Source organism: Salinivibrio sp. IB872 (assembly GCF_001995345.1).
GTDB lineage: Bacteria > Pseudomonadota > Gammaproteobacteria > Enterobacterales > Vibrionaceae > Salinivibrio > Salinivibrio proteolyticus.
In genome coordinates, this window is sequence record NZ_MUFO01000017.1 from 1 (window position 1) to 57671 (window position 57671).

Consider the following 57671-nt stretch of genomic DNA (forward strand, 5'->3'; position numbering starts at 1 on the left):
GTTTCATCCGCGGTCATAACGGCAATTCAAGTAACCCCTTCACCTGTGAATGTTGCGAAAGGTCAGACTGAGCAGTTAACGGCAACAGCGACGTACAGTGATGGTTCGTCCTCTRATGTKTCTGATTCAGTGACGTGGATGCCTATCGATACGGCTACTGCTACCGTGGACTCGTCCGGTTTGTTGTCGGGTGTTGAAGTGGGTAATACGACCCTCACGGCCACGAAGGATGGCGTGACCAGTAATACGGTGAATGTGAATGTTTCATCCGCGGTCATAACGGCAATTCAAGTAACCCCTTCACCTGTGAATGTTGCGAAAGGTCAGACTGAGCAGTTAACGGCAACAGCGACGTACAGTGATGGTTCGTCCTCTRATGTKTCTGATTCAGTGACGTGGATGCCTATCGATACGGCTACTGCTACCGTGGACTCGTCCGGTTTGTTGTCGGGTGTTGAANGTTTCATCCGCGGTCATAACGGCAATTCAAGTAACCCCTTCACCTGTGAATGTTGCGAAAGGTCAGACTGAGCAGTTAACGGCAACAGCGACGTACAGTGATGGTTCGTCCTCTAATGTGTCTGATTCAGTGACGTGGATGCCTATCGATACGGCTACTGCTACCGTGGACTCGTCCGGTTTGTTGTCGGGTGTTGAATTGGGTAACACGACAGTCACGGCCAGCAAAGATGGCATCACCAGTAATTCGGTGGAAGTGAATGTGTGTAACTTGGCTGGTGCATGTATTGATATTTTCGATACTGGTAGTGGTAAGTTATTTACCAACTCACCATCAGTGGCTTACTTGGATAGCATTGGCGGTAGTGCTACAAACGGTATTTATACTGAAAATGGAAATGACGGCCCAAGTGGTCATTTCTACTTTTTCAACTGGACTAACGCAAATGCACTGTGTAGTACCTACAACACCCTTAGTATCGGCGGACGGACGAACTGGCGTTTAGCGACAAGAGACGAGTTAAAAGAGGAGCTATTCGACGTATTTGGTCCTATGTTTACCGCGCGCGGTTGGCCGACCAGCTACGGCCATTGGTCGGCGACTCCTGATGGTACTAACTATTTCGACGTGGTCCTCGTCAATGGCACCGTCTACAGCGTCAATCCGAGCAACTCGGACTACGCATCCTGCGTCTCAAATCTTTAAAGTTGAGCGTTTAGAGTTTAACGTTTTAATTTTTAATTTTTGAAGTGCCAGAGTTGCATCTGGCACTTTTTAAAGGGGGGGAGATAAGAACCTATCTCAATAGGTGTTGTCTGAGTAAATCAACACCTATTGAAAATACTGTAAATGAATTCAACACAATACCTAATCTCTGACGCCCTTTGGGCAAAAATTGAGCCGCTTTTACCAATCCACAAGACGAACCATCCTCTAGGAACACATCGAAAGAGAGTCGATAATCGTGATGCTATGAACGGCATCCTCTTTGTTCTCAGAACTGGTTGTCAGTGGAATGCGCTTAACGCGACAGGTATTTGTTCCTCTAGCTCTGCACATCGTCGTTTTCAAGAGTGGCGAGATGCAGGAGTCTTTGAGCGATTTTGGCAAAATGGCCTGATTTACGAAGGGGTTGATTGGAGTTCCATATCAATGGACGGGTGCCAAACTAAAGCACCTTTAGCTGGCTCAAAAAAACAGGTAAGAACCCAACAGACCGTGCGAAACAAGGCGTAAAACGCAGTTTGTTGACGGATGCGAATGGATTGCCACTGGCTGTTGTTAGCGATGGCGCACACGTCCACGACATTAAGCTGGTACTTCAAACATTAGATGCACTAGAGTGTTATCGGCCGCCGCTGAAAGTACCTTTGTACCTAGACAAAGGTTATACAGGCCAGTGGTTACATGATGAACTGGTTGCTTTGAACTACATTCCCCATGTTCAATCACGTGCTGAAGAGGCCGCGAGCTTGAAGCAATCGGATGATTTTAAGGCTCATCGTTGGGTTGTGGAGCGAACTCATAGCTGGCTAAACCGTTATCGTAGATTGCTTGTTCGTTGGGAAAAGAAAATCGAAAACTACGAGGCCATGTTGCATTTTGCTTGTGGCCTCATTGTTTGGAATAAATCCCTTTTGGGATAGGTTCTTATCTGACTTCACAATGCGTCCTCATTAACTTGATTGCCGCCAGAATACACGCTTAATGCCTGCTTATTAATAATGGTTTGATCTTTTTTTGAATGAACTTCACGCAATGGTTAAGTAGTGAGCCCGCTATTCACGTCCACCAAACCCCTCGACACTTCCCATAATGTCTCTTTATGCGTCTTTTATGTCGCCTAGCGTCAAGTTGTGACGCTGTATTCCCGACACACTGTGGCCAGTTTAATCAAGCGACAAGAGGCCGAACATGAATCGCAGCGTCATTCTTACCTGCGCCGTTACCGGTGCGGGCGATACCACGGGCAAAAACCCCAATGTGCCAATCACGCCAAAACAGATTGCCGATAACTGTATTGAAGCGGCGCGTGCTGGTGCCAGTGTCGCTCATATTCACGTGCGTGATCCTCAAAAAATCCCTGAGCATAGCACAGGGATTTTTGTATAAGAGACAGCCCCTATGGAGCCTTTCTTCATAGCAATCTTATTTAGTTTGAATAGGGTATCGATGAGTGATGTAGGTTGATTTTGACGTTTCCTTCATCATCCTTCACATAGCCAAATGTATACTCAACTTTAGTTTCTGTACCGTCTTTTTTGGTAAAGAAGTAGTTCCCCATGGCTAGAGCTGAATCTTGATCCGTAATAATACCTTCATTTTCCCAACGAACATTTGTATATGGAGCTAATGCGAAGCCTTTGTCCTCTTCAAGGTCTTGACCAATGAAGTAAGATAAAGCCTCTTTTTTTGTTCCGCGAAATTGAACATCGGATGCTAATGTCGGTTTAAATAATACTTTTCCGCTTTCAAAAGCATAGAACTCTTCTATATGCTCTATTGCAACTTTTCTTGCGTCGCTTGCTTTGCCGATTGCAACAATGCCTGCCCCCCAAGCCTTTTGAGCCTGCTCAACTTCTGCCGTTGAGATTGGTGCTGCAAAAGCATTGAGTGAAAAAATAGAGCCGATTACAGCGGATAGAAAAATCATTTTTTTCATAGCTAAAACCCTCATTAATAATCTTTTTTATTATGTGTGTTTTAGCGTAATTAGCGAGTTATTAAATGTATCCAATGATATTAATTTGTAAGCGTGACGTTACAATTAGGAAGGATGAATGGCGTGGTTGATAAAATAAGTCACTTAACGCATTGATCCCAACGGAATGACTCCCATTACTCAACTCGGAAACGGGCAGGCAGACCGAGTATTACGATGTTGTTCATCGCTTTTACGTTGCAGGTAATCCTCTTTTTACTTCCAGTCTTCCAACTTAGTCGATGCCAAGACACCCGACTAGCAGCCACTAGCCGGGTCCAGCTAAGGTGAGCATTTTATTGATAAAAGTACCAACTCGTTTGGCTGCCAAACGCGTCACGGAGAGGTGTGCAAAAATTAACTAGACTGTAGCGATATCACCAGAATATACTCCGATTCCTCTTTCTACATAAGGCATATTTTGTGGATCCAACACGCGTCGATTGTCACTCCCCTTCACTGGTACGTTGTCACCAACAAAGGATGCAGTCATGATTGAACCTATGATTACCCTCCTGCTCGGTCTTTTCTTTATCTTGTTAATTATTGCCGCCAATGGCTACTTTGTAGCGCAAGAGTTTGCCTATATGGCGGTTGATCGCGCAAAGCTTGCGACCTTGGCCGCGACGGGCGATGCGTCGGCAAAACGGGCGCTGGCGGTGACAAAACGGACGAGCTTTATGTTATCTGGCGCGCAGCTTGGTATCACGGTCACCGGCTTGGTGTTGGGCTTTGTTGCCGAGCCGTTGGTCGGCGAGTCGATAGGTGTTTTATTGCAACAACTAGGCTTGTCGCTGGAAGCGGGGATCGCGATTGGCACCATGGCGACGCTTGCGGTGGCGATGATTGTGCAAATGATTTTGGGTGAGCTTTACCCGAAAAACTTAGCCATTGCCAATGCTGAACCCATGGCGCGTATGATGTCGCGTTCGACACTGATTTATATGTCGGTGTTTGGTTGGATCATCAGCTTCTTTGATAAATCCGCCAACCTGGTGCTGCGGGTGGTGGGGATTCAACCGGTGCATGATCTTGATATGAGTGCCTCAGAAGACGACTTACACCATATTATCGCCGACTCGCGAGAGAGCGGGGATTTGCCGGTGGAGTTGTCACTGATGATGGATAGGATCCTGGATTTTCCTGCGCGCGATGTTGAGCATGCGATGGTGCCACGTTCGCAAGTTGATTGGGTGTCGCCAGAAACCAAGCTGTCCGAATTGTTGGCGCTGATGGCGCAAGCCCACACTCGTTATCCTGTGCTTGATGATAATGATGCGCCTGTGGGCGTGGTTCACCTGTCAGATGTCCTCGCGAAAACAGAGGCGGATTCAAATGATACCGTGGCGTCAGTGATGCGTCCTGCCAGTGTTCTCCCCACATTAATGCCGTTGCCAAATGCGCTAGATCAGTTGGTGCGCACGACCAATCAACTGGCGTGTGTGATTGATGAATATGGCGGCTTTGCCGGCGTGTTAACGATTGAAGATTTGGCCATGGAGATCGTAGGGGAAATTACCGACGAGCATGATAGTGATCATGCCGAGGCGGTTGTCCCTGAAAGCGACAATATTTGGTTAATGGACGGTGATGTGCACATCGACGAAGTGGAGCGTGCGATTGGCTATGATCTGCCGCGAGGTGATGTCGAAACCATTGCTGGCGTGTTGATTGCGGCGTGTGGCGCATTGCCAGCCGTAGGGGATACGGTGACCATTGCGCTGCCGATTGACCCATCCGAACTGGCAGAGAGTCAACCAATTATGCGCCATCTTGAAGTGGATGTATTAAGCATTGAACGGCACATTCCCACGTCGGTGCGGGTCACGCTTATTGAGCAGCCCATTGTGGAGGATAATCAATGACCGATCCGTTAGTGGTCAGTGTGATCACGCTGGCTTTGATTGTGTTAAGTGGCTTTTTTGTCATTATCGAGTTTGCCTTGATGGGCGCTCGTCGACATCGTCTGGAAGAAATGGCGGTAGAGAGTGGGTCGGCGCGGGCAGCGTTGCGTGGGATGAATGATTTGACCTTGATGCTGGCAGGGGCGCAATTAGGGATCACTTTTTGTACCTTTGCTCTCGGGGCGGTCACCAAACCAGCGGTGGATGTCTGGGTAGGGCCTGTCTTTCTCGCGGTTGGCTTACCCGCTTGGGCGGCTGATGCGGCGGCCTTCGGGTTTGCGCTGTTTGTGGTGACATTTTTGCACCTCGTCGTGGGTGAGATGGCACCGAAGTCTTGGTCGATTGCTCATCCAGAAAAGTCAGCACTGGCAATCGGTGTTGTCTCGCGCGCTTATGTGTGGCCGTTACGTCCGTTACTTCGCTGGATCAATCGTATTGCCAATCGCTTGGTGAAAGCCTCAGGGGTTGAGCCGGTAGAAAGCGCCGCGGTCGGGGGACAAGATATTCAGACCATTCGTCAATTGGTTGAGCATTCTGGGCAAGTGGGAACCTTGCAACCAGCGATTCAACGACAATTGTCGGGGTTGATCGATCTGAGTTCGATTGCAATCGAAACCTTGGTCACCCAGGGACAGGTGATGGCACATGTTGATAAACATGCAACGGTGGCAGAGGTGCGTGCTGTTGCTGTGGCGTCAGGGCATCTGCGTATTTTGGTGTTTGGTAACAAAGGGCTTAAGCCGTTAGTGGTTCACGTCCGTGATACGCTACTTGAACCGGCAGACCGACTCGCACGCGATGTCGCTCGCAATGCGTATGTGTTAGATGCCAACACCCCCATCTACGAAGCGCTAGCGCGCATGCGTGAAGCCAGCGTTCAGCTTGCGGTGGTGAGTAAAGAGGGGGAAATGATCGGCGTGGTGACGCTTGCGGATATTTTAAAACGCGTGCTTCCGGTCACGGCAGCAAGTTAACCCGCTATTGGCCAAGATTAAAAAATGCCACAGTCACTTCACCAGTCACTGTGGCATTTTGTTTAGTTATCGATACTCGTTAGCGTCGCTGCGTTCGTCTGAGCGAACATATTGTGACGCTAGCTTACCAGCCTTTTACCACCGCGCCGTCAAAGACTTCCATCGCGGCGTTATAAACCGCGTCAGTTTGGTAGGCTTTAACAAAGTTTTTCACGTTTTCAGCGTCTACGTTGTCTTTGCGCGCCACAATCAAGTTCACGTAAGGCGATTCTTTGTCTTCAACAAACAGGCCGTCTTTGCTTGGGGTTAGGCCCACGCCGGCGGCAAAGGTGTTGTTGATGATCGCAATGTCCACGTCTTCCAGTGAGCGAGGCAGTTGTGGGGTTTCTAGCTCGATGATTTCGACGTTTTTCGGGTTCTCAACGATATCCAGTTTGGTGGCGTTAATGCCGGCGCCTTCCTTAAGTTTGATAATGCCTTGCTGCTCCAGCAATATCAGCGAACGGCCAAGGTTCGATGGGTTGTTAGGCACGGCAATTTTGCCGCCTTCAGGCAAATCGGCCACGCTATCAAGTTTGTAAGAGTAGGCCGCAATCGGATACACAAAGGTGTTGCCTGCAATCGCAAACTCGTAGCCACGGTCTTTGACTTGTGCGTCGAGGTACGGTTTGTGCTGGAAGGCATTCACGTCCACAGAGCCATCGGCGAGGGCGGCGTTAGGGGACACATAGTCGGTAAAGGTAATGAGCTTCACTTCAAGGCCAAGTTTTTTGGCTTCTTGAACCGCATATTCGGCCACTTGTGCTTCTTCACCGGCCATGACGCCAACGGTGATTTTGCTGTTGTCTTGCACGGCAGCTTCTTTTTCACCACAGCCGGTAAGGGCAAGGGTTGAGGCCAGTCCGAGTGTGGCAAGCAGTGTTTTAATCGTAGTTTTCATTGTCTGTCTCCCTTTTAAAAAACGTATCCGTTTTGACGGTATTCCCGCACCACTTGTGGCCGTGTGGCATCCCAAGTGGCTGGGACAAATGTTGTGTTTATGTGTTTGGGTGTTTAGCGGTGATTTGTGCGACGCACTAAGTAATCTCCGCATGATTGAATCGCTTGTACCAGCACGACCAGCATCACAACCGTGATCAGCATGACGGTGGTATCAAAGCGCTGATAACCGTAGCGAATGCCCACATCCCCGAGGCCGCCACCGCCGACGGCACCCGCCATGGCGGAATAGCTCACCAAGGTGACTAAGGTGATGGTGGCACCATTGATGATCCCCGGCAGCGCTTCGGGCAGCAGCACTTTGTAAATAATTTGCGTTGGGGTCGCGCCCATCGCTTTTGCGGCTTCTTCCAACCCTGCGGGCAGCTCTAAAAGCGCCCCTTCCACCAAACGCGCAATAAATGGAATCGCGCCGACTGTCAGCGGCACAATGGCTGCCGCGGTGCCGATGGAAGTGCCCACCACAAAGCGAGTGAATGGGATGATAGCCACCAACAAAATAATAAACGGAATGGAACGGCCGATGTTCACGACGGCGCCCAAAATTTGATTGACCCGTGGCTGTGCTTTCAGTCCGCCTTTTTTAGTGATGTGCAACAGCACGCCAAGTGGGATCCCGAATGCAAAGCCAAGCAGTCCGGAGACCAACACCATGTAAATGGTTTGGCCGGTAGCATCGGCCAGCAGTTCAATCAGTGCTTGGTTTTGTCCAATCCATTGGGTTAACGCATCAATCGACATAGCCAAGTACCTCCGTGGCGACATGGTGTTTGTTTAGGTAGTGAATCGCATCATCAACAGCACTTTTCGGGCCCATAATCTCCGCCAAGAGTAGACCAAATTTCACGCCGCCGGCGTAATCAATGTCAGAACTTAAGATGCTGATATCAATATTAAATAAGCGCGACATCTGGCTGATCAGTGGCTCGTCGACGGTGGCGCCTGTAAATTCTAGACGCACCAGCGGATAGCTGCCTTTAAAGTAGTCTTTTTGTAAGCGTTGGGCGTAGTCATGTGGCACCGACAAATCCAAGGTGGAGCGAATAAAGTTTTTCGCCAACTCGGATTTAGGATGAGCAAAAATATCGCCTACGGGGCCAGACTCAACCAGTTCGCCATCACCAATAATCGCCACGTCGTGACAAATGCGCTTCACCACATCCATTTCGTGGGTGATCAGCAAAATGGTGAGGTTGAGCTTTTCATTAATGGTTTGCAGCAACGACAAAATTGATTGGGTTGTAGCTGGATCCAACGCGCTGGTTGCTTCATCACAGAGCAATACATTTGGGCTTGGCGCCAGCGCGCGAGCGATAGCGACACGCTGCTTTTGTCCACCACTGAGGCTAGCAGGATACACATCACGCTTATCGGCCAAGCCGACCAAATCCAGCAACTCGCTGACGCGCGTTTCAATTTCATCGCGGCGCGTACCACTGAGCTCCAGCGGCAGAGCGATATTGTCGAACACGGTGCGCGACGACAGCAGGTTAAAGTGTTGGAAGATCATGCCGATTTTACGGCGCGCTTGGGTTAACTCACGGTTGGGCAACGCAGTAAGGTTGACGCCGCCCACGGTCACTGAGCCGCTGGTTGGACGCTCAAGCAGGTTAACCATCCGGATCAGCGTGCTTTTGCCCGCGCCAGAGGCGCCAATCACACCAAACACTTTTCCTTTCGGAATAAATAAATTGATGTCTTTAAGGGCATGAATTCGGCGCTCCCCGAGTTCGAATACCTTGTTGAGTTGTTTTATCTCAATCATCACATGTCCTTAGCGATAAATCTTATGACATCTCGCAGCTGTCCAGCGCCTTGCACCTTGGCTGTCGGGTCTCTCTGGTTATTGATGCTATGGTTTCGTTAAAAACAAGTCAATGGATATTTTTACTTCTAGACGTCCAAATGGCAATAAGTCTAACCTTCCGGTTATAAAGTAAGCAAAGGGCTTGATCTCTGCAGGCAAAGCGCGTTAACTGATAGCCTCCGTACCTAACTGTTAAGACTGTTGTTTTTATGTCTCCCCTGTTGATTGATACCACCATGCTGACGCTGTTTATTCCCACCTTCTTTTTTGTGTCGGTTACGCCCGGTATGTGCATGACATTATCGATGACCCTTGGCATGACAATTGGCGTTAAGCGTAGCTTACATATGATGTGGGGCGAGCTTATTGGCGTCGGCCTTGTGGCGGTTGCGTCAGTGGTAGGGGTGGCGGCCGTGATGCTGAACTATCCTGGCGTGTTTCAGGTGTTTAAGTATGTGGGGGGCGCGTATCTGGCGTATATCGGCGTACAAATGTGGCGATCGCGTGGCAAAATGGCAATCCCAAAGGAAGAGGCGTCGGCGCCGAATGATATCTCTGCGTTATCGTTGGCGGCACAAGGTTTTGTCACTGCGATAGCCAACCCGAAAGGCTGGGCCTTTATGATCTCGCTGTTGCCACCGTTTATTAACCCTGCAATGTCACTACCCAGCCAGTTGAGCGTGCTGGTGTTGATCATTCTTTGCACGGAATTCAGTTGTCTTATGCTGTATGCCAGCGGTGGGCGTACCTTGCGTCAGTTTTTGCAGCAAAAGGGCAATGTGCAATTACTGAACCGAATCGCCGGCACCCTGATGATCGGGGTCGGATTTTGGCTGGCGTTGGGATAAAAGCTTTCATGGTGTTGTTGAGCATTTTATTACTTTATTATCTGCGTTAAATAAGATTAGCAAACGATAACCATTTGCATTATCATCCCCGTCGCTTTTTATTGACGGGGAATGTTCAATGCAGTTAAAGCCAATCGCCTCTTTTATTCTTACCTTTTTTGCTTTTCCTTCTCTCGCGCTTGCCGCATCGGCAGAGGATGTGTCTGAAAACGATGCGCCGATCGATACCGTGGTGGTCAATGCCGATCGCTTTTCCGATGCGCTGATGATGCGTGAGGATTTGGATAAGGTTCGCGGGATCAGTAACGCGGATGTCTTTTCGGGCAACACCAGTATTCAGCTCAATAACATGCACAACGAAGCCGGTGCGATTGATTCCGGTATTCGTGGTTTGCAGGGGCATGGGCGGGTTGCGATGCTGATTGATGGCAGTTTGCAGTCGACGCATACCTCGCGTGGTTATCAGGGAGTGAGTGATCGTACCTATATTGATACCGACTTATTGTCGTCGCTGTCGGTAGACAAAGGGGCCACAATTGGGCGGTCGCCTTATGCCAGCGGCGCGATTGGTGGCACCATTACCGCTACCACACTCAATGCGACAGATATTGTTCGTGATGGCGAGGGCTTTGGTGCGGTGGTGAAGTTACGTACCCACAATAACGCCCGTTCGCCGCGAGTGAGTGACGATGCCCAAGAGCAAATGCGTTATCGCTTGGCCGACCGCAGTGATCATCAAGGATTTGATAACGGGTCTGCAATGGTAGGGCTGGGTTATCAGAGTGATGGGCTTGGTGGTGTGCTGGCATTTAGCCATCGCAAAAAAGGCAACCACTTTGCCGGCAAAAAGGGCATTGAACGCTACGAAGAGCCCGTGATTGGCGCGGGCCAAGAGGTGGGTAATACCAGCTTTGAGAGTGATTCTTGGCTCGCCAAACTGGACAAAGAATTCGGCAATGGTCATCAGGCAGATATTAGCTATCGTCATCACCGCCAAGAGGCGGGCGAGGTACTGATGGCCTATTGGTATACCTACGAGAAAGATGGCGACACCTTGATGCCACAGTGGGGACTAGGAACCGCGGATGTGGATGCTTATAGCGCGAATTATCGCTACACCTCGCCGTCGCAAAGCTGGCTGAATCTGCATGCGAATGCGTGGCACACGTCCGCCAAACTGAACCAATACAACGGGCTCTGGGCGAAAGGGAGTAATGCAGAGCAATATCTGCATGAGTATCAAAACGACCGTCATGGCGCGAGTATTGTCAACCGCAGTGAATGGTCGAGTGTGCCGGTGAGTGTGGATTATGGTGTGTCTTACACCAAAGAAACCCTTGAACCGCGTGGTGACACCGACAAGTTTTATACCAGCGAGCCGACCTCTCGCCACGGAAAACGCTCAGAGTGGAGTGTGTTTGCCAATAGTGAAATCGATCTCACGCCGGTGACCGCAAAGCTTGGCGTGAACTGGCATGAGGCGCAATCACTGGATAAGCAAACCCAGCAATCTTTGCACTATCGCGGTGAATGGGACTTATTGGGTGAGCTGCATTATGACATCAACGCTTCGGCGTCTGTGTTTGCCAAACTCTCTCGCACGGCGCGGTTACCGAGCTTGTATGAAGTCACCATTTCTAACGAGGTGTTTAGCTACAACCCGTATAACCCGCTCGATCCTGAAGTGTCGTTTAACCAAGAGTACGGTGTGAGCTTAGACGGCCGAGCTTGGTTGCAGGAACTGGGGCTTGTGCAAACACGTCGCGCTGCCATGACGGTGTCTTACTTTAATAACCATGTCAGTGACTTTATTTCTGGAGGTGTGCTCGATCGCACGCCGGGGATGCCGTCTTGGCGCAGTAATTTTACCTTCACCAATTATGATGATCTGTCGCTGTCTGGCATCGAGTTGCAAGCGCATTACGCGTATCAAGGCTTCTACAGCCACTTCTCTGCCACGTTTTACGACAGGGTGCAGGTGTGTTCGCAAGATCAAGCCGAACGTTCAGGTATGGACCACTGTAACAGCTTAGGCTTTGCGTGGGGCACCACACCGACTCGTATTCCACCTGAGCGTAAATGGCACCTGAATATTGGTCATAAATGGTTGGATGATCGGCTCGATATCGGTACCACAGTGCGTTACCACAGCGGCAAGTCGAACCCCGCGGATTGGCTAAAAGGCACCGGTGCCGCAAGCCCCGTGGTGGCTGTCGCATCAGAATACTTGGTCGATATTTATAGTCACTATGACATCACGCCGGATGTCAGTGTCTTTATGACAGTCAATAACCTGACGGACCGTTACACCATTCAACCAGGCTCGGTGGTGAGCATGCCGGATCCGGGTCGTACCATTACTCTCGGCACCCAGTGGTCGTTCTAAAGGTGGTGAGTTAGCACTGACTCGGCGTTGAGCAGGATGAACAGGCCTTTACGGATCCCGTAACAGGCCTGTTTTTTATTTTGCTCGTGTTCATTGTGGCGCTGAGGGCGCAGCCATGCCGTGATGGCGATCCACCAAGGCGCAGAATAGATCATGTGCCGTCGATAAAATCGCATCTGGAAAGTCATAGTCAGGGTTGTGCAGCTGTGGGTGATGCGCTCCGCTGCCAATCCCAAACAACGCGCCGGGCCAACGGGCGAGAAATTCGGCCACATCTTCTGACCACCGCATCGGCTCGGTAAGTGTTTGAACTGACAAACCAAGTGTTTGGGCGGCGTCAACCACATGGGCGTAATGATCCGGATGGTTGTAGGCGGCGACAAAAGGCTCGTGCCATGCAATGGATACCTCTAGCCCCGCGTGCTGCGCGATTGCGTTAATCGTGGCAGTCAGGCTGGCTTTCATCGCGTGGAAAGTAGCGTCGCCATCACGGTGGCATCACCGGGCGAAACGCCAAAGGCGGGTTCACCCAACTGCGCGTGTACTAAGGTGACCAGACTAAAGGCTGGGTGATGTTGTTCCGGCAGTTGCATTAAGGCGGTTATAACCTCTGTCATGGCACTGGCTGGACTGATACCGCGTTCTGGATAAGCGGCATGGGAGGTTTTGCCACGAAGGTGTATCGCGACGCCGGTTGACGCGCAGGCAAAGGTGCCTGAACGCACTACGATGTGATGTTGAGCAAAGCCCGGCAGATTATGAAAGGCATAGACATGATCGATCTCTTGCGTCGCTAAGCAGGGATCAGCACACATGCGTGCCGCCCCTTCACCGGTTTCTTCGGCGGGTTGAAAAATAAGAAGCACCTTGCCTCGCTGTGGCGGTTGTTGCGCGAGGGTGTTCGCCACCATTAACAAAGCGGTGGCATGGCCATCGTGGCCGCATGCGTGCATGACGCCTTCATGGTTTGAGGCATGAGCACATTGGGTGCGTTCATGGATGGGAAGCGCATCAAAATCGGCACGCAGTAAGGTGGTGGGGCCGGCTGCCTTGCCGGCAATCTCAACCACAATGCCATGTCCACCAATCTCGGTGTGTGGCGTAAATCCGAAGGCGCGCAATTGGGCGGCAAGGGTGCGCGCACTTTGCGCTTCTTGGTTGGACAGTTCAGGGTATTGGTGCAGGGTACGGCGCAGGCTCACGGGATCAAATAGAGTGGCCATCATCGACTCCAAAACAAGGATGGACCCTTATGCTAGATCGGGTGAGGGCATCGCGTTGTGAACCCAAACGCAAAAAAGCCAGCAACGAGTGCTGGCTTTTGAATCAAAGACGAGGCGAGGCTTACGCTTGGCCGTTGTCTTCTGCTTGTTTCGCTTGGATAGCGGTCAGTGCAACAGTGTAAACAATGTCGTCTACCAAGGCGCCGCGAGACAGGTCGTTGACTGGCTTACGCATGCCTTGCAGCATTGGACCAATTGAAACCAGCTCAGCAGAACGCTGTACCGCTTTGTACGTGGTGTTACCTGTGTTCAAGTCTGGGAAGACGAACACAGTGGCTTTACCCGCAACTGGGGAGTCAGGCGCTTTTGATTTCGCGACATTTTCCATGATCGCAGCATCGTACTGAAGCGGGCCATCAATCACCAGATCAGGGCGCTTCTCTTTCGCGATACGGGTGGCTTCGCGAACTTTGTCCACGTCAGCCCCTTTACCTGAACTACCGGTCGAGTAGGAGATCATCGCCACGCGAGGCTCAATACCGAATGCCGCGGCAGAATCTGCAGATTGAATGGCAATTTCAGCCAGTTGTTCTGCATTTGGATCCGGGTTGATCGCACAGTCACCGTAGACCAGCACTTGCTCAGGTAGCAGCATAAAGAACACTGACGATACCAATGAGGCGTTCGGTGCGGTTTTGATGATTTGCAGCGGTGGACGGATGGTGTTGGCGGTGGTGTGAACCGMGCCAGAAACCAGTCCTTGAACTTCGTTGGCTTCAAGCATCATGGTACCCAGTACCACGGTATCTTTGAGGTGTTCTTGTGCGATCACCTCTGTCATACCCTTGCTCTTACGCAACTCAACCAAGCGAGCAACGTATTTGTCACGGACTTTGGCCGGATCGATAATTTCAACGCCAGCGCCCAGTGTCACGCCTTGCTGCTCAGCAACACGTTTGATTTCTTCTGGGTTACCCAGCAGCACACACTCAGCAATTTTACGCTCAGCACAAATCGCCGCTGCTTTAATGGTACGAGGCTCATCGCCTTCAGGCAGTACGATACGCTTCGCCGCTTGGCGAGCCAATTCGGTCAGCTGATAACGGAAAGCCGGTGGGCTTAGGCGACGCTCACGGTTAGAACCTTCAGACAGAGACTCAATCCAGTTACCGTCAATGTGGCTCGCTACATAGTCGTTCACAAACTCAACACGCTCTTTGTCGTCAGCCGGTACTTCAAGGCTGAAGCTTTGCAGGTTGAGAGAGGTTTGCCATGTGTTGCCCGCGGTGGTGAATACTGGCAGGCCAGTTTCGAAAGCACGATCACACAGTGCTTTGAGCTGATCAGGGATAGCATAGCCGCCGGTCAGCAACAGGGCACCAATTTCCACGCCGTTCATCGCAGCCAAGCAAGCAGCGACAATCACGTCAGGACGGTCGGCAGAGGTCACCAGCAATGAGCCCGGGCGGAAGTGTTCAACCATGTTTGGAATTGAACGCGCACAGAAGGTGATGCTCTTGATACGACGGGTTTGAATTTCACCTTCGTTGATGATGGTGGCATTCAAGTGTTTCGCCATATCGCTAGCACGAGTGGCAATCAGGTCGATTTTCCACGGCACGCAACCTAGCACACGAATTGGGCTAGAGTTGAAGATTTGCATGACTTCAACGTTGGTTGGACGTGCAGCATCCGCATCATCAAAGATTTCGGATAGGTCTGGACGGGTACGGCCAGCATCGTCAACAGGGGCGTTAAGCTTGTTGATGATCACACCAGAGATGTTGCCGTTTTTGCTGCCGCCAAAGTTGGTGCAAGCAAATTCAATGCGCTCTTTCAGCTGGGCCGGGTTGTCTGTACCTGGGGTGGTGACAAACACGATTTCCGCGTCCAGCGTTTTGGCGATCTCGTAGTTGATTTGGTTAGCGAATGGGTGGTTACGCGTGGTGACCAAGCCTTCAACCAATGCTACTTCCGCGTCTTTTGTCGCACGAGTAAAGCGAGCCAGCACTTCTTCCAACAGGACATCTTCCTGATCAGAGCGCAGCAGGTTTTCTGCTTCGTGCATCGACATGGACTCGGCTACCTTCATGTCACTGTTAGCGTGAATGATTTCGGTAGTGAGGTCAGTCACATCAGTGTCGCTGCCGTGATGTGGCTGGGCAATAGGTTTAAAAAACGAGACGCGAACGCCCTTACGCTCCATCGCTCGCATTACGCCGAGGCTGACGCTTGTCAGACCGACACCCGAGCCGATTGGGATTAGCATAATAGTACGGGACACGTTGACTTCCTCTTACTATCTGATGAATGTGCCGGAAAGCCGGCACAAATACAAAAACGGCTGAGTGGAATCAGCCGTTGGAAAAGTGAGCCTTACAGGCCAGTCAGGCGCGCAGTATCTTGCGCAATCACCAACTCTTCGTTGGTAGAGATAACCATGGCTGGTACACGGCTGTTGTCAGTGGTGATCACACCTTCGCCGCCGAAGCGTGCTTTTAGGTTGCGCTCTTTGTCCACTTCCACACCGAGAAGGCCAAGACGCTCAAGCACCAATTCACGGATTGGGCCAGAGTTCTCACCGATACCACCCGTGAAGACGATCGCGTCAAGACGGCCGTCTAGGCTAGCAGTGTAACCGGCAACATATTTCGCCAAACGGTGGCAGAATACGTTCATGGCACGGGTCGCTTCTTCTTTCTCACCGTAGTTGTCTTCAACAAAGCGGCAGTCAGAGGTCACTTCGGTCAAGCCTTGCAGGCCAGACTCTTTGGTCAGCATGGTGTTGATTTGCTCAACGCTGTAACCCAGTGCATCGTGCAGATGGAAGATGATCGCAGGATCAAGATCACCTGAACGCGTGCCCATCACCAAGCCTTCTAATGGGGTCATACCCATTGAGGTGTCAACGGATTTACCGTTTTTAATCGCACAGACAGACGCGCCGTTGCCAAGGTGACAGTTGATGATGTTCACTTCTTCTACTGGCTTGCCAAGCTGCTCAGCGGCCGCGTTAGCAATAAAGAAGTGAGAGGTACCATGCATACCGTAGCGACGGATACCGTGCTCTTTGTAGAGCTTGTATGGCAGCGCGTAAAGGTAAGACTCTTCTGGCATGGTTTGGTGATACGCAGTATCGAACACAGCCACGTTTTTCAGCGCAGGGAAGGCTTTCTTCGCTGCTTCAATGCCCACGATGTGTGCTGGGTTGTGCAGCGGTGCGAAGCTTGCTGCATCTTGGATCCCTTTTAGCACTTCATCCGTAATCAAGGCTGATTGGGTGAATTGCTCGCCACCATGTACTACACGGTGACCAATCGCGCCCAGGTTCTCGGCAAGCTCAGGTTTTGAGGCGAGAATGGTGTCAACAATAAAGGTCAGGGCTTCGGTATGGGCCGCGCCAGCGCCCAGTTGGGCTTCGTGTTTACCGTCCATTTTCCACTTAATGCGGGCTTCTGGAAGGTTAAGACATTCGGCAAGACCGGTAAGATGCTCTTCACCAGATTGTGCATCGACAATCGCGAACTTCAAAGAGGAGCTTCCGCAGTTGAGTACGAGAACCAGCTTTGACATGTATGACTACCTATTTTGTCGTGAGAAGTAGAGTGTGTAACTGAAAAGGATAGTGGACAAACTGAGACACTACCTTTTCAAAAAAGAATTATCTCATGCTTTGTCGCGGGGAAAGGATGCATCTTATCCGTCCTGGATAGGCATTCGCTCCATTGAGCACAACCGGATTAGGTTGCGAGACAATCAAATCCGAGCAACAATGATAAAGTGCGCTAAGGATAGCGGGACTTGATACAGATAACAAAAATTTTTTGAGTAATACTGGCTATTTTTGAAAGTTTTTGAACATTTTGTTTAGTTTTTATTGTAAAAGTTTAGTGACAGCCATCGCGGTCACGCTAAGCAAGTGAGGTAGGTATGGCAACGAACAAGTCAATCTGGCGCTGCCTGCAAGACGGCCAAAAGTATATGAAAGAGTGGCCGATGCGTAAGGAGCTCACCCCGGTATTCCCAGAAAATCGGGTGATTAAAACCACGCGTTTTGCGATGAAAGTAATGCCTGCCGTTGCTGCCGTCAGCGTGTTGTTGCAAATGGCGACTTATAACTACCAAGGGATGCCGCAAGCCATGATTGTGGCGTTGTTTGCGCTGAGTTTGCCGCTGCAAGGGCTTTGGTGGTTGGGTAAGCGTCGTGATACGCCACTGCCGCCGGCGTTAGCGGGCTGGTACCGCGAATTGCATCAGAAGATCACCAGCCAAGGCCATGCCATGCAACCGTTGAAAAGCCAACCTCGCTATAAAGAGTTGGCCCAAGCGTTAAGTCGCGCGTTTAAAGTAGACCGCGCTGCGTTGGAGCGTTGGTTCTAGCCACGCCCCCTTTTTAATATTGAGAATACGAAAACGCCGACCCGCAGGTCGGCGTTTTTTATGGGGAGCTTTTTAGTAGCTAGGCGCTTTGCAGCACAAAGGCTTTTTGCGTACAGTCGGCGCTGACCAATAGCTAGCCTAAGCGGATCAACAGCGTGAGGACGCGTTACTCACACACCGAGGAAGAGGTGCCTTTCATGGCGCTAACGGCCTCACGCATTTCATCCATTGAGCGCCAACGTGCAGGTAGAGGCTGCACCTTCAAGCGGAGGTCTGGGGCGTTATCGGCAAGCGGCGCCTCATCACTGACGGGGGTGATTAATGCGATACGCAGCTTGTTGTTGCGCTGACGAATTTGTTGTGCGGTGCCAAGCCCTTCGGCAATGTGAAAGCGGCCAGCCACATGGACAATTTGTGTCTCAGGATGCGTTTGGTGATAGTGCACCATACTTTCGGCCATGGTGGCATCCCAAGCTAATTGGGCTGCGTATTGCGATTCGGTTTGACTCGGGGTGCCGTGGTGCATATTGGCTTTAAAAACCGATTTGTACGCTGAGTCACGGGTGTCGATGGTGTCTGCAAACCATGCACGTTGCGCCGCAGGAAGTGTTTCGAGATAACTCAGCCCTTGTCGCCCAATGCAGCTCACCATGCGTTTGGGGGCGTTGGCGGCAAGCACGTCGATATTATGCTGTTTGGCAAATTCAATCAGTGGGCGGTAGCTGCCATCATAGTTATCCCATGCGTTGGCCTCGCGTTTAAAGCTATCTTCGCCCAGCTCGTCAGCCAGATAGCGGTTGAGCACAGGTTGGGCATCGCGGCTAAATTGTTCCATAGACAACGCAACAGCATGACGCTTGGACAGGGCTTGCAACAGCTCTGTTTGAAAGCGGTGTACCCCGGGGTGACCATGCCATTCACCGATTAACACGATATCCGCATCATCCACGTGTTTGGCGACCTCTGCCAAGGTCAGTGCTTTGCCGTCTGGCGTGCTGACTTGATAATCAAATAGGGTGTTAAGCGCTTGTGGGGCGGCGCTGGCTGTTGATGCCAGACAAGCCAAGCTCGCGGCTAACAGCCAACCACGCGCTTTTGTAGCAAACGTTCGGTTCATGGCTTGGGGGTCTCCTCTGAGTGGCTGTCCGTTCCTTGGTGACGATAAACGCGCAATGTAAAGTCTGCTTCGCACTCGAAGGCGTCGCTGTTCGCTAAGGTGTCACGCCATGCGTCACTGGCACGCCACGCAAATGGTGTCATTTGCAGTAAGGTGAGTGCTTGCTCACCGGCGAGCGTCATGGTGTAGTGCAGCGATTGCTCCTTCTCAAGCACAAAGTTGGGCAGCGTTTCTGGCGGTGTTTCATGTAACCGCACATCCTGATAGATCCCCGCTTTGAGTTGATAAAGATGACGAGGGCCGGGGGTGACGGTGACCACCACGCCTTGCGGTTTCACCGCGCGGTCGAGCTCTTCGCCATTACAGGGCGCGTAGATACGGACGACGCCATCGAGGCTGTTGTCGTGAAAGGGCAGTCTCTGTGAGGAGGCCACTGAAAATTGACACTGTGGATACCATTTGGCGGCATAACGGACCGCCACTTTGGCGATATCAAGGCCGTGTACGGACCAGTGTTTATCTGCAGTTTGGTCGGCAATCGCGTGGGTGTAGTAGCCTTCGCCACAGCCCACGTCCAAGATAGCCTTGTGCTCGCCATCCAGCGCTTGGGTTAGCGCGTCAATCATTGCTTGGCGCATCGGCGCATAATGCCCTGCATTAAGAAAGGCGCGACGCGCTTGCGTCATGGCTTTGTTGTCACCCGGATCTTTGGAGCGCTTAAATTGAACTGGCAGTAGGTTCAGGTAGCCTTCTTTGGCTTGATCAAATTGGTGGTTGGCGTCGCAGTGAACACCACGCGCGTTAGTGTGCAAGGTTTGTTGGCACAGTGGGCATCGATAAATCATGGTTGGTCAGAATCTTGGCTTTGATGCGCTTTAGGGTACGGCGTTGTTAACAGTTCGACAAGCCAGATAAGCCAACCAAGGGGACAATCCATCAAAAAGCCGCCCAATAAGGCGGCTTGATGCCGAGATTCAGCGGCGAGACATTACGCGTTGAGAATACGCTCAATCTCGGTCAGGCTTAAGTGGAATTGGCGCGGGCAGTGGCGCCAAATTTCGAGCATTCGGCGGTATTTTTCCAGCATGGGCATTTGGCTATTAAAGCGATGCTCGCCTTGATCGAACTGGGTATATAGCCCTTCGGTATCAACCAAGAAGCGCACGTAGTGCACTAACGCGCCTTCCGTGGCGGCATCAAAGCCCCAGAATTGGACGCGGCGTGGTGACAACGCGGCTTGGCTAGCGTCATCCAATAGGTTGTAAGAGGCCTGCATTGCGTGGTGCATTTCCATAATATCAATCACTTCACGGCACTGGGTTTCACACAGTGCTTCAAATTGACTGATCACCTCTGCCATTTGTAATGCGTAGCCGCGCTCGATAATGGTCTGCAAACGGCGATATTTTTCACTGTTTGAGGGATCGAGGTGGCACATCAATTGGTATTGGTTAGATAAAATAAGACGTTGAGCAGGGGTCATATCCATCGCGGTTGGCCTCTTCACTAATAAAGGTAAAATAGCGTCTATCAAAGATGACAAACAATAAGAGAAGATTATCAGTTGCGCGATGGGCAAATCTTGATCTGGACCATGTCCGTAGCACGTTTTTCACCCGCTCATGTGCAATTGTTGATTTTGCCTTTAGTAAGGATGCGATATGAGTGATTTAGCCGCGCTAAGTGGCTGGCAATGGCTGGGTTGGATTGTGTTTGTGGCGGTGCTTTATGCCACCTACCCACGGGAGTTTTTCCCTAAACTCCGTCAGGAAGTTGGCTACCAGCATTTGGCGTTTTCGTCCGCGGTTGTACTGTTTGTGCTTTGGGCCTTGCAAGCAGGGATCAAAGAAGGGCTCGATATCCACTTTTTAGGTGTCACGACACTGGCTCTGTGCCACGGCTGGCGAATCGCCATTTGGATTACCACGGTGCCTTTGACGCTTATGGCGGTGTTTGGGTTTGTGCCCCTTGGCGATATTGGTATGACGGCCTTGACCACAGCCGTGCTCCCCATTCTGTTTAGCTATGCCATTTTTGCGCTGAGTTATCATTACTTAACGCGCCATTTATTTATCTACATTTTTATTGCCGCTTTTTTGGGCGCTGCGCTGACCATTGTGTTTCAGCTGTCGGTGAGTTCGCTATGGTATTGGGCGGCGGACCGTTATAGCTGGCAAGAAATTGTGCACAATTATCTGCAAATTGCGTTGCTGATGTGGTTCCCTGAAGCGCTACTAAATGGGATGGCGGTGACCGTGATGGCGGTGTATCGGCCGCATTGGTTACGCACCTTTTATGATCGCGAGTATTTATCGCCTGAGCGATAAAAAAAGACGTGACACCTGCTGACAAAGTCGTTAAAAAAAAGCGGGCAGGTGTTACGTTTATCTCTCTGACTTTATGGCGTTTTTATCTATAGGCGCCCGTGAATCCTTCCATCAAAATTTTTTATCATCAGCAAAGAAATTACTCGCTTTACCTTGGCGAAAAGCGGCGTCATAGTGCGCGCGTCTCGGCCCGTTCGTGCCTGATTTCTCCAATATAATGAGCGTACTTAAATGAACAAGACTTCCTCTGTGTCTCATGGTGGTTGCGTGACTCCGTCGGCTTTTCCTTGGGTGCCGTTGGTGAGTTTAACCGGCTTTGCGATTGCCAGTGGCTATTTGATGAGCTTGATTCCGCTTGCCCTTGCACCTTTGGGGTTGGCGCCGCATCTGGCCGCATGGCTAGCCAGTGCGTTTTACGCCGGTTTGTTATTGGGTGCGACCTTCAGTGCACGTATTGTTGCGACGCTGGGGCATCGCCGTGCGCTGGTGATGTTTTTGGGTGTTGTGCTGCTCTCCATCACCGCCATGGCGGCGATTAAAGGGCAGGGCGTCTGGTTACTTGCGCGCTTTGTGGCGGGCGTTGCCATTGCCGGTGTCTTTGTGGTGGTTGAGTCTTGGTTGCTGATGGCCGATTCTGATCGCCAGCGTGCGAAGCGATTAGGTTTTTACATGGCGGCTTTGTACGGCGGTAATGCTTTAGGGCAGCTCGGCGTGGGCTATGTCGGCGTGACTGGCAATCAGCCTTATTGGCTTATTGGTGGACTGATTACGCTTGCGATCATGGTGCCTTTGTTTGCACGTCATGGCGAACCTCGCCGTGAGGAAGGACATAGTGCACGTTTAGGCTCGCTCAAATCTTTGCGTAAAGCGGCCTATATTGGTTGCTTGGTGTCTGGACTGACACTCGGTGCCGTTTATGGCCTATTACCACTGTATTTGGCTGAGCGAGTCAGTGATCACCAACAAGTGGGCGCTATGATGGCGCTCGTCATTGTCGGCGGGATGGCCGTACAACCCGTTATTGGTCTGGTATCGGCAAGAATGAGTAAAGTGCTGCTGATGACATGGCTATGTGTGATTGGCACTGCGGCTGTCGCCTTAATTGCTTTTGCGGGCAGTCAATGGCAAATGGCTATCGGACTAGTTGTGTTGGGTGCCGCTGTGTTTGCGATTTATCCTGTAGCGATTACCTATGCCTGTGTTGGGCTGGCCGCTGAGAAAATCGTGGCGGCCACCGAAGTACTGCTGCTCGCGTATAGCGTCGGCTCCGTATCAGGCCCGTTGCTGGCAGATAACGCATTTTCTGGCACCAATGGTTTGATGACCTATTTAGCCGTTTGTTTGTTAAGTACGGCGGTTTATATGTTGGTGATGTATGTGAAAGAGCGTCGTCAAATGCCCGACCTCAGTGCGGCTTAACATCGTCCAGAACAGATAAGGCAACAAACGATAAAGCAAACGCCCCGGTCATTGGCTGGGGCGTTGTTGGTTGTTGTATGAGGCTTAGCGTCTCTATCTGTTACGCGGTGACGAGTCCTTCTTTGGCGTCTGCTGGCAAGATATCCATGGCATTACCATACAAGGGCGCTAGCGCTCGGACCACATCGGCACGGGTAATCACGCCAACCAGCTGATTATCGCGCATCACTGGATAGATGTAAGGGCGCGAGACCGTCTGTGTTTTTGCACGCTCTAGTGCGGATTGATTGGTAAAGTGGGTGGCGATCCCGGTATCGCTGACCGGATAAACCACTTTGTTATCAATGCTCATATATTGCGCCAGTTCAATCACTGATTGCTCGGCATCCACGGTTTGTACTTCAGTGCGCATCAGGGATTCAACTTTGGCATCCATATCCGGCTGATAATCGTTCCACCACAGGTCGACGAGAACATCTTGCACCGAGAAAAAGCCTACCAGATCACCGTCATCGTCGAGAACCGGTGCGCCGGATAACTGATATTGGTTAAGCTTTTCTAGTGCATCGGCGACATACTGGCGTGCGTTCAATGCGCACTGAGCGGGTTTCATGTGTTTTTCGATGGTTAATGTTTCTTGGGTCATAATCGCACTCTCAGAATAGGAAGCCGAAGGCAGAGCGAGTGAAGCAATCTGCGCTGTTTTCTTTTCTCTTTCAGGATTAATAATTAGCCAGTAGCCCATGCCGACCAGTCCTGCGCCCCCAAGGATATTGCCAAGGGTGACAGGGATCAGATTGGCGCTGATAAATCGGGCCAAGTTTAAATCGCTAAATGCGTCTGGGCTGGCTCCCACCGCCTGCCAAAAACTGTCAGGGGCAAAGGTGGCAATACTCATGCCCAGCGGCACCATAAACATGTTGGCGACGCTGTGCTCAAAGCCGGTACTGACAAACATGGCCACGGGCAAGATCACCATCACCGCTTTGGTGAGTGGGTTTTGCGAGGTAAACGTCATCCAAATCGCAAGACAAACCAGCAAGTTACAAAGCACACCCAGTGCAAAAGCTTGGATCCATGTGTGATGGAGCTTGTGTTGGGCAACGTGCAACGCATTGAGTCCCCATTGGCCATCATCAAGCTGATATAACCCCGCCGTCATCACGATCAACACCAGCAACAAGGCGCCGAGTAAGTTGCCGAGATAGACTCTCGCCCAGGTATGCAGTAAGCCCGCGGTTGAGATTTTGCCGTTGGCACGCGCCAGCATGGAGAGCACGGTACTGGTAAACAATTCTGCGCCGCCCAGTACCACCAGAATCAAGCCCATACTGAATGCTAATCCACCCAACAAGCGGGTGATCCCCCAGCCAGCGTTGCTGCCAGTGGTAACCGTGAGATAAAACACAAATGCCAACCCGATAAACAAACCGGCCATCATGGCAAGCCCAATCGCCATCCGGGTGGATTTGCGGGTTTTACTCACCGCATACTCTTCAGCTTGAGCGAGTAACGCCGCGGGTCCTTCGGGCTTTTTGATTTGAGTTGCACTCACCATTGGCTGTCTCCTCTGGCGGCACACTCTGCCCGAGGGCTAAGACATATCAACATACAGGTTGTACTCCTTTTTAGACGGATTGTGAATACATCCAGACTAAGCGGCGCGATATAAGGAGTAAAATTGATATTGCTTAGGGTAATAATCACAAAAGTTGATAGTGTGGTGTCATTGAAATCAGGCATCGTAGAAGGGTAAAAAACATGCGCTACTCACTGAAGCAATTAGCCGTTTTTGAAGCGGTTGCAGCCAGTGGCAGTGTGAGTCGAGCCGCCGACCAATTGGCACTGACGCAATCAGCAACCAGTATGGCCTTGTCACAGTTGGAAAAATTATTGGGTCGGCCGCTATTTGAACGGCAGGGAAAGCAAATGCAGCTGACCTACTGGGGAGCGTGGCTACGTCCGAAGGCGCGCCAGTTACTGTTTGATGCGCAGCAAATTGAAGCAGGGTTTGACGGCCAGCATGTGGTCAGCGGCGATATTGCCTTAATTGCCAGTCAAACGGCGGCCGAGCATCTTATTCCTGACCTTATCAGTATTATTGATAGTGACTTTCCAGAGCTTAGAATCGACTTTACGGTGAAAAATACCCAGAAGGTGATCGACAGTGTGCGCCAGTATCAACATGATTTGGGGATCATCGAGGGGCGTTGTGACGATAGCCGCTTAAAGCAACAAGTTTGGTGCCATGACCATCTTGTCGTGGTTGCGGCAAAGCATCACCCTTATGCGCAGCTTGATCACGTTAGCTTGGCGCAACTCGAGCAGGCACAATGGGTATTGCGCGAACCCGGCGCAGGGACGCGACATAGCTTTGATAGTGCGATTCACGGTGTGATTGAAGATCTAGATGTGCGCCGAGAGTATGAGCAAGTGCCTGTGCTGAGAACCTTAGTCGCAAACTCGAGTTATCTCAGCTGCTTACCTTACTTGGACGTAGAAAAATGGATTGAGCGCGACGAGCTGGTGGCTTTGAATGTACCTGAGCTGAATATGCGGCGGACGCTTTCGTTTATTTGGCGCGCGGATGCGGCAGCGAACCCGTTACGCGACTGCATTATTCGCGAAGCGACACGGATGACCAAAGCGCGTCGCCGTGATATGTAATACAAAAAGCCGGCCCAAAATGGCCGGCTATTCGTGGTCTATCCACGGTTTAATTAGTAGGTGACCGTATGCCCATAACTACTAATGATGTTTTTGACGTTATCCATCACTTCTTTAGATGGTGGAGCAACGTCCTGCAGCTCGTAATCGTAGCCGAGTGCTTCCCATTTGTGCGCCCCCAACTGGTGGTAGGGCAGTAATTCCACTTTCTCGATGTTATCCATCTCTTTAATAAACTGGCCGAGACGGTGGGCGGAGTCATCATCGTCGGTGTAACCCGGGACAACCACGTAACGAATCCACGTCTTTTGGCCAATTTTATGGAGGTAGTTGGCAAAGTCGAGCGTGCGGCGGTTTGATACGCCAACTAAATTCTCATGGATCTCATCATTCAGTTGTTTGAGATCTAACATCACCAAGTCAGTGGCGTCTAACACTTCATCAATCACTGGGGTGTGTTTACGCACGTACCCATTGGTATCTAAACAGGTGTGGATCCCTTCCGCTTTCGCGGCTTGGAAAAAGTCACGCACAAACTCAGGTTGAAGCATGGCTTCTCCCCCTGAGGCGGTCACACCGCCGCCCGATGCCGTAATGAAGTGGCGGTAGGCACGCACATCTTTCATGATTTCATCGACGGTGACTTCTTTGCCGCCATGCGTGTCCCATGTATCACGGTTGTGACAGTATTTGCACCGCATTAAGCAGCCTTGCATAAAGACAATGAAACGGATTCCGGGGCCATCTACGGTGCCACAGGATTCAAACGAGTGGATGCGACCAACTGCCGACATAAGTGTCTCCAGACTGCGAATTGCTATGTCGTTATTTTATTACAAAACCCCGCCTCAACGTAAGGGAATTCGCGTCTTTTTCGCGATTTTGTAAGTTGTCTGAATCACCGTTTGCAGTGCCTACCAACTTAGATCACAGTTCCATTTTTTGGTCTTATCACAATGAGATCACACCGAGGAAAAAACCATATCGATATTGAGGTAACTCTTATGTCTGCCCAAACTAACGTGCAACACGTCGAGAAAACTGACATGGACGGGTAAGGATGTGTGTGAATACGTCGAGGACTTGCTGCGTTGACGTGTTGAAGCCGAAAAAGTTGGGAATCAATAATGAAAAAAATTAGTGATTTAAGGGTAAAGAACAAGCTAATTGCACTTATGTTAGTCGCCATTGCATTACTTGGCGCAATCAGTGCTTACACCATTTCAAAAGAAAAAGACCAAGCGTATACCGAGCGGACTGCCTCGTTACGTAATAACGTGGAGGTTGCTGAAAGTGTGGTGAACTACTATCGCCAGCAAGCGGCGCAATTGGGTGAAGAAACCGCCAAGGCGCAGGCGATTGCTCAGTTAAATAAACTGCGTTACGACGGCGATAACTATTTTTGGGTGTTGAAGCCTGATCTCACCATAGTAACGCATCCCATCAAGCCGAATTTGAACGGGACCAGTGCGAGTGCGATCACCGACGGTGATGGCCGCTTTCATTGGCGTGAAATGGTAAAAGTGAGTCAGCCGCCGGAGGGTGGCGTGCTGGATTATACGTGGCGCTCGCCAGAAGGAGAGTTAAAACCCAAAATCTCTTACGTGAAGCGCGTAAATGGCTGGAATTGGATCATTGGTTCAGGCGTGCACGTCAGCGATATTGAAGAGCAGTTTATTACCTCAGCGTGGCAGATCGCGGGTATGACGTTGATCGCGGCGGTGATCTTATTGGTGGCGGGCGCGTTTGTGAGCCGTGATATCGTGATGCCGCTTGATGAGCTGGTGGAGAAATTTGACCGAATTGCCGGTGGTGACTTGCGTGTGCAATGTGGTTACACGCGCGAGGATGAAATCGGCAAATTGGCACGTCGAATGGATACGGCGATGACCAGCGTCCGTGAAGCGTTACGTATCGCGCATGATGAAGCCAAACAATCGTCCACTATGGCGTCGTCGATTGCCTCGGCCAGCGAGCAAAGTGCGCAAAGTATCCAATCGCAGCGTGCTGAACTGGAGCAACTGGCAGCAGCGATGAACGAAATGACGGCAACGGTGGCGGATGTGGCTGACCATGCAGAGCAAACGGCTCAAGCGACCAATGAAATTGCCGATATGGCCGAAGTGGGTAACCACAAATTAGACAGTACGGTGGCGAGTATTCGCGAGGTGGCGGAGCGTATTGCCAGTGCCGATAAGCTAGTGAACCAAGTGAAACAAGGTGTGATGCAAATCAGTGATGTGGCGGGAGTGATCCAAGGCATCTCTGAGCAAACCAACCTGTTGGCATTGAATGCGGCGATTGAAGCGGCGCGAGCGGGTGAGCAAGGCCGTGGCTTTGCGGTGGTTGCCGATGAGGTGCGCTCGTTGGCGCAAGGCACCCAGAAATCGACCACTGAAATTCAAGGCACCATTGAGGAGCTGACCAATAACGCGATTGAAGCAGCCGAAGCGATGACTTCGAGCCATCAATCCAGTGAAGCAAGTGTGGCGACAGCGCTCGAAACTCAGCAGCAGCTTAAAGACATGGTAGCGGCCTTGTATCAGTCTAACGATCGAGTGGTGCAAATTGCGGCGGCCGCAGAGCAGCAAGGCACTGTCTCGGAAGAAATGAACCAGAATGTGAGTAACATTCATAACTCGGCCAATGAAGTGAGCGGTGCGGCCACTCACCTTGCCGAACAAAGCCAGCTATTGGCTGATTCCGCGCGAGAGTTGGATAGCAAACTCGATCACTTTGAGGTGGCCTAGCTCCTGAGTAAACGAGCGAGTCTGGCAACGGGTGTGCCTTGGCTGGAACTTAGATGGGTTACAGATGCGTTGCTGACTAAATCGTGAAAGGGAAACGGGTGATAAATAAAAACCGCCAGCATTGCCGGCGGTTTTTTCTTTTCAAAAGCCCTTCTTGCGCGAAGGGATTTTGATCATCTCTTACAGTGAAGAGGTGAAGGTACGAGTGATGACGTCTTGCTGCTGCTCTTTGGTCAGCGAGTTAAAACGTACCGCGTAACCAGAAACACGGATAGTCAGCTGAGGATAGTTCTCAGGATGTTCCATCGCGTCGAGTAGCATTTCACGGTTCATCACGTTCACGTTCAAGTGTTGGCCGCCTTCTTGACCGCTTTCATGGTGGAAGTAACCATCCATTAGACCGGCAAGGTTAGCGCGCTGGGTGTTTTCATCTTTACCCAGAGCATTTGGCACGATAGAGAAGGTATAAGAGATACCGTCTTTGGCGTGGGCAAATGGCAGCTTACCAACAGAAGTCAGCGACGCAACTGCGCCTTTTTCGTCACGGCCGTGCATTGGGTTAGCACCTGGTGCGAAAGGCATACCCGCTTTACGACCATCTGGTGTGTTACCGGTTTTCTTACCGTATACCACGTTCGAGGTGATAGTCAGGATAGACTGTGTTGGGACAGCGTCACGGTATGTTTTCAGTGAACGGATTTTGTTCATGAAACGCTCAACCAGGTCACAAGCGATTTGGTCAACACGCTCATCGTTGTTACCGAACGTTGGGTATTCGCCTTCGATTTCAAAGTCGATTGCAATACCGTCTTCGTCACGAACAGGTTTCACTTTTGCGTACTTGATCGCAGACAGTGAGTCAGCCGCAACGGATAGACCTGCAATACCACACGCCATAGTACGACGTACGTCACGATCGTGCAGTGCCATCAGCGCCGCTTCGTAGCTGTATTTGTCGTGCATGAAGTGGATGCTGTTCAGGGCAGTCACATATTGCTTCGCCAGCCAGTCCATCAGGTGATCCATGCGGTCCATGACTTTGTCATAGTCCAACACTTCGTCAGTCATTGGTGCGTGTTCAGGCGCAACTTGGATTTTCAGCTTCTCATCGATACCACCGTTGATGGTATAAAGCAGGGTTTTCGCCAAGTTGGCACGAGCACCGAAGAACTGCATATGCTTACCAACCACCATTGGTGATACACAACATGCAATGGCATAGTCGTCTGACTCGAAGTCTGGGCGCATCAGATCATCGTTCTCGTACTGGATAGACGAGGTATCGATAGACACTTTGGCACAGAATTTTTTGAAGCCTTCAGGCAGTTTTTCAGACCAAAGCACAGTGATGTTTGGCTCTGGGCTTGGGCCCATGGTGTATAGGCTGTTAAGGAAACGGAAGCTGGTACGAGATACCAGAGTACGTCCGTCCAGACCCATACCGGCTACTGATTCAGTTGCCCAAATTGGGTCGCCAGAGAAGAGATCATCATACTCAGGCGTACGCAGGAAACGAACCATACGCAGTTTCATCACGAAGTGGTCGATCAGCTCTTGCGCTTGTTCTTCAGTCAGTTTGCCAGCGGCCATGTCGCGCTCTAGATAAATATCTAGGAAGGTTGACGTACGGCCCAGTGACATTGCTGCACCGTTCTGGGTTTTCACTGCACCGAGGTAGCCAAAGTAAGTCCACTGAATGGCTTCTTGCGCGTTTTCTGCTGGGCGAGAAATATCACAGCCGTATTTCGCTGCCATTTCTTTAAGTTGGCCCAGTGCACGGTACTGCTCTGCAATTTCTTCACGCAGTTGCATGGTCATTTGCAGATCTTCGCCGTTTTCGAATTTCTCTTGCAGAGAATCGAACTGCGCTTTTTTGTCTTTCATCAAGAAGTCGATACCGTATAGCGCGACGCGACGGTAGTCACCGATGATACGACCACGGCCGTAGGCATCAGGAAGACCAGTCAATACGCCAGACTTACGACACTTCATGATTTCAGGGGTGTAGATATCGAAAACGCCTTGGTTATGGGTTTTACGATACTCGGTGAAAACTTTCTTCACTTGTGGGTCAAGCTCACGGCCATAAGCGTGGCAAGAACCTTCTACCATGCGGATACCGCCGTAAGGCAGCATGGCGCGTTTTAGCGGCGCGTCAGTCTGTAGACCAACAATCTTTTCCAGATCTTTTTCGATGTAGCCGGCGTCATGAGAAGTCAGGGTAGAAACCACAGACGTATCAAAGTCAACCGGTGCATGCGTCGCGTTCTCTTGCTTGATGCCTTCCATCACGCGAGCCCAAAGCTGGCTAGTCGCGTTAGTTGGCTCAGAGACTAGGAATGATTCGTCGCCCTCGTAAGGGGTATAGTTTTTTTGGATAAAGTCGCGAACATCAACGGCTTTGCTCCAGTTACCTTCAACAAATCCTTCCCATGCATTAGAAACGTGCTCAGACATGTTGCACCTACCTGTACTCTTTTCAAAAAGAAGTTTATCGGGACCAGGTTCAGTCATAGTGTTTGTCAGTATGGCTGACGCCTGCGACCCATCGATTTAAATCCGGATTACCCCGCCCGTAAGCGGGGCTGAGTTATTACAATAACGCTGGAATGCCGGGAATCATTCCAACTGCCAACATGGCAGCAATACAAATAATCACAGTGGCGGTTGGAATCACCAGACGGTCAATCGCTGACAGCGTTTTAGGACGCTCTTTGTCACCGATAAGGCCGTTGTTGTCCAAAAGCATTGTGACTGCCCAACCAAAGACTGGGTTAACAGCCATGGAGGCGAAAATACAAATACCGGCTGACTGACTTGACTTGGCGTCTTTGACCATCTGCATACCAGCTTCAAGCAAGGGTAGGAATACCCCTGAAAGCAGTGCGATAGTCATCACTGGAGGCCAAGTGGCAACGTCCATTGGGTAACCAATCAAAGCCACACCGATACACAGTAAACCGAGAATAATGGCCCCACCTGGGATCGGGCGGCGAGCAATCGCGGCCGGGATCATATAGGTGCCCCATGATGAGGTGATGTTACCGCCACCCACAGAGGCGCCGACCATTTGGCGAATTGAGCAGCCTGTCATGGTGTCATCCACATCCATCAGTACTTTTTCGGCTTTCTTAGGATAGTTTAGTTCCTGGAAAATACGGTGACCAAGGAAGTCTGGCGACCACATCGCAACTGCGAGCAAAGCAAATGGCAATGACGCTAAGAAGTGCGATACATTAGGCAAGCCTAGCTGCCAACCTTGCTCAGTCGATCCCCACCAGTACACAGGGTTGAGGTTCGGGATACCGGGTTGGGTGACGAACTCTAACGACGAGCCTGCACCTAGCGCGGTGGCAATTAAACCGCCAGTAATGGCACACACCGGGATCGCGAGCCAGCGTTTACCAATCCGCGCCAAGAAGGCATAAATCACAATCGACACGGCAAGAATCAAAATAGAGACATAGCCCATGTTGATCTCTGCGCCCCACGCTAACAGGCTCTCAATTTGCCCTTTTGCGCCACCAAAGCCGAGGAAAATCAGCAAACCACCGGCCACACCCTGACTGGTGAGGTTCACCAGTTTGGAACCGCCTTTAAGGTAGCTTAAGGTCAGGCCAAATACACCGATCAGAATACCAAGAGCAAGTGGGTGAGCACCGGCCAAGGCGATGGTTCCTACCAATGGGATCATCGGACCGTGGTTACCGGCTAAGTTCGCGCGGGGGTTGATAAAGCCGCACAGTAACACACAAAACAATAAAGCCGGTATCAACATTTCCACGCGAGCAACCTCGACGGCAAATGCTTTACCAAGTGTGATGTGATCCCACGCTGCGGTTAGCCCCTCAGCCCATGACATCATTACCGCAGAATACATTGCGATGATGCCGATGGTACCTGCTAGCGCGGGAACAAGATCTTCAAGTTCAAAACGGAAGTCACGGCCGGGCAGGTTTAGCCCCCAGCGGCGCGGACGCATGATTTGTAGTTCGTGATTCAGGTAGTCAGCGCGGGAGGCGAACGATGAAGCCGGCTTGTGCTTCTTTTGATATTCGCTTTTTTCTTCGTGACTCACACTGCGGTCTTGAGCATGTGTTGCCATAATTTCCTCGTCTACAGAAAGCAAAAGCTTTCGAAACAGTGGCTTAGCCAGTCTTTATAGTGTTTTTACGCTGGCCTTGTGGCCTTGTGGCCGTGTTCTGTTTCGTTATCAGCATGCTAACAATAGAGGATTTTCTGAATGTTGACTTAGATCATTACCGTGTAATTTTTTTACGTGCCACGGCCGGTTATCGGCGCTTTTTAGCGCGCCAAATGTGCCTAAAAAGCCACCCATGTCGGAGTTTTGTAGTTTTTTTACCAAAAATTACGCCTAAAATGTGCTACAAAACAGGCGAATATCGAGGGTGAAAGTGAGTGACTGACGCGAGGAACGCGATCACACGCCAAGGAATGTAGACAGCATGACGGCAAGCGCTGCTGATAAAGAAAAATTACGTTATAGTCATCCCATCATGGTTGAACAATGGATAAGTTTGGTGCGGCGACTGATTTCGAGCTTAGGAAGTGCTTTTTCGAGTAAGGGGATTCACGCTTGTATGCTGGCAAGTATGTTGGTGTTGGCGCCCGCGTACGGACAACAAGCCGCCAGTGTGGACGCAGTCAGTGGTCTAATTCAACAGGGGGCGTATCAGCAGGCGTTGCAAAATAGCCAAACGTTGCTGACCGCGGAGGATGATGCAGCACTGGATAGTTCGGCGCGTGCCGAGCTGTTGCGCCTGCAAGGCGTAGCGCATTTGTATTTACAGCAACGGGCAGAGGCGTATCGCAGTTATCGTCAGGCACTCGCGCTCAATGCATTAAGTAAAGACGGCGAAGCGGACGCCTTATCAGCAGTGATTACCTTAGCCTACCGCGTTAAGCAATATGATGAAGTGCTCCGTTATGCGCGGCAAATGGCCGACCACCATGAATTACTGCCGCATGCCAGCCGCTTGGCGATGCAGTCTGCTTACGCGTTATCTCGCTATGATGTGGCGATAGACTATGCGTCGCGACTACAAAAGAGCGGTAATGCGGATGCGTTTACTCTGCAAACCAAAGGGTTGAGCGAAATGGCCTTGTCGCAGTTTTCCGCCGCGGCACGTACCTTTGATGTATTGGCTCAGCAAGACGATGTTGCGCCGAAATGGTTGGCTCAGGCTGCGCGAGCACATGCCCATGCCGGATCGCACTCTCAAGCCCGTCAATACTTAGCGAGAGCGAGAGCCGATATTGCTTTATATCGCACGTTGACGTTAGAGCAACTCGAACAAACCCAACCTCAAGAAGCCCTGGCTTATTGGCAGCAAGGGTTAAGCCAACTGGATCGCGTTCCTACACGAGATGAGCAACTGCTGTTGGTGCAGTGTCTGCTGCAAGACAACCAGCGTGTCGCGGCACTTAATCGGGTCAGCGAGATCAACCTAAGCGCGCCTGATAAACAAACCCTTAAGCTGCAAGTGATGTTGGCGTATCAGCTCAAGCGCTGGCAAGAGGTGATTGATACGTCCCAAGTGGCGCTTTCTCATGGTCTAAAAGAAGATAGGATGCTTTGGCAGTGGCTATCTATTAGCGCCATCAAAGCGGGAGATTATGCGTTGGCTGACTTTGCCTTAAATGAGTGGCAGGCAAGGGATACCTCAGGCTTGGCAGAACGATGGCGAGAAACATTGGAATTACTTAAAGCAGGTCGCGCGAGCTTGTCTGATCTATCTATCTCCTAACCTGTCTTACAATGCGGGCGCTTTTGTCTGCCATCATGGTCTTAGCGTTCGCCCCTTCACAGTTTTGTTACTTCTTGGTGCGCATTAACACTGAAAAGCTTTCACAACCCGTGCGTGAGAGTATGGGTTTCTATTCAGTGCCGACTTTATTTCCTTAAAAACAATGCGCTGCGCTATGCTTATTGTTAAACGATATCGCACGTTCGCCCTTGTGTATCTCGCACATACTGCCGACGGTTGGCTGTTGGGAGCGGGGTAGAGAAAGATGACAGTTGTAACTGTGTTGGTATGTCGACGATATCGATGTGGCGAATGTTCTGGTTATTTTTTCAGCAGTAAATTTTGCATTTGACTTTTTATGCAATAATATTGACTATAATAATTCCATTTTCAAGGTTAACAAAATGTTGCTCATCAGGTGGAGGGGTGATATTTTCGATTGCAAGATGTCGAATTAATCACCAACGATGGTGAGGAGCCAGGCACTCACCCAGCAGTGAGTAATAATAAGCGCGCATTTGATGTGGGCAGTACGTAAACACAACAGATTTCATGGATGATAGGAGCTAGCGCATGACGGAAGCTGTAGCGCTACAGGTTAAGTCACTCAAAAAAAGCTTTGGGCAGCACCAAGTGCTCAAAGGCATTTCTCTCGACGCCCACCGTGGCGACGTTATCTCTATTATTGGCTCTTCCGGATCCGGGAAAAGCACCTTTCTGCGTTGTATCAATTTACTTGAGACGCCTACCGGTGGCGAAATTTGGGTCAATGGTGAGTTGATCAAAATGAAAAACAATCGCGCTGGTGAGCCTGTTCCCGTCAGTGACAAACAAGTGCAACGCATTCGCTCGCGTCTTGCCATGGTCTTTCAAGGGTTCAATCTTTGGTCACACATGACGGTGATGCAAAACGTCATTGAAGCGCCTGTTCATGTATTGGGGGTGCCCAAGGCTGAAGCCATTGAACAAGCTGAGGCCTTGTTGCATCGCGTTGGATTGTATGAGCGGCGCGACTACTACCCAGGCCATTTATCCGGTGGTCAGCAACAGCGTGCCGCGATTGCGCGTGCACTCGCCGTCGAGCCAGAAGTTTTGCTGTTTGATGAGCCAACCTCCGCGCTGGATCCTGAGTTAGTCGGTGAGGTGCTGGGAGTGATGCGTTCACTGGCTGAAGAAGGACGCACCATGCTGGTGGTTACCCACGAGATGAGCTTTGCACGTGATGTCTCGAATCATGTGATGTTTTTACATCAAGGGTTGGTTGAGGAGCAGGGTGACCCGAAAGAGTTGTTTAATGCCCCGGAATCAGAACGCCTGAAGCAGTTTATCTCATCCATCTATTAATTAAATATATCAATAGCATAACCATGCAAATGGGCGTAGCCCGCACAACATCGTAATAACGACAGGAGAAAGGAAAATGAAAAAATGGCTAGTTGCCGCCGCCGTGATGGCCGCGGTTGGGTCAACCTCCGTAGCAGCCAAGGATTGGAAGGTCGTACGTTTTGGGATCGAAGGGGCGTACCCTCCCTTTAGTTGGACCACCAATGAAGGCGAGCTGAAAGGCTTTGATGTGGATATGGCGAATGCGCTGTGCGAAGAGATGCAAGCGAAGTGTAAAATCGTCGCTCAGGATTGGGATGGCATCATTCCTTCACTGTTAGCGCGTAAATACGATGCGATCATCGCGGCGATGTCTATCACCGAAGAGCGTAAAAAGAAAGTCGATTTCACCAACAAGTACGCCCTCATCCCGAACAAATTTGTGGCCGAAAAAGGCACGGATCTGACCTTTACCAAAGAGGGGTTAGATGGCGTTAAAATCGGTGTTCAGCGCGCAACCACCCATGATAAATATCTGACGGATAACTATGGCGATGCGGTCGATATCGTTCGCTATGGCACTTTCGATGAAGCTTACCTTGATTTGAAAGCAGGTCGTATCGAATCGATTCTTGGCGATGCGTCAGCACTGCAACAAGGCCTGCTTGATAAAGAAGGCGGTGATGCATTTGAGTTTATTGGTCCGTCATTAACCGATCCTGAGTGGTTTGGTGAAGGTTTTGGCATTGCGACACGCAAGCAAGACAAAGCGCTGACTGAGAAGCTTAACCAAGCGATCGATTCGTTACGCGAAAAAGGCGTGTATGACGAGATTGCAGCCAAGTACTTCGACTACGACGTATACGGCGAGTAATAGGCAGGCGGGCAGCATGAAAGTGCTGCCCGAATCATATGATTGATTTGAAAGGTTACGAGTGGTCCCTGCTCGAAGGTGCATGGGTGACCCTTCAGGTTGCGCTGCTCTCGTTAGGTCTTGCCATGTTGCTGGGTATGCTCGGGGCGTTGGCAAAACTGTCAAAATTTTCAACGTTGCGTGGTGTGGCCACCCTTTATACGACAGTGATCCGCGGTATCCCTGACCTTGTCTTGATGATGCTGATTTTTTATGGCGGACAAATGCTACTCAATAACAGCCTGTATGGGATGAATGAGTGGATTAATGAGTATATGGCAGGCCAGAACCCCAGCCATGAGTGGACGTCTTATTTGCCGGATTACGTCGATGTCAGCCCATTTATCGCCGGGATCCTAACCATCGGGTTTATCTTTGGCGCTTACATGGCGGAAACCTTCCGTGGCGCGATTATGGCGGTGGATTCAGGAGAGATGGAAGCGGCACGTGCCTATGGCATGAGCAGCAGTTTAGCGTTTCGCCGTATTCTTTTGCCGCAGATGATCCGTCACGCGTTACCCGGCTTCGGTAACAATTGGCTGGTGCTACTTAAAACCACCGCGCTGGTATCAATCATCGGTCTTGATGACATGGTACGCAAAGGGGCATTGGCAGCGGGATCCACCCAAATGCCATTTACTTTTTACTTTACCGTTGCACTGATTTTCTTGCTCTTCACCAGTATCTCGACCACGGGACTGCGCTGGATGGAGCGCCGCTTTAGTATTCACACGCGGTAGGTGACCATGGATTTTTCTCTTGTACTCGAAACCTGGCCGATATACTTAGACGGCCTTTGGACCACCGTATGGTTGGTCGCCTCTGCGTTGGTGATTGGCTTAGTGGTCGCGGTGCCGGTGGCGGTCGCGCGTAATGCACAATTCCCTTTATGGCGCTATCCCGCGTGGGCGTTTATTTATTTTTTCCGGGGTACACCGCTGTTAATTCAGTTGTATCTGATTTACTACGGCTTAAGTCAGGTAGTAAATGTTGAAGATACCTTGTGGCAGCATGCTTGGTTCTGCGCCTTGGTGGCCTTTGTGCTCAACACCGCCGCGTATACAGCGGAAATCATTCGTGGCGCGATTAATGGCCTTCCTAAAGGGGAAGTCGAGGCGGCGATCGCTTATGGCATGAGCCCTTATAAAGCCTTTTCGCGCATTGTATTGCCGAGTGCGATGCGTCGTGCGTTACCCGCGTACAGTAACGAAGTGGTGTTTATGCTACACGGCTCAGCGGTGGCTGGGATTATCACCATTGTCGATTTAACCGGTGCCGCTCGGATTGTTAACTCTCGCTACTATGCGCCGTTCGAGTCGTTTTTGACTGCGGGTGTGTTCTATATGGCGCTGACTTTTAGCATTCTTTGGATGTTCCGCCTAGCAGAGCGCCGCTTCCTACGTCATTTAAGGCCGCTTAGCTAATCGGCTCAATCTGCAATAAAAACGCCGCAGTGATCACCTGATCATCTGCGGCGTTTTTTTAACCAGCGCGTGTGCCTTGGGGCCTACTTAAAGGTTGCCCAAATCGGTGCGTGATCTGATGGCTTTTCAATCGCTCGGAGCTCGTAGTCAATGCCGGCATCAATACATTGGCTAGCTAGATCTGGGGTGGCCAAAATCACGTCAATACGCAGGCCGCGATTATCGTCAAAGCCGCGTGAGCGGTAGTCAAACCACGAGAACTGATCGTTCACGGTTGGATGCAGGGCACGGAAAGTGTCAACAAACCCCCAATCCATCAGAGTGCCCAGCCACTCACGCTCTTCGGGTAAGAAAGAGCACTTACCGGTGCGTAGCCAGCGTTTGGCGTTTTGCTCACCAATGCCGATGTCATCGTCTTTCGGGCTGATATTGATATCGCCCATCACCACCAACTGTTCACTGGGATCACGGCCAGCTAAATAGGTCATTAAGTCTTGATAAAACTTACGCTTGGCGGGGAATTTGGTTTCATGGCTACGGTTTTCCCCTTGCGGGAAGTAACCGTTGAGCACAGTAATTGGCTTGCCGTTTTCGTCTTCAAAGGTCGCCATGATCATCCGGCGTTGAGCGTCCTCGTCATCAGTAGGAAAGCCTTTTTGCACGCTGATAGGGGACTTTTTGCATAGCATTGCCACGCCATAATGAGCTTTTTGGCCATGAAAGTGCACTTCATAACCCATCGCTTCGACATCTGCGAGCGGGAAGGCGTCATCATGGACTTTGGTTTCTTGTAACCCGATCACGTCAGGTTGATGTTTTTCAATCAAGGCTTGCAATTGATGCAAACGAGCACGAATACCATTGATATTGAATGAAATGATTTTCACGTGTGAGGCTGCCTTTGTTGTCTTGTTAATAGCAAGACACTTTACCAGCTTCGTTCAATGAACGGAAAGGCGGCCTCTATTTCTACCGGTTATGGAAACGTGCGATATGCGCTAAGCGTTAGTGTGCGAGAGAAAACTCACCCAAGCATTCGCCTTGGCTAAAAATGGTGCCAAGCTCGGTGCAAGGATCAAACTGTAGCGTCGGTTGGGATAATGTCGGTAGGCGATGGAGCAAGTGCTTGAGGATAATATCCCCATTAAATTGATGAATCGCGACCTGCCAGTTGGCGAGGCTAGGAAGTGAAAAGTTAACTATCAATGGCGTTCCTTACTGTTTTATTTGTGTTGCTAGCGGTTTTCGTTTGTGTTTGCGCACGGCGTAAATGATACCAGTGACGCAGTCTGCCGTTAGTAGCGGCCATATTTTATCTCCGAGAGTTAAATGATTATTGCTCTGCCCCTCAGTGGTTATCCATCATGAGCTGCGCAAATGCGCCGGTCCCTTTGGAATGAGCGATCACCATCAATACAGTGATACTCACCAATGAGTGATAGCAAAAGGGGTGGTTAACGGGTTATCAATCTAGGAAAAAAGCGAAAGTGGATTGCTGCAGAGAGTCTATGCGGGAAATAGCGTGGTCTGTCTCGACTTTGACTTGATGTCTTTTGATGCTCCGTATCTAGAGCTTTGGTCACATTACAGTATTTTTGGGGGATGTAAAGGGTTTTTTAGATCGCAACGAGATAGCGATAGTGCTGTGTTTGTCATTCTAGCCACCGTTTTGTGCGTGATTTGACATATGGTTTTTCATATATATGATTTATCGTATATATTGAGAAGAGAAAATTCAGATGTGTCACACACTCACTTTTTACAAAGCTTTATCCGAGCCCACTCGGCTGACCTCTCTATTGCTACTCTCACAGCATGGTGAGTTATGCGTATGCGATTTGATGGAGGCGTTAGCCCTGAGTCAACCCAAGATTTCTCGACATTTGGCGGAGCTACGTAAACATGACTTTGTGATTGGAGAGCGTCGAGGAAAGTGGGTCTATTATCGGTTGCATCCAGCCTTACCTGAGTGGATGCGCGACATTTTACTGACCACGGTAAAACACAATCCTGCCATGTTGCCGCCTGTTGAACCAACGGCATTTAGTCAGACTTGCTGCGAGGAAAAACAATAATATGAACGATAACGAGCTCCCAAATATTACGGCTGATGCGTTTGATATTCCATCGGTTGATAAGCTTACGGTGCTGTCATCGACTCACCGCCCCCGTGTTTTACTGCTATATGGTTCCCTACGGCCGCGTTCATACAGTCGACTAGTGGTTGAAGAAGCCGCGCGTCTGTTGACCGCGATGGGGGCTGAGGCGCGCATTTATGATCCTAGCGGATTACCCGCGCCCGATAGTGTTGATCCTTCACATGAGAAAGTGGCGGAATTGCGCGAGCTGATGATGTGGTCTGAAGGGCAGGTTTGGTGTTCGCCTGAACGCCACGGTTCGATGACCAGTATCATGAAAAGCCAAATCGACTGGGTGCCTCTAAGTCTTGGGGCCGTGAGACCAACCCAAGGCAAAGTGCTCGCAGTGATGCAAGTATGTGGGGGCTCCCAATCATTCAATACGGTTAATCAGCTCCGTGTTCTCGGCCGCTGGATGCGTATGTTTACCATTCCTAACCAGTCATCGGTGCCCAAAGCCTATTTAGAGTTTGATGAACAAGGCCGGATGCTGCCATCGCCTTTTTATCAACGCATTGTTGATGTGATGGAAGAGCTTATGAAATTTACGATCTTACTTCGTGACAACAAAGATTATCTCGTTGATCGCTACTCTGAGCGCGTTGAGAGTGCCGATGAACTATCAGCACGTGTCAATCAACGTCAGATATAAAAAGGAAATATCGCGATGACTCAATCTGAAACCTGTGCACCGTCGGCCGCGCAAAAAATGGGATGGCTCGATCGGTATTTAACCGTGTGGATTTTTCTCGCCATGGCCATTGGGGTCAGTGTGGGATGGCTTTTTCCCGACGTTGCGACCCTCAGTGAGCGCTTATCGGTCGGGAGCACCAATGTGCCGCTGGCGATTGGCTTGATCTTAATGATGTATCCGCCACTGGCGAAAGTAAATTATCGCTTATTGGGATCGGTTACGCGCGATAAAAAAGCTATCACGTTGTCGCTGATCATGAACTGGATCGTGGGTCCTATTCTTATGTTCACACTGGCGGTGCTGTTTTTACGTGATGAGCCAGGGTATATGGCGGGAGTGATATTAATTGGCCTTGCACGCTGTATTGCCATGGTCTTGGTGTGGAACGACATCAGTGGTGGCAATAAAGAGTATGGCGCGGCCCTAGTGGCCCTGAATAGCTTATTTCAGATCCTGACCTACAGTGTGATGGCATGGCTATTTATCACCGTTTTACCTCCTATGCTGGGGTTACAAAGCTATGTGGTGGATGTGACCATGGGGGACATCGCGCAAAGTGTGCTGATTTATCTGGGTATCCCTTTTTTGGCGGGCTATCTATCACGTACCGTGCTGGTCGCTAAAAAAGGTGAACAATGGTACGAAGACGTCTTTTTACCACGTATTTCCCCGATAACGTTAATCGCTTTGTTGGCGACCATTGTGTTGATGTTTAGCCTAAAAGGGGAGGCGATTATTGCGTTGCCGCTTGACGTGTTACGTATCGCCGTACCCCTGGTAACTTACTTTGTGCTGATGTTCTTTATTAGCTTCTTTGTGGGTAAAAAACTGGGGATCCCGTATGACCGCAACGCGTCGATTGCGTTTACTTCATCTGGCAATAACTTTGAGTTAGCCATTGCGGTGGCGATAGCGGTGTTTGGTATTCACTCAGATCAAGCCTTTGCAGGGGTGATTGGGCCGCTGGTGGAAGTGCCTGTGTTGATTGCCTTGGTGAATGTCGCGCTAAGAATGAAGCGACGCTATACGACTTAATATGAAGCTTTTATGAATCCCTGTCTGTGAGGGTTGCATGCCGGCTTAGGTTTATTAATATACGCATATCCATATATGCATTTAGTGGAGTGTAGTGAGAGAGCCTWTGTTGCCTCATCAGTTTTTCAAATTATTGGCCGATGAAACGCGCGTGCGATGTTTACTGCTTATTGCCCGTGAAGGGCAGTTATGTGTGTGCGAGCTCACCGAAGCGCTGGACACCTCGCAGCCGAAGATCTCACGTCATTTGGCGCAACTGCGGGCCAGTGGTGTGTTGGTTGATACGCGCCAAGGGCAATGGGTGTTTTATCGCTTAGCCGCTGACTTACCCGGCTGGATGCGCAAACAAATTCAGGGGTTAGTTGATTCCAACTGCCTAAAAGACACTTATCAAGAAGATATCACGCGGCTGGCCAAAATGGCGTCACGCCCCACCTGCTGCGTGTAAAGGAGAAAGCAATGACAATTAAAGTCGGGATCAATGGGTTTGGCCGTATCGGTCGTTTGGCATTAAGGGCAGCATTTGATTGGCCAGAGCTCGAGTTTGTGCATATTAACGATGTGGCGGGAGATACCGAAACGCTGGCGCATCTGCTGGAGTTTGATTCGGTGCAAGGACGCTGGCATCACGCGGTGAGTGCGGAAGGCAACCGCGTACAGATTAACGGCCAAACATTAACGACAAGTCAAGAGAAAGCGATTGATGCAGTCGATTGGTCAGGATGTGATGTGGTGATTGAGGCAACAGGAAAACACCGTGACGCCGATTTGCTGCAACAATATTTGGACCAAGGCGTGAAGCGCGTAGTGGTGTCTGCACCGGTCAAAGATGAGCGTGTGGCGAATATCGTGGTGGGGGTGAATGACGCGATTTTTGATCCGAGCAAACATCGGATCGTTACCGCAGCGTCGTGTACCACGAACTGCTTGGCTCCGATTGTGAAAGTGATCCATGAAAAGCTGGGGATTGCGCAGTCGACCTTCACTACCATTCATGATTTAACCAATACCCAAACGATTTTAGACGCGCCGCATAAAGACTTACGTCGTGCCCGCGCATGCGGCATGAGTTTGATCCCGACCACCACAGGTTCGGCGACCGCTATCGTAGAAATTTTCCCGGATCTAAAAGGCAAGATTAATGGCCATGCGGTGCGTGTCCCCCTCGCTAATGCGTCGCTAACGGATGTGATCTTTGATGTGGAAACTGATACCACCGCCGACGAGGTGAACGCACTGTTGCAAGAAGCCGCGGATGGCGAGCTCAAGGGCATTCTTGGCTTTGAGGCGCGTCCTTTAGTCTCGATAGATTACCGTGGTGATCAGCGCTCCACCATTGTCGATGGTTTATCCACCATGGTGGTGGGTAAGCGTATGGTCAAAATCTATGCGTGGTATGACAACGAAATGGGCTACGCCACGCGCACCGCTGAGTTAGTGCGCAACGTCGGTCTTGTCGATCAGTAAGTGATGCTTGTTAACGCTGGCGGTGCATACAGTGCATCGCCTTTATTTACCGCTTTTATCAAACCTAAATAGACGGCCATCATGTTTGCTCAATTAAGCCAATCTGTGCGCCAGTACATGCTGGTTACCTTTAACTATTGGAACTTCACCATCACCGACGGCGCATTGCGCATGTTGGTGGTGCTGTACTTTTATGACTTAGGCTACGGCACCTTAGAAATTGCCTCGCTGTTTTTGTTTTACGAATTCTTTGGGGTAGTGACCAATCTTGTCGGCGGCTGGTTAGGGGCTCGATTAGGGCTTAACCGCACCATGAATATTGGCCTAGGCATGCAAATTGTGGCGCTTACTATGCTGGCGGTACCCGCGGCGTGGCTCACCATTCCCTGGGTGATGGCGGCACAAGCGCTATCTGGGATTGCGAAAGATCTCAATAAAATGAGTGCGAAAAGTGCGATCAAAACCCTGGTGCCCGATAATGCACAGGGGGCGCTGTTTAAGTGGATTGCGATCCTCACCGGCTCTAAGAACGCGCTCAAAGGGGCAGGCTTTTTTGTCGGTGGCGCACTGCTGTCTTTCATTGGCTTTCAATACGCGGTGGCAGCCATGGCCGGTGTGCTGACGGTGGTCTTTATTGGCAGTGTAGTGTCACTAAAAGCGGATTTAGGTAAAGCCAAAAGTAAGCCTAAGTTTTCAGAAATATTTTCCAAGTCGCGCAGCGTCAATATCCTCTCAGCGGCACGCATGTTTCTCTTTGGTGCGCGAGACGTGTGGTTTGTCGTCGCCTTACCGATTTATTTAGGCAGCACATTCGGCTGGAGCCATAGTATGGTCGGTGGCTTTCTTGCGCTATGGGTGATTGCTTACGGCGTGGTGCAAGGGATTGCGCCGAAAATTACCGGGCGCCAAGCTGGCCATTCGCCGGGCGGTAAAGCGGCGTTAGGTTGGGCAGGTTTATTGGCAGTGGTGACAGGTGTTATTGCTTACGCAATTGGCGAACAGTGGTATCCGCAAGGAGTGATTATCGTTGGACTCATGGTATTCGGGGCGATATTTGCGATTAACTCGTCACTGCATTCCTACTTGATTGTCAGCTACGCCAAAGGCGACGGCGTGTCGCTGGATGTAGGATTTTATTATATGGCGAACGCCATGGGTCGCTTAATTGGCACCGTGTTATCCGGTTGGGTTTTCCAAGTATGGGGATTGGCGGCATGCCTTTGGGTGTCGTTTGGATTTCTTACCGTAACCACGGTGATTTCGCTAGGGTTACCGAACCGTCAACCACAGCCTTTGCCGCCTTCGTCATAACCGCAGAATGGATAAATGCCACCCAGCAGGCTGGGTGGCATTTTGATTACCATTTAAACACGGTACTGAGGCGACGCAGCTCTTCACCGACGGATGCCAAGTCTTGGCTGGCTACCGAGGTTTGCTCAGAGGCTTGTGAGGTTTGATCGGCCACATCTTGAATGGTATTCATGCGTTGGCTGACATCTTCCGCCGCGTGCCCTTGCTCTTTGACGGCTTGTGCGATTTGGGTGTTCATTTCCGTGATATTGCTAATTTCTGCTGAAATAGACTCAAGCGCTTCACGAACTTGTTCGGTTTGCTCGACCACTTCTCCGACTTGTTGCTTACTTTTCACCATTTCACTCACGGCGGATTCGGCACCTGCTTTAAGGGTCTCGATCATTTTTTCGATCTCGACGGTCGATTCTTGGGTTTTCTGAGCCAGTGAACGGACTTCATCCGCCACTACTGCAAAGCCACGACCTTGCTCACCCGCGCGGGCGGCTTCGATGGCGGCATTGAGTGCGAGTAAGTTGGTTTGATCCGAAATCCCCTTGATCACATCCAAGATAGACGCGATGTTCTCACTGTCGTCTTTTACTGTGTTAATGACTGACTCGGACTGTCCAATGGCTTCCGCTAAGGTCGAAATACCGGCGACTGTGGTGCTTACTAACGCATTACCGCGTTGCGCTTGATCGTTCGCCTGATGGGCGGAGTCCGAAGTTGCCTCTGCTTTATGCGCCACCTCTTGAGCTGAGGCGCTCATTTGTGTTGCTGCTGCGGCCACCTGTTCAATATCCTGCTTCTGCGTCTTCACACCGTGGGAGGTTTCGTTGGTCAGCGAAGATAATTCCTCTGACGAATTGGCGATGCGGGTAATGTTGTCCGACATATCGCCAATCATGGTTTTTAGACGGGTAGACATGGTGGAAATGGATCCGAGCAGCTCACCAATTTCATCTTTCCTATCGGTCGCAATGTTGACGCTTAAATCGCCATTGGCAATTTTCTGACTTGCTGCCACTGCGCGCTGTAAAGGCGGCACGATCATGGCGGTCATCAGCCAAGAGACGCCGATACCGATTGCAATGGCGACGCTAGCAAGCACGATATTCGTGAACAGCATGCTTTGCTTATTTGTAGCGAGTTTTTGTTTGCCGATGTCACGGCCTTTCTCCGCAAGATCTTCTACCGCTCTCGCTTTGGTTAACATGGTATCGTTAATTGCTCGGCGTTGTTGATATGCACTGACGTAGGTTTGGAATGCGTTGCGGTAGGATGCGATGCCTTGTCGAACGGCTGACGTGTCTATTTCATCTGGAAGGGTATCGATCAGCTTATCCATGTCAGCTAGCTTTTGGTTAACGGCTTCCGTGAATTGCGCATCGCTGGATAGTATATAGTTCTTCTCGGCGCGCCGAGACTCTAGCATCCATTTAATTAAGCGATTCGCTTCATCGGCAATTTTTAACGTATCAATGATCACTTCCGGCGAGCGCCCTTGGGCAAGATAACGATTGACGCGATCCTTTTGCGTTTGACGAATGCCTATAAGCGCTTGCTCAATCCGCCGAGCTTGATCGCGCATCCCCGTTTCCGCTTGCGCGAGTTTATCATACTGGGCCACATACTGATCCATCGCCGCTTGGTACGCTTTATTTTCAGTCATGATTTGCGAGAGCAGCGTTTTCGTTTGTTGATCACTGACTTTGGCAGTTGTAGTGGTCGCTTGCTGATTGATGGTATCGGTGAGTTGTTTAATTTCCGCCACGTAGCTGTTATCGCGGCGCAAAATAAAATTCTTTTCGGTAATCCGTACTTCTTTTATGTATTTTACTATTCGATTGAGATCATCAGCTGCCGACACTTCATTATTGAGCTGAGCCACGCCGGTGACAGCGTTCAGCGTCACTAATGCGGTTAATAACACCAAAATACCAAATGCGATCATCAGCTTAAGCCGCACTTTAAGGTTATACATCCATTTCATTGGGCGCCTATTCAGTTGAGGTGGGACTTATTCAATATAGTGGAATTTTACTAACTGACATGTTTTCACCCTTAGGCGTCACTATGGTGCGTGCCTTGGCGTATGATTTTTCGGTGGCCTCGTACTCCTTTCATTCTGCGACGATCAGCCACTTGAACAGCTTTTTCGAATAACTCCAACAAGTTGAATGGCCGACTTTCTCGTTGTGGCTTTTTATACTGCAAAGAGAAAAAGGAGGACGTATGGGAAAACTGATCGATGGTGTGTGGCACGATGTGTGGTATGACACCCAATCATCCGGCGGCCGATTTATCCGTGAAGACGCTGGGTTTCGTCATTGGATAACGCCTGATGGAGATGCAGGGTCCAGCGGGAGCGAGGGCTTTAAAGCAGAATCAGGACGTTATCATCTCTATGTCTCTTTGGCATGCCCGTGGGCGCATCGGACCCTGATTATGCGTCATCTCAAAGGGCTTGAATCCCATATCGACGTGACTGTTGTCGCGCCCGAAATGTTAGAGCATGGCTGGACGTTTTCCGAGCCCGAGCCATTGTATGGGTTCCATTATGCTCATCAGCTCTATACCCACGCGAAGCCGGATTACACGGGGCGAGTCACCGTGCCGATTTTATGGGATAAGCAAACCCAGACCATTGTGAGTAATGAATCGGCCGATATTATTCGGATGTTTAATTCGGCCTTTAATAATATTACGGGGAATGATGACGATTATTACCCAGACAACCTGCGTGCAGCGATTGATCAGTGGAATGAATTTGTTTACCCCAACGTGAACAACGGCGTGTATAAATGTGGCTTTGCCACCGAACAAGCGGCTTATGAAGACGCCTTTGATAAGTTATTTACTGCCTTGACGGTATTAGACGATCATTTAAGTCGTCACCGTTACCTTGCCGGAAATCAGATCACAGAAGCCGATTGGCGTTTGTTCACCACCTTAATTCGTTTTGATCCTGTCTACGTGGGCCACTTTAAATGTAACAAGCAACGTATTGCCGATTACTGCAATTTGTTCTGCTACATGAAAGAGCTGTTTCAAGTGCCAGGGGTGGCTGAGACCGTCGATATGCAGCACATCAAAACCCATTACTATTACAGCCACGGGAATATCAATCTAACCCGAATTGTACCGAAAGGACCGGAGCAAGATTTATGGTCGCCGCATGGGCGGGCATCACTAACAAGTGGGAAATGATAGGGCAGTTAACGACACAACAACGAAAAAGGGCCAGCAGATGCTGGCCCTTAAAGATGGTGGTGGAGGAAGGATTCGAACCTTCGAAGGCTGAGCCGTCAGATTTACAGTCTGATCCCTTTGACCGCTCGGGAACTCCACCGGAGTCTTACTTTGTAAAGTGGTGGTGGGAGAAGGATTCGAACCTTCGAAGGCTGAGCCGTCAGATTTACAGTCTGATCCCTTTGACCGCTCGGGAATCCCACCACGGGGTGTTGCTTTGTAAAAGTGGTGGTGGAGGAAGGATTCGAACCTTCGAAGGCTGAGCCGTCAGATTTACAGTCTGATCCCTTTGACCGCTCGGGAACTCCACCACGGAGTCTTGCTTTGTAAAAGTGGTGGTGGGAGAAGGATTCGAACCTTCGAAGGCTGAGCCGTCAGATTTACAGTCTGATCCCTTTGACCGCTCGGGAATCCCACCACGCGAACGGGGCGAATATTATCAAACCGATTGGTGCTGTAAAGGATTTTCTTGATCCCGTGTAGCGGTTGATGTTTTTTTCAACGCTTTACGGCGTTTTTAACCGCCAACATCGAATTTTATGCGTTTTTTGAAACCGTTGCTTATTGCCGCAGTCTTATGCCCAGTTTCGATGATGTGTGGGAGATCATAATCCTGCATATCGCTGATAGATAAATCAAAAAGGAATTATACATTCTGATCGAATCTCATATTTGGATGTAATAAGTATAAAAAATAGCGTCTTTACAATTCTTTAAGGACAAAACAAAGCAGATCAGTACACTGGTGCTATTCAAATTATAAGGTGTGATGCAATGAAAAAAGGGATGCTATTGGGCGCCGTGATATTGGCCGGCGTTGCGTTCTGGTTATGGAGTGGGTCGGGGCCCACGAACGAAGATACGGCAACCTCCGCTCCAAGCGCGCGCGCTGTGGATGTGATGACAGCGGAAGTGGAAACCAGACCGATTGCGCCGTCGTTATCTTTGGTGGGGAATGTCAAAGCCCACCAACAGATTAATATCGAATCGGAAGTGTCGGCGCGCATTGAAACTGTTCACGTTAAGCCGGGCGAAACCGTGCAAAAAGGGGCGCCGTTGGTAACCTTTAATCGCGCCAAAGCTCAAGCCGCGGTGCTGGAAGCGTCGGCTTACCTCAATGACGAGCAGCGCAAGCTAAAAGAGTATACCAAGCTGGCGCAGCGTGGTGCGTTAACGCAAACCGAGTTGGATGCACAGCAAGCGAGTGTCAATATCGCCAAGGCGCGTTTGCAATCGGCGCAATCTGATTTAGATGATCACCGTTTAATTGCGCCTTTTTCGGGTCGCATTGGTTTGTTTGATTTAAGTGTCGGGCAGCGCGTCGATGTGGGCGAGTCGCTCTTTAGTCTCGATAATCTTTCGCAGATGAACCTTGATATTCAAGTACCAGAACAATATATCGGGTTGCTGTACCCCAATATGCCAGTGGCGGTCACGTCGCAAGCCTATCCCGATGAGGCCTTTACCGGCACGGTGAGTGTGGTGGACTCTCGGGTGGATAAAGACGCGCTATCAGTCAGTGTGCGCGTCGCGCTAGATAATCCTGAACGCCAATTGCAGCCCGGTATGCTGATGGAGGCAAAACTGACTTTGCCTGAGCAGCAAGCGGTGATAGTGCCTGTGCAAGCTCTGCAATATTCCGGCACACGACGTTATGTTTTCCGGATTGATGATGAAGGCATTGCTCATCGTACTGAAATCACCCTTGGCGCGCGGATTGATAACCAAGTGGTGGTAAGTAAAGGACTTGAACCGGGCCAAAACATCGTCGTACAAGGCCTGGTGAATATGCGCGATGGTGCACAAGTGTCGGTATTGAATGCGGAAGCGCGTAAAAACCAAGCTGATGATCAAAGTCGTGTGACTGAGACCGTTTCTGAGACGGAGGCCAGCTAATGTGGTTGTCTGATGTCTCGGTAAAACGGCCAGTGATGGCGATTGTGTTGAGTTTGCTGTTATGTGTTTTCGGGGCGGTTTCTTTCTCGACCTTATCAGTGCGTGAGATGCCGGATATTGATAGCCCTGTGGTGAGTATTTCCACGCGCTACTCAGGCGCGTCGGCGAGTATTATGGAAAGCCAAGTCACGCAATTGATTGAAGATGAGCTCTCCGGCATTAGCGGTATTGAAGAGATCACCTCGGTTAGTCGCAATGGCTCATCACGGATCACGGTGGAGTTCAAACTCGATCATCCGCTGACCGAAGGGGTGAGTGATGTGCGTGATGCCGTGGCACGCGCACAAGGAGGACTGCCCGATGATGCCAATGATCCGATTGTGTACAAAGACAACGGCACCGGCGAAGCGGCGGTTTATATCAACCTGGCCTCGTCAGAAATGGACCGTAACCAACTGACGGAATATGCCCAACGTACTCTCGAAGACAGATTCAGTTTGATCTCAGGCGTGAGCTCGGTCGATTTATACGGCGCGCTGTATAAAGTGATGTATGTCAAACTGAATCCGACCCAAATGGCGGGGCACGGTGTTACCACTCAAGATATTCTTGATGCATTGCGGGATGAAAACTTAGAAAGTCCGGGCGGGGAAATCCGCAATGACGTGATGACCATGCCAGTGCGTAGCGATCGGTTATACCGTGATGCGGAGGACTTTAAACAACTGGTGGTGCGCACTACGGCGAATGGCACTGCGATTTATCTGTCGGATGTGGCGGAGGTGGCAATTGGTTCACGCAATGAAGATGCCACCTACAAAAACAATGGTATCAATAATTTAAGTTTGGCGCTGATCCCACAATCCGATGCCAACCCGCTCGACATATCCGCACGGGCACATAAGCTTGTCGATGAAATGCAGGCCTTCCTGCCCGAAGGCACGCGCCTTTGGGTTGATTACGACACCACGGTGTTTATTGATCGCTCGATTGAAGAGGTATACAGCACCCTGTTTATCACTGGGGCATTGGTGGTGTTAGTGCTGTATATTTTTATTGGTCAAGCGCGCGCCACTTTGATCCCAGCAGTGACTGTGCCTGTGTCCTTGATATCCGCCTTTATCGTTGCCTCGGCGATGGGCTTTTCCATCAACCTGCTGACTTTAATGGCGCTCATTCTCGCGATTGGTCTGGTGGTGGATGATGCCATCGTGGTGGTCGAAAATATCTTCCACCACTTACAGCAAGGCGATCCACCTTTGGTGGCCGCTTACCGTGGCGCACGGGAGGTGGGTTTTGCGGTGATTGCCACCACGGCGGTGTTGGTGATGGTGTTCCTCCCCATTACCTACATGGATGGCATGATTGGTAAGCTGTTCACCGAGTTTGCCGTGATGCTTGCCGTCACTGTGCTCTGTTCGTCCCTCATTGCGTTAACGCTCACGCCGGTGCTTGGCAGTAAATTACTGCGCTTAAATGTGGCATCGACTCCCGTAAACCGTGTTATCACTCGTGGGTTCGATGTGCTTGAAGGCCACTATCGCCGTGCGTTGGGGCATGTACTGCGCTGGCGTTGGGTGGCACCTGTGGTCATTCTGCTTTGTATTGGTGGTAGTGGTGTGTTGATGCAGCACTTACCATCGCAATTGGTGCCACAAGAAGATCGTGGGGTGTTGCTGGCATTTGTCCGTGGTGCGGAAGGCACGGCGTATAACCGTATGGTGGGTAACATCGAGCAAATTGAGCAGCGTTTAATGCCCTTGGTCGAGGCGGGGACCTTGAGCTCGGTCAGCGTACAGACACCGGCGTTTGGCGGTCGAGCCGGCGATCAAACGGGCTTTGTGATCATGCTATTGCCGGATTGGGATGAGCGTGATCGCTCTGCACAGGATATCTTGGCGGAAGTCCGTCAGGTGTTAAATGGTGTGCCAGACGTGCAAGTGTTTCCGTTTGCGCCTGGCTTTGGTGGGGGGAGTTCAGAGCCCGTGCAGTTTGTATTGAGTGGCCCAGACTATCCTGAGCTTCACCGCTGGGCGGAAAAACTGGGCGAAATGGGTCGTGAGGCGGGCATGATTGATAGCCCAGATTATGACTACAACCAAACTACCCCTGAGCTAGTGGTTAAAGTGGATCGTCGTCGCGCCTCTGAACTCGGCATTTCGGTGCGGGATGTGTCCGATACGTTAGAGGTGATGCTTGGCGGCCGTGCCCAGACCAGTTATGTGGATCGCGGTGAAGAGTACGATGTATATGTGCGCGGCGATGAAAAGGCCTTTAGCAGTAAAGGTGATCTCAGTCGTATTTATATGCGCAGTCGTAGCGGTRAGTTGGTTTCGCTCGATGCGGTAACCACGGTGGAGGAAACAGCGTCCGCGCAGCGTTTAAGCCATACCAACAAGCAAAAATCGATCACCTTATCGGCGCATTTAGGCGAGGGAGTGACGCTGGGCCAAGCACTGGATTATCTGGATAGGGTCGCGGCTGAGAATCTACCGGCCGATATCTCGGTGGGCTATTCAGGGGAGTCGAAAGATTTTCGTGACAACCAAACCAGTGTGCTGGTGGTATTTGGTTTAGCGCTCTTGGTGTCGTACTTGGTGTTAGCGGCGCAATTTGAAAGCTTTATCAACCCCTTGGTGGTGATGTTGACGGTGCCCATGGGGATGCTGGGCGGCTTTTTAGGCCTATGGCTTACCAACCAAGGGATCAATATTTACAGCCAAATTGGTCTGATTATGCTGATTGGGATGGTAACGAAAAACGGTATCTTGATCGTGGAGTTTGCCAACCAATTGCGTGACCGTGGTATTGCGTTTGAAAAAGCGATTATCGATGCGTCAGTCCGTCGTTTGCGGCCGATTCTGATGACGGCGTTTACCACTTTGGCAGGGATGATCCCACTGATCCTCTCCACTGGCGCGGGAGCGGAAAGTCGTATCGCGGTTGGGACGGTGATCTTCACCGGCATGGCCTTTGCGACCTTTGTCACCTTGCTGGTGATCCCGGCGATGTATCGTCTGCTCTCTATTCATACTCACTCGCCTGAGTATGTGGCGCAGCAGTTGGATAAAGCGCTCGCGGTGGAAACTGTGCATCGGGCCAGTCATGGTGAGTTTGATACCCACCCGCATGATGAGCCGCATAAATAACCGCTGTTGTATTCTCGATACAAAAACCGCCTCTTCATAGTGAGGCGGTTTTTTATTTCTTGTCGCTGCCTGTGAGTGCCCGCTATTAGGCGTTTTCGGCTTGTTTGCGTCGCAGTGCTGCTTGTACGTCCGCTTGGTTGGAGAGGTAGTCATCTAAGCCACGCTGACGCAAGTGGCAGGCTGGACACTCACCACAGCCAGTGCCTTTAATGCCGTTATAACAGGTTAGGGTGTGGTCGCGCACAAAATCGAGAGCGTGATACTGGTCGGCCAGTGCCCACGTTTCAGCTTTATTCAGCCACATCAATGGTGTGACTAAGGCGAGTTTTCTGTCCATGCCGCGCTCAAGGGCCTGCTGCATTGATTGAATAAAATCGTTACGACAATCTGGATAGCCAGAAAAGTCGGTTTCGCAGACACCGGTGATCACCGCCTCAGCGCCAATTTGATAGGCGTAAATGCCTGCCAAAGTCAAAAACAAGATATTACGACCCGGCACAAAGGAATTGGGCAGGCCGTTTTCGTTCAGTGCATTGGAAACAGGAATATTGTCGCGTGTGAGCGAGCTAATCGCCAATTCATTGAGCAAACCAACATCCAGTACCTTGTGCGCACTGACGTTGCGGTTTGCAGCAATCTCACGGGCAACATCAATTTCTTGCTTGTGGCGCTGGTTATAGTCGAAAGTGAGGCAATGCACTTCGTCGTACTCTGCCTGCGCTTGAATCAAACAGGTGGTTGAATCCTGTCCTCCGCTAAATACCACAACGGCTTTTTTCATCGGTTTGTCCTTTGGCGGTGCTACTTACCCAGTGTTACACAGAGCACGGATGGTACCCCTGTGCGGTATCGACAGCAAGCCAGACGCGATGATGCAATCCGTTAGTCGGCACGCAATTTGCCTCCTCTTTGTTTGCTAAGCTACGCCTTGATGGTTGATTTATAAAGGACATTCACAAGTTATGGACGTACTTGAACCGCAAGCAATCCCCCGCCTGTGCCGCACGCCTATCTCGGGTATTTTTGTCAGAGTATGTCACCCTGAGCACATAGACGCCGCCTTGATGCGAGAAAGTAAAGACAGACCGAACGGTCGGTATAATCGTCAGGGTGAAAGTGCGCTGTATTTGACTGAGAGTGTAGAGAGTGCGCGCGTGGCAATGCAAAAGTACGCCAGCCAGATCACAACGCCACGCGTGCTTGTGCGGTATCAGGTTGACCCCTGTGAGCTGGTGGATTTGCGTCATCCTGAACTTCAGCAATACAAAGCCTTATCCAGCATTGATTGGCAAGCCGCCTTAGCAAAAGGCGAATCACCATCCAGTTGGTGGGTGGCCGATACGCTGAGAAGTGGTAATGAAATTGGCTTAATTGACCCGTCGCGAAAAGATCCCAGCACTTGGCATATCACCTTGTTTCGCTGGAACGCCCCAGGCGCGCCGTCCGTGACCAGAGTGGGCGAGCCGGAAGAGATTAGTTTGAAATGACGATCGCTGATAAGGCGAATCAAAAAACTTTTTCAGTGATACTTAAGTGCTACAATACTGATACTTTAATACCACTATCCGGGCGAGCGATGAAAGTAGAACTTGTGACCACACTGAAGCGTCAGGCAACCAAAATTTTGTCTGAATTGAAGGCGAATAAAGAGCCAGTTTTGATCACCGAACATGGTAAGCCTTCAGCGTACTTATTAAGTGTGGATGATTACGAATTAATGCAGAGCCGTCTTGCTATCTTAGAAGGGATCGCGCGTGGCGAGCGCGCCATTACCGAAGAGAAGCTTTTGAGTCATCATGATGCCAAGGAACAAATGTCCAAATGGCTCAAATAGTTTGGACTGAGCCTGCGTTGGCGGATCTGAATGACGTTGCTGAATATATTGCACTGGACAACATGATTGCAGCGAAAGCACTAGTGCAAGCGGCCTTTACCGCAGTGGAGCGGTTAGTGCTTTTTCCTGATTCTGGTCGGGTGCCACCTGAGCTACCGCACTTGAATTACCGAGAGGTGGTGGTAAACCCTTGTCGTATTTTCTATAAGCAAGAAGAAGACACGGTGTTTATCTTATTTGTCATGCGTTCAGAGCAGGATCTACGTAAGTTCTTACTATCGCGTTAAATCTGTCATTACACTCAAAAATCTCTATTGATTACTGACTGCGCGTCAGGCAACGCGCAGTGCTTGTCTCTATGCTTACTATTTCGCCACAAAGGCTTTTAACCCTTCGAGCGTCTCGGCTGGGATAGGGCAGCTTTTACCGGTTTTAAAATCGCAATAGACAATCAAGGCCTCGCCCTCGGCCACACAGCGTTCTTGATTGTGACTGTAGATTTCATACTTCATCGCATAGCGCTTTTCTTGAATATCTTCCACCCAAGCCACGGTGGTGATGGTATCTGGATACACCAAAGGGGCGCGATAATCGCAGCGGGTTGAGGCGACCACGGGGCCTACATGCACCCGTTTGGCTAGCTCGAACACTTCCAGTTTTTCAAGCATCACCACGCGTACATCTTCAAAGTAGCGAAAATACACGGTGTTATTGATATGTTGCAGGGCATCCATGTCATTCCAAACAATCGCCTGCGTATGAGAGAGCGGGTAGTTTTCTACTGGGATATTTGCCACAAGACAATCCTCCTTAATTGTGTGCCTTGATTGCACACCAAGCACAATGACAAGACAAGCCGCGCAAAGGTAAATACGGAGCTTGGTCTAACAATTACGCAACAAAATACATGAGGCGACAAAGCGGTTATCAAGAGTGTGGCGCTAATTGGTTAATGTGACACCAATCAGACTCTGGTATGATACGCCCCCTTTTTGGCCGTGCTTGGGCGCGGCATGATTTACTTTTGCTGTGGATACGACTTTGACTGATATCGCTTTTTCCTCGCTCGCGTTACCTGCTGATTTACTCGATAACTTGGCAACCTTGGGTTATACGCAGATGACGCCCATTCAGGCGCAGAGCTTACCGTCTGTGCTCAGTGGCAAAGACATTATTGCCCAAGCTAAAACTGGCTCGGGGAAAACGGCGGCATTTAGCTTAGGTGTGTTAGCCAAACTGAACGTAAAACGCTTTCGCGTGCAATCTTTGGTGCTGTGTCCAACCCGTGAGCTGGCCGAGCAAGTGGCGGTTGAGATGCGTAAGTTGGCGCGTGGTCGCCATAATGTCAAAGTGCTGACGCTGTGTGGTGGTGTATCGATTGGCCCACAAATTGGCTCATTGGAGCATGGTGCACACATTATTGTCGGCACTCCAGGGCGTGTGGATGACCATTTACGCAAAGGCACCTTGCGCCTTGATGATGTTGAGACCTTGGTGTTGGATGAAGCCGATCAGATGCTGGATATGGGCTTCCAAGATACCTTGGATGCCATCATTGCGCGTGTTCCTGCTCATCGCCAAACCTTGTTATTTAGCGCCACTTTCCCGCGCTCGATCAATGCGATTTCCCAGCGAGTGCTGAGCCACCCTGTCTCCGTTAAAGTGGATGAGGTGCAAACGCAAAGTACAATCACGCAACACGTTTATAAAGTCGATGATAACAAGCAGCGTTACCAAGCGTTAAAGCTACTGTTATTACACTTTCAGCCGCAAAGCTGTGTGGTGTTCTGTACGACCAAAGCTCAAACACAACAAGTTTGCGATAACCTAGAAGATGATGGTTTTAGCGCCGTTGCCTTGCATGGCGATATTGAACAGCGTGGCCGTGAGCGCACCTTGGTAAAATTTGCCAACAAAAGTGCGTCTGTGCTGGTGGCCACTGATGTGGCTGCGCGCGGCTTAGACATTGATGACATGGATATGGTGATCAACTATCAACTCGCCCACGATCCGCAAACTCATGTACACCGTGTCGGCCGTACCGGTCGCGCTGGCAAAAAAGGGGTGGCGTGTTCGCTATATAACGATGCTGAGCACTATAAATTGGCGATGATTGGCGATCAATATGATCGTGATTTTCTCCCCGAAGCCCTGCCGCCGCAGCATTTGCTCGACACTGCGCCTTACCAGCCTGAGATGACAACCTTGATGATTGACTCAGGTAAAAAGCAAAAAGTACGCGCGGGTGATATTTTGGGCGCGCTGACGGGCCAAGCGGGCATTGATGGTAAGCAGGTCGGCAAAATCAATGTACTCGACAATGTGGCGTTTATTGCCGTGTCACAATCCTGCGTTAAAGCCGCATTGCGTAAACTCAATGATGGAAAAGTTAAAGGTCGCACTATTCGCGCCCGCCGGATTTAGTTTGTAAGGACATATCAAAGATATAACCAAGGAATAAGCATGACGAACAAGGATGTTGTTCTCGCGTTTTGGGAAGCCATGCAACGAAATGACTTCTCAAAAGCGAGTGAGTACTTCAGTGATGACTATCAATGCTTCTGGCCTCAGTCAGGAGAATTGATCGTTGGGCGCGATGACTTTGTCGCACTAAACACGGCCTATCCTGCAAATGGTCTTTGGACATTCTCCGTTTACTCTTGTATCGCTGAAGGCGATAGGGTGGTGACAGATGTTGGAGTGACTGATGGTGTCGTAAACGATCGAGTCATTACTTTTCATACACTGAAGGCTGGCCGTATCACGTATCAACAAGAGTTTTGGCCTGACGACATGCCAGCACCTGAATGGCGATCCAATTGGGTGAGGCGTGTTGGCAATGAATAGACAAAACCTAGCTCAAATGGGTGAGGCGTCGGTCTATCGTTCAATGTATCAAGGTCGGGCTTGTATCACCAAAACTCATGCAACGTCAGTTGAGCGGGACTTTTACCTATCCGTTGCGCCTTATATCAACGAAGTCGGTGTGAACACACCTGCCTTGTTCGAGGTGAGTGAGAAGATTCTCTGTATGGAATGGATTCCACATGCGGTTTCGATAGAAGAACTTGCACAAGACACCAATACGTTTGAGCAATTAGCTCGCCTACATGGTATCGAGCTATCCATTCAACCACACTTCAAACACCACCAATGGTCTTTACCGCAAACTCAATCCGCGCTTGAACAGCTCAGCCTAACACCCGAGCTTGAAAGTATGCTGTATCAGTTACAACAGCGCAGCGATGTATTGTTCACGCCCCGTTGTGTACTCTCTGGTGATACTAATCCGGGCAATTGGGGAAGACGTGAAGACGGTACATTAGTGCTGTTTGATTGGGAGCGCTTTGGGCAAGGTTCACCAGCGATTGATTTAGCTCCTTTGGTCGCGGGAATGGGAGATAAATCAGCCTATCAAGCGATTATCGCTCGTTACAAAGCAGCAAATCCGAGTGTGGATAGTCATTCACTGTTTGTTGAGCTTGTCTTGGCAAAAGCATGGATAGTTATAGAGGTCGTGAAC

Annotated in this window: 53 protein-coding genes and 4 tRNA genes (1 of these 57 running past the window's edge); 33 read left to right on the plus strand and 24 right to left on the minus strand. The window is 50.4% G+C overall.

Features of this window, described 5'->3' with window-relative positions; translation table 11 throughout:
- Window positions 1-45 precede the first annotated feature (45 nt).
- The 4 genes from BZJ18_RS08845 (at window position 46) to BZJ18_RS08860 (ending at window position 2572) form a co-directional block, all read left to right on the plus strand.
- Complete coding sequence (locus tag BZJ18_RS08845; protein ID WP_443216502.1) at window positions 46-531, plus strand: Ig-like domain-containing protein; 486 nt, start codon at window positions 46-48, stop codon at window positions 529-531.
- Window positions 506-1165, plus strand: coding sequence for an Ig-like domain-containing protein (locus tag BZJ18_RS08850; protein WP_131825274.1), 660 nt, complete (start codon window positions 506-508; stop codon window positions 1163-1165). The genes BZJ18_RS08845 and BZJ18_RS08850 overlap by 26 nt, the downstream gene beginning before the upstream one ends.
- 144 nt (window positions 1166-1309) lie before the next feature.
- A protein-coding gene (locus BZJ18_RS08855) for an IS5 family transposase (RefSeq protein ID WP_108743138.1) occupies window positions 1310-2106 on the plus strand; the annotation gives its coding sequence in 2 pieces (ribosomal slippage) (window positions 1310-1648 and window positions 1651-2106; 795 coding nt in all).
- A 268-nt stretch (window positions 2107-2374) separates the two neighbouring features.
- Window positions 2375-2572, plus strand: a complete 198-nt coding sequence (locus BZJ18_RS08860; RefSeq protein WP_198532222.1) for a 3-keto-5-aminohexanoate cleavage protein — start codon at window positions 2375-2377, stop codon at window positions 2570-2572.
- 40 nt (window positions 2573-2612) lie between these two features.
- On the opposite strand, the gene BZJ18_RS08865 is transcribed toward BZJ18_RS08860, so the two are convergent.
- The gene (locus BZJ18_RS08865; RefSeq protein WP_077456205.1) at window positions 2613-3122 is read right to left on the minus strand and encodes a hypothetical protein; all 510 of its coding nucleotides are present in this window, start codon (window positions 3120-3122) and stop codon (window positions 2613-2615) included.
- 530 nt (window positions 3123-3652) lie between these two features.
- On the opposite strand from BZJ18_RS08865, the gene BZJ18_RS08870 reads away from it, so the two are divergent.
- Window positions 3653-5026, plus strand: coding sequence for a hemolysin family protein (locus tag BZJ18_RS08870; protein ID WP_077456168.1), 1374 nt, complete (start codon window positions 3653-3655; stop codon window positions 5024-5026).
- Window positions 5023-6039, plus strand: a complete 1017-nt coding sequence (locus tag BZJ18_RS08875) for a CNNM domain-containing protein (RefSeq protein ID WP_077456169.1) — start codon at window positions 5023-5025, stop codon at window positions 6037-6039. The genes BZJ18_RS08870 and BZJ18_RS08875 overlap by 4 nt, the downstream gene beginning before the upstream one ends.
- A 124-nt stretch (window positions 6040-6163) precedes the next feature.
- On the opposite strand, the gene metQ is transcribed toward BZJ18_RS08875, so the two are convergent.
- The 3 genes from metQ to metN all read right to left on the minus strand — a co-directional run bounded on the left by metQ (window position 6164) and on the right by metN (window position 8803).
- Window positions 6164-6979 carry a methionine ABC transporter substrate-binding lipoprotein MetQ gene (metQ, locus tag BZJ18_RS08880; RefSeq protein WP_077456170.1) on the minus strand — a complete coding sequence of 272 codons (816 nt, stop codon included), beginning with the start codon at window positions 6977-6979 and terminating at the stop codon, window positions 6164-6166.
- Window positions 6980-7092: 113 nt separating this feature from the next.
- The gene (locus BZJ18_RS08885; protein WP_069589333.1) at window positions 7093-7779 is read right to left on the minus strand and encodes a methionine ABC transporter permease; all 687 of its coding nucleotides are present in this window, start codon (window positions 7777-7779) and stop codon (window positions 7093-7095) included.
- Complete coding sequence (metN, locus tag BZJ18_RS08890; RefSeq protein ID WP_069589335.1) at window positions 7769-8803, minus strand: methionine ABC transporter ATP-binding protein MetN; 1035 nt, start codon at window positions 8801-8803, stop codon at window positions 7769-7771. The genes BZJ18_RS08885 and metN overlap by 11 nt, the downstream gene beginning before the upstream one ends.
- Window positions 8804-9054: 251 nt before the next feature.
- On the opposite strand from metN, the gene BZJ18_RS08895 reads away from it, so the two are divergent.
- Both BZJ18_RS08895 and BZJ18_RS08900 read left to right on the plus strand, forming a co-directional pair.
- A complete protein-coding gene (locus BZJ18_RS08895) occupies window positions 9055-9693 on the plus strand; it encodes a LysE family translocator (protein ID WP_077456171.1) in 639 nt (212 codons plus the stop codon).
- Window positions 9694-9811: 118 nt separating this feature from the next.
- Window positions 9812-12079, plus strand: coding sequence for a TonB-dependent receptor plug domain-containing protein (locus BZJ18_RS08900; protein WP_077456172.1), 2268 nt, complete (start codon window positions 9812-9814; stop codon window positions 12077-12079).
- Window positions 12080-12169: 90 nt separating this feature from the next.
- Here BZJ18_RS08900 and BZJ18_RS17580 read toward each other — a convergent pair whose 3' ends face one another.
- From BZJ18_RS17580 to BZJ18_RS08915, 4 genes are all read right to left on the minus strand, one after another.
- Window positions 12170-12544: a M20/M25/M40 family metallo-hydrolase gene (locus BZJ18_RS17580; RefSeq protein ID WP_241824941.1), complete on the minus strand. Its 375-nt coding sequence runs from the start codon at window positions 12542-12544 to the stop codon at window positions 12170-12172.
- Window positions 12541-13305, minus strand: coding sequence for an amidohydrolase (locus tag BZJ18_RS08905; RefSeq protein WP_241824942.1), 765 nt, complete (start codon window positions 13303-13305; stop codon window positions 12541-12543). Before BZJ18_RS08905 ends, BZJ18_RS17580 begins: the two co-directional genes overlap by 4 nt.
- Window positions 13306-13423: 118 nt before the next feature.
- Window positions 13424-15571: a phosphate acetyltransferase gene (pta, locus tag BZJ18_RS08910; protein WP_077456173.1), complete on the minus strand. Its 2148-nt coding sequence runs from the start codon at window positions 15569-15571 to the stop codon at window positions 13424-13426.
- A 107-nt stretch (window positions 15572-15678) separates the two neighbouring features.
- The gene (locus BZJ18_RS08915; protein WP_069589341.1) at window positions 15679-16875 is read right to left on the minus strand and encodes an acetate kinase; all 1197 of its coding nucleotides are present in this window, start codon (window positions 16873-16875) and stop codon (window positions 15679-15681) included.
- Between the two features lie 357 nt (window positions 16876-17232).
- Here BZJ18_RS08915 and yfbV point away from each other — a divergent pair, with 357 nt between their 5' ends.
- Window positions 17233-17682 (plus strand): terminus macrodomain insulation protein YfbV, encoded by a 450-nt coding sequence (yfbV, locus tag BZJ18_RS08920; RefSeq protein ID WP_077456174.1) that lies wholly within the window; start codon window positions 17233-17235, stop codon window positions 17680-17682.
- A 166-nt stretch (window positions 17683-17848) separates the two neighbouring features.
- Here yfbV and BZJ18_RS08925 read toward each other — a convergent pair whose 3' ends face one another.
- The 3 genes from BZJ18_RS08925 to BZJ18_RS08935 all read right to left on the minus strand — a co-directional run bounded on the left by BZJ18_RS08925 (window position 17849) and on the right by BZJ18_RS08935 (window position 20288).
- Entirely contained in the window at window positions 17849-18799 is a 951-nt protein-coding gene (locus tag BZJ18_RS08925) for a ChaN family lipoprotein (protein ID WP_077456175.1), read from the minus strand.
- Entirely contained in the window at window positions 18796-19644 is an 849-nt protein-coding gene (gene rlmA, locus BZJ18_RS08930; protein WP_077456176.1) for a 23S rRNA (guanine(745)-N(1))-methyltransferase, read from the minus strand. The genes BZJ18_RS08925 and rlmA overlap by 4 nt, the downstream gene beginning before the upstream one ends.
- A 143-nt stretch (window positions 19645-19787) precedes the next feature.
- The gene (locus BZJ18_RS08935) at window positions 19788-20288 is read right to left on the minus strand and encodes a YfbU family protein (RefSeq protein ID WP_069589346.1); all 501 of its coding nucleotides are present in this window, start codon (window positions 20286-20288) and stop codon (window positions 19788-19790) included.
- Window positions 20289-20460: 172 nt separating this feature from the next.
- Here BZJ18_RS08935 and BZJ18_RS08940 point away from each other — a divergent pair, with 172 nt between their 5' ends.
- On the plus strand, window positions 20461-21126 hold the full coding sequence (locus BZJ18_RS08940; protein WP_077456177.1) for an energy-coupling factor ABC transporter permease: 666 nt from the start codon (window positions 20461-20463) through the stop codon (window positions 21124-21126).
- Between the two features lie 231 nt (window positions 21127-21357).
- Window positions 21358-22545, plus strand: a complete 1188-nt coding sequence (locus BZJ18_RS08945) for an MFS transporter (protein WP_077456178.1) — start codon at window positions 21358-21360, stop codon at window positions 22543-22545.
- A 100-nt stretch (window positions 22546-22645) separates the two neighbouring features.
- On the opposite strand, the gene focA is transcribed toward BZJ18_RS08945, so the two are convergent.
- Complete coding sequence (gene focA / locus BZJ18_RS08950; protein ID WP_443216503.1) at window positions 22646-24100, minus strand: formate transporter FocA; 1455 nt, start codon at window positions 24098-24100, stop codon at window positions 22646-22648.
- A gap of 206 nt (window positions 24101-24306) precedes the next feature.
- Between focA and BZJ18_RS08955 the strand changes: the two genes are divergently transcribed.
- A complete protein-coding gene (locus tag BZJ18_RS08955) occupies window positions 24307-25212 on the plus strand; it encodes a LysR substrate-binding domain-containing protein (protein WP_069589352.1) in 906 nt (301 codons plus the stop codon).
- A gap of 53 nt (window positions 25213-25265) precedes the next feature.
- On the opposite strand, the gene pflA is transcribed toward BZJ18_RS08955, so the two are convergent.
- Window positions 25266-26006, minus strand: a complete 741-nt coding sequence (pflA, locus tag BZJ18_RS08960; protein ID WP_077456180.1) for a pyruvate formate lyase 1-activating protein — start codon at window positions 26004-26006, stop codon at window positions 25266-25268.
- Between the two features lie 333 nt (window positions 26007-26339).
- On the opposite strand from pflA, the gene BZJ18_RS08965 reads away from it, so the two are divergent.
- Window positions 26340-27962, plus strand: a complete 1623-nt coding sequence (locus tag BZJ18_RS08965; protein ID WP_077456181.1) for a methyl-accepting chemotaxis protein — start codon at window positions 26340-26342, stop codon at window positions 27960-27962.
- 180 nt (window positions 27963-28142) lie between these two features.
- Here BZJ18_RS08965 and pflB read toward each other — a convergent pair whose 3' ends face one another.
- Both pflB and BZJ18_RS08975 read right to left on the minus strand, forming a co-directional pair.
- Window positions 28143-30419, minus strand: a complete 2277-nt coding sequence (gene pflB / locus BZJ18_RS08970; RefSeq protein ID WP_077456182.1) for a formate C-acetyltransferase — start codon at window positions 30417-30419, stop codon at window positions 28143-28145.
- A gap of 136 nt (window positions 30420-30555) precedes the next feature.
- The gene (locus BZJ18_RS08975; protein ID WP_077456183.1) at window positions 30556-32067 is read right to left on the minus strand and encodes a DUF3360 family protein; all 1512 of its coding nucleotides are present in this window, start codon (window positions 32065-32067) and stop codon (window positions 30556-30558) included.
- Window positions 32068-32428: 361 nt separating this feature from the next.
- On the opposite strand from BZJ18_RS08975, the gene BZJ18_RS08980 reads away from it, so the two are divergent.
- From BZJ18_RS08980 to BZJ18_RS09000, 5 genes are all read left to right on the plus strand, one after another.
- On the plus strand, window positions 32429-33730 hold the full coding sequence (locus BZJ18_RS08980; protein ID WP_077456184.1) for a tetratricopeptide repeat protein: 1302 nt from the start codon (window positions 32429-32431) through the stop codon (window positions 33728-33730).
- Between the two features lie 573 nt (window positions 33731-34303).
- The gene (locus tag BZJ18_RS08985) at window positions 34304-35074 is read left to right on the plus strand and encodes an ABC transporter ATP-binding protein (RefSeq protein WP_069589359.1); all 771 of its coding nucleotides are present in this window, start codon (window positions 34304-34306) and stop codon (window positions 35072-35074) included.
- A gap of 76 nt (window positions 35075-35150) precedes the next feature.
- Window positions 35151-35927 carry an ABC transporter substrate-binding protein gene (locus BZJ18_RS08990; protein WP_069589361.1) on the plus strand — a complete coding sequence of 259 codons (777 nt, stop codon included), beginning with the start codon at window positions 35151-35153 and terminating at the stop codon, window positions 35925-35927.
- Between the two features lie 38 nt (window positions 35928-35965).
- Window positions 35966-36706, plus strand: a complete 741-nt coding sequence (locus BZJ18_RS08995; protein WP_077456185.1) for an ABC transporter permease — start codon at window positions 35966-35968, stop codon at window positions 36704-36706.
- A gap of 6 nt (window positions 36707-36712) precedes the next feature.
- Window positions 36713-37390, plus strand: a complete 678-nt coding sequence (locus BZJ18_RS09000; RefSeq protein ID WP_077456186.1) for an ABC transporter permease — start codon at window positions 36713-36715, stop codon at window positions 37388-37390.
- Between the two features lie 83 nt (window positions 37391-37473).
- Here the strand turns inward: BZJ18_RS09000 and xthA are convergent, their stop codons facing one another.
- Window positions 37474-38277: an exodeoxyribonuclease III gene (gene xthA / locus BZJ18_RS09005; protein ID WP_077456187.1), complete on the minus strand. Its 804-nt coding sequence runs from the start codon at window positions 38275-38277 to the stop codon at window positions 37474-37476.
- Window positions 38278-38395: 118 nt separating this feature from the next.
- Window positions 38396-38596, minus strand: coding sequence for a hypothetical protein (locus tag BZJ18_RS09010; protein ID WP_077456188.1), 201 nt, complete (start codon window positions 38594-38596; stop codon window positions 38396-38398).
- Between the two features lie 533 nt (window positions 38597-39129).
- Here BZJ18_RS09010 and BZJ18_RS09015 point away from each other — a divergent pair.
- The 6 genes from BZJ18_RS09015 (at window position 39130) to arsJ (ending at window position 44035) form a co-directional block, all read left to right on the plus strand.
- Window positions 39130-39465, plus strand: coding sequence for a metalloregulator ArsR/SmtB family transcription factor (locus BZJ18_RS09015; RefSeq protein ID WP_077456189.1), 336 nt, complete (start codon window positions 39130-39132; stop codon window positions 39463-39465).
- A 1-nt stretch (window position 39466) separates the two neighbouring features.
- Window positions 39467-40180 (plus strand): arsenical resistance protein ArsH, encoded by a 714-nt coding sequence (arsH, locus tag BZJ18_RS09020; protein WP_077456190.1) that lies wholly within the window; start codon window positions 39467-39469, stop codon window positions 40178-40180.
- 15 nt (window positions 40181-40195) lie between these two features.
- Window positions 40196-41257: an ACR3 family arsenite efflux transporter gene (gene arsB / locus BZJ18_RS09025; RefSeq protein WP_077456191.1), complete on the plus strand. Its 1062-nt coding sequence runs from the start codon at window positions 40196-40198 to the stop codon at window positions 41255-41257.
- A gap of 106 nt (window positions 41258-41363) precedes the next feature.
- Window positions 41364-41705 carry a metalloregulator ArsR/SmtB family transcription factor gene (locus BZJ18_RS09030; protein ID WP_021024015.1) on the plus strand — a complete coding sequence of 114 codons (342 nt, stop codon included), beginning with the start codon at window positions 41364-41366 and terminating at the stop codon, window positions 41703-41705.
- 11 nt (window positions 41706-41716) lie between these two features.
- Window positions 41717-42724, plus strand: coding sequence for an ArsJ-associated glyceraldehyde-3-phosphate dehydrogenase (locus tag BZJ18_RS09035; RefSeq protein WP_077456192.1), 1008 nt, complete (start codon window positions 41717-41719; stop codon window positions 42722-42724).
- 81 nt (window positions 42725-42805) lie between these two features.
- Window positions 42806-44035: an organoarsenical effux MFS transporter ArsJ gene (arsJ, locus tag BZJ18_RS09040; RefSeq protein ID WP_077456193.1), complete on the plus strand. Its 1230-nt coding sequence runs from the start codon at window positions 42806-42808 to the stop codon at window positions 44033-44035.
- A gap of 46 nt (window positions 44036-44081) precedes the next feature.
- Here arsJ and BZJ18_RS09045 read toward each other — a convergent pair whose 3' ends face one another.
- Window positions 44082-46010, minus strand: coding sequence for a methyl-accepting chemotaxis protein (locus BZJ18_RS09045; RefSeq protein ID WP_077456194.1), 1929 nt, complete (start codon window positions 46008-46010; stop codon window positions 44082-44084).
- Window positions 46011-46252: 242 nt separating this feature from the next.
- Between BZJ18_RS09045 and BZJ18_RS09050 the strand changes: the two genes are divergently transcribed.
- On the plus strand, window positions 46253-47227 hold the full coding sequence (locus tag BZJ18_RS09050; RefSeq protein ID WP_077456195.1) for a glutathione S-transferase family protein: 975 nt from the start codon (window positions 46253-46255) through the stop codon (window positions 47225-47227).
- A 57-nt stretch (window positions 47228-47284) separates the two neighbouring features.
- Here the strand turns inward: BZJ18_RS09050 and BZJ18_RS09055 are convergent.
- From BZJ18_RS09055 to BZJ18_RS09070, 4 genes are all read right to left on the minus strand, one after another.
- Window positions 47285-47369: transfer RNA gene (locus BZJ18_RS09055), tRNA-Tyr, on the minus strand.
- Window positions 47370-47388: 19 nt separating this feature from the next.
- Window positions 47389-47473, minus strand: a tRNA-Tyr gene (locus tag BZJ18_RS09060).
- A 22-nt stretch (window positions 47474-47495) separates the two neighbouring features.
- Window positions 47496-47580: transfer RNA gene (locus tag BZJ18_RS09065), tRNA-Tyr, on the minus strand.
- 22 nt (window positions 47581-47602) lie between these two features.
- Window positions 47603-47687 (minus strand) — tRNA-Tyr (locus tag BZJ18_RS09070).
- 356 nt (window positions 47688-48043) lie between these two features.
- Between BZJ18_RS09070 and BZJ18_RS09075 the strand changes: the two genes are divergently transcribed.
- Together BZJ18_RS09075 and BZJ18_RS09080 are read left to right on the plus strand one after the other, a co-directional pair.
- Window positions 48044-49165: an efflux RND transporter periplasmic adaptor subunit gene (locus BZJ18_RS09075; protein WP_077456196.1), complete on the plus strand. Its 1122-nt coding sequence runs from the start codon at window positions 48044-48046 to the stop codon at window positions 49163-49165.
- Complete coding sequence (locus BZJ18_RS09080) at window positions 49165-52314, plus strand: multidrug efflux RND transporter permease subunit (RefSeq protein WP_077456197.1); 3150 nt, start codon at window positions 49165-49167, stop codon at window positions 52312-52314. Before BZJ18_RS09075 ends, BZJ18_RS09080 begins: the two co-directional genes overlap by 1 nt.
- Window positions 52315-52399: 85 nt before the next feature.
- Here BZJ18_RS09080 and queC read toward each other — a convergent pair whose 3' ends face one another.
- Window positions 52400-53095 (minus strand): 7-cyano-7-deazaguanine synthase QueC, encoded by a 696-nt coding sequence (gene queC, locus BZJ18_RS09085; protein ID WP_077456198.1) that lies wholly within the window; start codon window positions 53093-53095, stop codon window positions 52400-52402.
- Between the two features lie 181 nt (window positions 53096-53276).
- Here queC and BZJ18_RS09090 point away from each other — a divergent pair, with 181 nt between their 5' ends.
- From BZJ18_RS09090 to BZJ18_RS09100, 3 genes are all read left to right on the plus strand, one after another.
- Window positions 53277-53801: an RES family NAD+ phosphorylase gene (locus BZJ18_RS09090; protein ID WP_077456199.1), complete on the plus strand. Its 525-nt coding sequence runs from the start codon at window positions 53277-53279 to the stop codon at window positions 53799-53801.
- Between the two features lie 89 nt (window positions 53802-53890).
- Window positions 53891-54148 carry a type II toxin-antitoxin system Phd/YefM family antitoxin gene (locus tag BZJ18_RS09095; protein ID WP_077456206.1) on the plus strand — a complete coding sequence of 86 codons (258 nt, stop codon included), beginning with the start codon at window positions 53891-53893 and terminating at the stop codon, window positions 54146-54148.
- The gene (locus BZJ18_RS09100; RefSeq protein ID WP_077456200.1) at window positions 54136-54435 is read left to right on the plus strand and encodes a type II toxin-antitoxin system RelE/ParE family toxin; all 300 of its coding nucleotides are present in this window, start codon (window positions 54136-54138) and stop codon (window positions 54433-54435) included. The genes BZJ18_RS09095 and BZJ18_RS09100 overlap by 13 nt, the downstream gene beginning before the upstream one ends.
- 78 nt (window positions 54436-54513) lie before the next feature.
- On the opposite strand, the gene BZJ18_RS09105 is transcribed toward BZJ18_RS09100, so the two are convergent.
- A complete protein-coding gene (locus BZJ18_RS09105; protein ID WP_241824943.1) occupies window positions 54514-54945 on the minus strand; it encodes an acyl-CoA thioesterase in 432 nt (143 codons plus the stop codon).
- A gap of 244 nt (window positions 54946-55189) precedes the next feature.
- Between BZJ18_RS09105 and dbpA the strand changes: the two genes are divergently transcribed.
- The 3 genes in view from dbpA to BZJ18_RS09120 are tightly spaced (at most 39 nt apart) and all read left to right on the plus strand, a layout consistent with a single transcriptional unit that may run on beyond the window.
- On the plus strand, window positions 55190-56572 hold the full coding sequence (gene dbpA, locus BZJ18_RS09110) for an ATP-dependent RNA helicase DbpA (protein WP_077456208.1): 1383 nt from the start codon (window positions 55190-55192) through the stop codon (window positions 56570-56572).
- Window positions 56573-56611: 39 nt separating this feature from the next.
- The gene (locus BZJ18_RS09115) at window positions 56612-56995 is read left to right on the plus strand and encodes a nuclear transport factor 2 family protein (RefSeq protein ID WP_077456201.1); all 384 of its coding nucleotides are present in this window, start codon (window positions 56612-56614) and stop codon (window positions 56993-56995) included.
- Window positions 56988-57671 carry the 5' portion of a phosphotransferase gene (locus BZJ18_RS09120; RefSeq protein ID WP_077456202.1) on the plus strand. 120 nt of this gene lie beyond the right edge of the window, so 684 of the gene's 804 nt are visible here — the first part of the coding sequence; the start codon lies at window positions 56988-56990; the stop codon falls past the right edge of the window. The genes BZJ18_RS09115 and BZJ18_RS09120 overlap by 8 nt, the downstream gene beginning before the upstream one ends.

Excerpts from the sequence above, each read along its gene's own strand:
- arsJ (WP_077456193.1), top strand. The coding sequence starts at position 42,806 with ATGTTTGCTCAATTAAGCCAATCTGTGCGCCAGTACATGCTGGTTACC.
- BZJ18_RS08900 (WP_077456172.1), top strand. The coding sequence starts at position 9,812 with ATGCAGTTAAAGCCAATCGCCTCTTTTATTCTTACCTTTTTTGCTTTT.
- BZJ18_RS08975 (WP_077456183.1), bottom strand. The coding sequence starts at position 32,067 with ATGGCAACACATGCTCAAGACCGCAGTGTGAGTCACGAAGAAAAAAGC.
- arsH (WP_077456190.1), top strand. The coding sequence starts at position 39,467 with ATGAACGATAACGAGCTCCCAAATATTACGGCTGATGCGTTTGATATT.
- BZJ18_RS08935 (WP_069589346.1), bottom strand. The coding sequence starts at position 20,288 with ATGGATATGACCCCTGCTCAACGTCTTATTTTATCTAACCAATACCAA.
- BZJ18_RS09045 (WP_077456194.1), bottom strand. The coding sequence starts at position 46,010 with ATGAAATGGATGTATAACCTTAAAGTGCGGCTTAAGCTGATGATCGCA.
- BZJ18_RS08925 (WP_077456175.1), bottom strand. The coding sequence starts at position 18,799 with ATGAACCGAACGTTTGCTACAAAAGCGCGTGGTTGGCTGTTAGCCGCG.
- BZJ18_RS08945 (WP_077456178.1), top strand. The coding sequence starts at position 21,358 with ATGAACAAGACTTCCTCTGTGTCTCATGGTGGTTGCGTGACTCCGTCG.
- BZJ18_RS08985 (WP_069589359.1), top strand. The coding sequence starts at position 34,304 with ATGACGGAAGCTGTAGCGCTACAGGTTAAGTCACTCAAAAAAAGCTTT.
- BZJ18_RS09115 (WP_077456201.1), top strand. The coding sequence starts at position 56,612 with ATGACGAACAAGGATGTTGTTCTCGCGTTTTGGGAAGCCATGCAACGA.
- BZJ18_RS09100 (WP_077456200.1), top strand. The coding sequence starts at position 54,136 with ATGGCTCAAATAGTTTGGACTGAGCCTGCGTTGGCGGATCTGAATGAC.
- BZJ18_RS09035 (WP_077456192.1), top strand. The coding sequence starts at position 41,717 with ATGACAATTAAAGTCGGGATCAATGGGTTTGGCCGTATCGGTCGTTTG.
- BZJ18_RS08955 (WP_069589352.1), top strand. The coding sequence starts at position 24,307 with ATGCGCTACTCACTGAAGCAATTAGCCGTTTTTGAAGCGGTTGCAGCC.
- BZJ18_RS09090 (WP_077456199.1), top strand. The coding sequence starts at position 53,277 with ATGGACGTACTTGAACCGCAAGCAATCCCCCGCCTGTGCCGCACGCCT.
- BZJ18_RS08940 (WP_077456177.1), top strand. The coding sequence starts at position 20,461 with ATGAGTGATTTAGCCGCGCTAAGTGGCTGGCAATGGCTGGGTTGGATT.
- BZJ18_RS09000 (WP_077456186.1), top strand. The coding sequence starts at position 36,713 with ATGGATTTTTCTCTTGTACTCGAAACCTGGCCGATATACTTAGACGGC.
- BZJ18_RS08915 (WP_069589341.1), bottom strand. The coding sequence starts at position 16,875 with ATGTCAAAGCTGGTTCTCGTACTCAACTGCGGAAGCTCCTCTTTGAAG.
- BZJ18_RS09075 (WP_077456196.1), top strand. The coding sequence starts at position 48,044 with ATGAAAAAAGGGATGCTATTGGGCGCCGTGATATTGGCCGGCGTTGCG.
- BZJ18_RS08885 (WP_069589333.1), bottom strand. The coding sequence starts at position 7,779 with ATGTCGATTGATGCGTTAACCCAATGGATTGGACAAAACCAAGCACTG.
- arsB (WP_077456191.1), top strand. The coding sequence starts at position 40,196 with ATGACTCAATCTGAAACCTGTGCACCGTCGGCCGCGCAAAAAATGGGA.
- BZJ18_RS08980 (WP_077456184.1), top strand. The coding sequence starts at position 32,429 with ATGACGGCAAGCGCTGCTGATAAAGAAAAATTACGTTATAGTCATCCC.
- BZJ18_RS08875 (WP_077456169.1), top strand. The coding sequence starts at position 5,023 with ATGACCGATCCGTTAGTGGTCAGTGTGATCACGCTGGCTTTGATTGTG.
- yfbV (WP_077456174.1), top strand. The coding sequence starts at position 17,233 with ATGGCAACGAACAAGTCAATCTGGCGCTGCCTGCAAGACGGCCAAAAG.
- pflB (WP_077456182.1), bottom strand. The coding sequence starts at position 30,419 with ATGTCTGAGCACGTTTCTAATGCATGGGAAGGATTTGTTGAAGGTAAC.
- BZJ18_RS17580 (WP_241824941.1), bottom strand. The coding sequence starts at position 12,544 with ATGAAAGCCAGCCTGACTGCCACGATTAACGCAATCGCGCAGCACGCG.
- BZJ18_RS08865 (WP_077456205.1), bottom strand. The coding sequence starts at position 3,122 with ATGAAAAAAATGATTTTTCTATCCGCTGTAATCGGCTCTATTTTTTCA.
- pflA (WP_077456180.1), bottom strand. The coding sequence starts at position 26,006 with ATGTCGGCAGTTGGTCGCATCCACTCGTTTGAATCCTGTGGCACCGTA.
- BZJ18_RS09095 (WP_077456206.1), top strand. The coding sequence starts at position 53,891 with ATGAAAGTAGAACTTGTGACCACACTGAAGCGTCAGGCAACCAAAATT.
- BZJ18_RS08905 (WP_241824942.1), bottom strand. The coding sequence starts at position 13,305 with ATGATGGCCACTCTATTTGATCCCGTGAGCCTGCGCCGTACCCTGCAC.
- BZJ18_RS09015 (WP_077456189.1), top strand. The coding sequence starts at position 39,130 with ATGTGTCACACACTCACTTTTTACAAAGCTTTATCCGAGCCCACTCGG.
- metN (WP_069589335.1), bottom strand. The coding sequence starts at position 8,803 with ATGATTGAGATAAAACAACTCAACAAGGTATTCGAACTCGGGGAGCGC.
- BZJ18_RS08870 (WP_077456168.1), top strand. The coding sequence starts at position 3,653 with ATGATTGAACCTATGATTACCCTCCTGCTCGGTCTTTTCTTTATCTTG.
- BZJ18_RS08860 (WP_198532222.1), top strand. The coding sequence starts at position 2,375 with ATGAATCGCAGCGTCATTCTTACCTGCGCCGTTACCGGTGCGGGCGAT.
- BZJ18_RS08990 (WP_069589361.1), top strand. The coding sequence starts at position 35,151 with ATGAAAAAATGGCTAGTTGCCGCCGCCGTGATGGCCGCGGTTGGGTCA.
- BZJ18_RS08995 (WP_077456185.1), top strand. The coding sequence starts at position 35,966 with ATGATTGATTTGAAAGGTTACGAGTGGTCCCTGCTCGAAGGTGCATGG.
- rlmA (WP_077456176.1), bottom strand. The coding sequence starts at position 19,644 with ATGATTTATCGATGCCCACTGTGCCAACAAACCTTGCACACTAACGCG.
- queC (WP_077456198.1), bottom strand. The coding sequence starts at position 53,095 with ATGAAAAAAGCCGTTGTGGTATTTAGCGGAGGACAGGATTCAACCACC.
- BZJ18_RS08965 (WP_077456181.1), top strand. The coding sequence starts at position 26,340 with ATGAAAAAAATTAGTGATTTAAGGGTAAAGAACAAGCTAATTGCACTT.
- BZJ18_RS09050 (WP_077456195.1), top strand. The coding sequence starts at position 46,253 with ATGGGAAAACTGATCGATGGTGTGTGGCACGATGTGTGGTATGACACC.
- BZJ18_RS08895 (WP_077456171.1), top strand. The coding sequence starts at position 9,055 with ATGTCTCCCCTGTTGATTGATACCACCATGCTGACGCTGTTTATTCCC.
- metQ (WP_077456170.1), bottom strand. The coding sequence starts at position 6,979 with ATGAAAACTACGATTAAAACACTGCTTGCCACACTCGGACTGGCCTCA.